Raw genomic sequence first — 57,671 nt, 5'->3', positions numbered from 1 at the left:
CCCGGAGGGGAAGGCGAGCGTGGTCACGCCCTCCCGCCCCGGTGCTTCCAGTTCGCCGATGGCACGCTCCAGAAGCGTCCAGGTCGGGTTCTCGTCACGGCCATAGGTGTACGGACCGGTCGGATCGCCCGGCAGATGGAAGTGCGCGGCGAATACCGGCCCGGGCAGGGTCGGCTCGTGTTTGACGGGTTCGGGCAGCCCCGCCCGTACCGCGCGTGTGCCGTCACCGCTTCCCGTGACGAAATCCCCTGACGTCATGCCGCCCGTCCCTCCAGTTCCTGCTGAACAGCGGCGAGCAGTCCATGGCTCGCCGCCTCCACCATCTCAAGACACTCCTCGAAATCGTCCAGACGTCCGTAATACGGATCGGGGACGTCCGGATCGTCGCCCGCCGCGGGGTCGTACGACCGCAGCAGACGGACCTTGTCCGCGTCCTCGGGGGTGGGCGCGAGACGGCGCAGGTCCCGCAGGTGGCCGGAGTCGAGGGCGATGACGAGGTCGAGCCGGGAGAACCACGCGGCGCGGAACCGGCGGGCCGTGTGGTCACTCCCGTAGCCGCCCGCCTCCAGCACGGCGACGGTGCGGGAGTCCGCGCCGTCGCCCTCGTGCCAGCCGCCCGTGCCCGCGCTGTCGACCTCGACCACACCGTCGAGTCCGGCCTCCTCTATGCGAGCACGAAAGACGGACTCGGCCATGGGGGAGCGGCAGATGTTGCCGGTGCAGACGAAGCAGACGCGATAGGACATAGGGCTCTCTCAGTCGTTGTCGCCGTCGGGGAGGACCACATTGAGCGCCCAGGACACCACCGAGATGATCAGGCCGCCCAGGACGGCCGTCCAGAAGCCCTCGACGTGGAAGCTCAGGTTCAGCTTGTCGGCGAGCCACGAGGTGAGCAGCAGCATCAGGGCGTTGACCACGAGCGTGATCAGGCCGAGTGTGAGAATGAACAGCGGGAAGGTCAGGACCTTCACCAGCGGCTTGACCAGGAAGTTCACCAGTCCGAAGACCAGTGCGACGAGCAACAGCGTGCCGACCTTCTTGCCGGTGCTGTCTCCTGTCAGGGTGATCTTGTCGAGTACCCATACGGCCACGGCCAGGGCCCCGGCGTTGGCGATCGTCTTGACTACGAAATTCTTCATGTGTCTGATCGTGGCAGAAGAGATCGACTGGTGAGCAGGGCTGTGGACAGCCCGCGGAGCACGGGAGCGGACGAGGCGATGAAGGCATTCCGGCTGGACGAACTGGAGGCGGAGCGCGCCGCCAACGACGGCGCTTATCTGCAGTTCCTGCGCGAGCGGAACATGTCGGTCGGCCTGTACGCCCTCGACGCGGGTGAGCGCGATTCCCAGCAGCCCCACCAGCAGGACGAGGTGTACTTCGTGGTGAGCGGCCGGGCCGCGATCACGGTCGGCCTGGAGACCACGCAGGTGGCGCGCGGCAGCGTCGTCTACGTCCCCGCGGACGTCGCCCACAAGTTCCACCACATCACCGAGGACCTGCGGGTGCTGGTGGTGTTCTCTCCGCCGGAGAGCTGACCCCGGTCTCAGGGTTCCCTAGGGGAACGGTCAGGGGAGGACAAGGGGTGCGAGACGCCCGCAGTCCCCCTCCTGGGCCCTAGCATCGAACACAGGACAGTCGGAGAACCCGGAATCGGAGTCCCGGACTTGGGACGACGGGCGAAGAGAGGCAAGGACAAGGGCAATGCGAGAGATCTTCAACGGGATGCCGTGGTGGGTGAAGTGGATCGCGGTGCCGGTCATCGCCCTGGTCGTCTTCGGCACGGTGATAGTCAGCGTGCTCACCGTGGTGATCGGCCTGCTCTTCAAGGCGCTGGTCTTCGTCGCGCTCGTCGGCGGCCTGATCTACGTGGTGCGGAAGTTCACGTCGAGTTCGTCCTCCCGCGGCGACTGGTGACGCACAACCGGGTGAGTCGCGGGTAACGGGCAGGTGGGCAAAGGGAACCTCAGGTTCCCTCGCCCGAGGGAAGTTTTCCGGCGGGGCCGTCTGCGAGCGGTGGCAGGCGGTTAAAGTCCGGAATTCGACGCGGGGCCGACTCCCCGCGGGCAGCGCACAGCCCCCTCCCGTGTCCCCCCGCACGGGCGGTTCCCCTCGCGCTTCGGGAGTGCCCCTTGGCCACGGTTGACACCGCACCCACAGAATCACTCACTCCACCCCTCCAGCGGTCCAGTGCCTCCGCCGCGTCCTACGTCCCGCCGGCCCAGCCGCGTTCCTCACCCGCGGAGATCTGTGCCCCTCTGCCGGCCGCGCGCACCGATCGGCTGGAGACCCCGCCCCCGGAACCTCACCCGACAACCCTGATCGGCTCCGTGCAACGGGCGATGCGGCTCTTGGAGGCCGTCGCCGCGCGCGAGCACGGGGCCCCCGCGAAACAGCTCGCCCGGGAGGCGGGGCTCGCGTTGCCCACGGCCTACCACCTCCTGCGCACCCTGGTTCACGAGGGCTACCTGTGCCGGGATAAGGGCCTGTTCTTCCTCGGCGAGGCCGCCGAGCGGCTGAGCAGCAGCGGAGCCCAGCAGAAACGTCGCAGCACGGTGAGCGACGCGCTCGCCCGGTGGCGCGACGCGATCGGTGCGCCCGTGTACTACGCGGTCTACCGCGACGGTGAGATCGAGGTCATGTGCGTCGCGGACACCCCCGGGAATCCGGCGGTGGAGGAGTGGGCCGACTTCAGGGAGACCGGGCACGCCCACGCGATCGGCAAGTGTCTGCTGTCGCAGCTCGACGAGAGGGCTCGCCGGGATCACCTCGACCGCTATCCCGTGCAGTCGCTCACCCCGTACACGGTGCGCGACAACGCCGGCCTGCTGCGGCGTCTGGATCGGACGGGACGGATGGATCCCGTCACCGAGCGGCAGGAGTACGCGCTGGGCACGGTGTGTGCCGCACTGCCCATCACCGCGGGGGCAACCGCCGCGACCATGGCCATTTCCCTCCCTGTCCACCAGGCCGATCGACTGCTACCGGCGGCACGACAATTGCAAGGTGAGATCGGCAGACTACTGGGGACACTCGCGATCTCTATCAGCATCTGAAAACTCACTCCTTGTGATCTCTTGTGTACGTTGAGCAAGATTCCAGCAGTGTCAGGGGGACGATTCCTGGCCAGTCGACGGCAAAACGACGGGGTAGGCGATGCGCGAGTCGGTACAGGCAGAGGTCATGATGAGCTTCCTCGTGTCGGAGGAGCTGTCCTTCCGCATCCCGGTGGAACTGCGCTACGAGACCTGTGATCCGTACGCCGTGCGGCTGACCTTCCATTTGCCCGGAGACGCGCCCGTGACCTGGGCGTTCGGGCGGGAGCTGCTGATCGACGGCGTGGGCCGGCCGTGCGGCGACGGCGATGTGCACATCGCGCCCGCCGATCCGGACGCGTTCGGCGAGGTACTGATCCGGCTTCAGGTGGGCGGCGACCACGCTCTGTTCCGGTCCGGCGCGGCGCCGCTGGTGGCCTTCCTCGATCGCACCGACAAGCTCGTACCGCTGGGGCAGGAGCGCTCCCTCGCGGATTTCGACACCCATCTCGACGAGGCGCTGGACCGCATCCTGGCGGAGGAGCAGAGCGCGGGCTGAACGTTCCCGCGCCTTCGCGGAGGAACGCTTCCGCACTCTGTGGAGGAACGCTTCTGCACACCCGGGGCGGGCGCGCGGTGGCTTCAGTGCTTGCGGCGACGGCCCTTGCCGCCCCGGACCGGTCCCCGGGCCCCCACGGGCTCCCGTACGGGCGCCACGGGCCCTGTGGCCGTCGTGGAGAGGCCCGGAGTCCCGGTGCGGTCCGCGGAGACCACCAGGGCCGCCAGCGCGGTGGTGACCGGGACCGAGGCGACCAGGCCGATCGAGCCGACCAGGGTGCGCACGATCTCCTCGGCGACCAGTTCACTGTTGGCGACCGCGCCGACGCTGCTCTGCGCGATCGAGAAGAGCAACAGCAGCGGCAGCGCGGCTCCCGCGTACGCCAGGACGAGCGTGTTGACGACCGACGCGATGTGGTCGCGGCCGATCCGGATGCCCGCTCGGTACAGGCCGCGCCGGCCCATGGTGGGATTGGCCTCGTGCAGCTCCCAGACCGCCGAGGTCTGCGTCACCGTCACATCGTCGAGCACACCGAGCGAACCGATGATCACGCCCGCGAGCAGCAGACCACTCATGTCGATGGAGGGATACAGGCCGTGGATCAGACCGGTGTTGTCGTCGGTGTTGCCGGTCAGGGCGGCCCAGCCGATGAACACCGAGCCGAGCACACCGATCAGGATCAGCGAGAGCAGTGTGCCGAGCACGGCCACCGAGGTACGGGCCGACAGGCCGTGGCACATGTAGAGCGCGATCAGCATGATGGCGCTCGCCCCGACCACCGCCACGACCAACGGATTCGCCCCCTCCAGGATGGCGGGCAGGATGAAGAACGTCAGGATGAGGAAACTGACGGCCAACGCGATCAGCGCCATGAGCCCACGCATCCGGCCGACCACCACGACGGCCAGTGCGAAGATCCCGGCGAGGAGCGCCATCGGGAACTTCCGGTTCACGTCGGTGACCGAGTACTGCAGATCCTTGGGCGCCGAGGGCTCGTACGCGACCACGACCTTCTCGCCCTGGTGCAACTGCCGTGACTGGTCGGGCTGGACGATCTCCGTGAACGTGCGCCCCTTGTCCTTACCGGTGTCCACCCGGATCGTCGCCTTCTTGCACTCGCCCGTCGCCTGCCGCTGGGCGGAGGAACCCTCGGCGGTGGAGGTGTCGCCGGTCGGGGTGTCCCCCGAGGCGTTCACCGCCTTGCAGTCCACCTGGACGACCTGGGTGACCGTGGCCTGCTGGCTCTGCCGGTCGAAGCCGACACCCGTGCGTTCGTGTGACGGGGCGCCGCCGGGCCAGAGCACCACGAGACCCACAACGACCGCCGCGGCGAAGGGAATCAGCACGGCCGCGATGACCTTGCGCAGATGCTTGGAGACGGGCGCGGCGGGGCCATGACTGTGGCTGTGCGAGTGCCCCGGCGCGGGAAGGGTGTCCGGTCCGTGCCCGCGCCCCTCCCCCGGTCCGTGCCCGCCGCCCGATCCGTGCCCGCCGCCCAGTCCGTGCCCGGCACCGGGTCCGTGCCCGTTGCCACCATCCGGCCCGTGGGCGTGCCCGCGGCCGTTTCCGGAGCCCTGTCCGTGCCCGTGCCCCTGCCCATGGCCGTCGCCGGGACCGGAGCCGCGCCGCGGCTCGGACGGCGGGAACGGGGGCTGCTGCATCGTGGTCACCGACCGATCATCGCAAGAACGGCGAGGGCCCTCTGTTCACCGCGCCAGACATGACGCTAGCGTGGAAGCACCTTTGCACACGCGGGAGCTCGGAGCACCGGGCTGAGAGGGCGCTGACCTCTGTCTCAGCGATGTTTCACATGAAACATCGGCGGACGGAAGCCGCTGCGTCGACCGCTGAACCTGTTACCGGGTAATGCCGGCGTAGGGAGTAGGTCTCATGACCAACAAGGACGTACGCACGCCTGCCTCCAGCCAGACGGACGAGCCGTCGGCCGCGTCCCTGGGCGAAGAGCTCAGGGGGACCGGGCAGTCCATCGGGTGGCACAAGGCATACGTCGGGGGTTCGCGCCCCGACCTGCGGGTGCCGGTCCGTCAGGTGCACCTCACCAACGGGCAGTCCGTCACGCTGTACGACACCTCCGGCCCGTACACCGATCCGACCGTCGACACGGACGTACGCAGGGGACTCGCTCCGTTGCGTGAGCACTGGATCGTCGCGAGGGGCGACACCGAGGAGTACGCGGGCCGTCCGGTCCGCCCCGAGGACGACGGGATCAAGCACACCTCGCCGCGCGGGGGCCTCCGCAACCTCGACGCGGTCTTCCCGGGCCGGCCGCGTCAGCCGCGTCGGGGCCGCCCCGGAGAGGCGGTCACCCAGCTCGGGTACGCCCGCCGCGGCGAGATCACCCCCGAGATGGAGTTCGTCGCGGTCCGCGAGAACGTCGACCCCGAGGTCGTCCGCGAGGAGATCGCCGCCGGCCGCGCGGTGCTGCCCGCGAACGTCAACCACCCGGAGATCGAGCCGATGATCATCGGCAAGCGGTTCCTGGTGAAGGTCAACGCCAACATCGGCAACTCCGCGGTGACCTCCTCGATCGAGGAGGAGGTCGAGAAGATGACCTGGGCGACCCGCTGGGGCGCCGACACGGTCATGGACCTGTCCACCGGCCGCAACATCCACACCACGCGGGAATGGGTCCTGCGCAACTCCCCCGTTCCCATCGGCACGGTGCCCCTCTACCAGGCACTGGAGAAGGTCGACGGCCGCGCCGAGGAGCTGACCTGGGAGATCTACAAGGACACGGTCATCGAACAGGCCGAGCAGGGTGTGGACTACATGACGGTCCACGCGGGCGTGCGGCTGCCGTACGTACCGCTCACCGCGAACCGCAAGACCGGCATCGTCTCGCGCGGCGGTTCGATCATGGCGGCCTGGTGCCTGGCACACCACAGGGAGTCGTTCCTCTACGAGAACTTCGAGGAACTCTGCGAGATCCTCGCCGCCTACGACGTCACGTACTCGCTCGGCGACGGGCTACGGCCCGGTTCGATCGCGGACGCCAACGATGCCGCGCAGTTCGCCGAGTTGAGGACGCTCGGGGAACTCAACACGATCGCGAAGCGTTTCCAGGTACAGACGATGATCGAAGGCCCGGGACATGTCCCGATGCACAAGATCAAGGAGAACATCGACCTTCAGCAGGAGATCTGCGATGAAGCTCCGTTCTATACGCTCGGCCCGCTGACCACGGACGTCGCGCCGGCGTACGACCACATCACCTCCGGCATCGGTGCCGCGATGATCGCCTGGTGGGGCACGGCCATGCTCTGCTACGTCACGCCCAAGGAGCACCTGGGCCTGCCCAACCGTGACGACGTCAAGACCGGCGTCATTACCTACAAGATCGCCGCCCACGCGGCCGACCTCGCCAAGGGACACCCAGGCGCGCAGGAATGGGACGACGCGCTGTCCGACGCCCGCTTCGAATTCCGCTGGGAGGACCAGTTCAACCTGGCCCTCGACCCCGACACGGCACGTGAGTTCCACGACGAGACACTGCCGGCCGAGCCCGCCAAGACAGCGCATTTCTGCTCCATGTGCGGCCCGAAGTTCTGCAGCATGAAGATCAGCCAGAGCATCGCGGAGCAGTTCGGTGGTTCCGCGGCCGAGGGGGCTTCGCCCGAGGAGATCGCCGAGGGGATGCTCCAGAAGTCGAAGGAGTTCGCGGCGAGCGGGAACCGGGTGTACCTGCCGTTGGCGGACTGACGCACCGACGCTCCGGAGAAGTGGTGCTCAGGGTCCGGCGCACCCTGAGCACCGCTTCCCGAAAGGCCGCGGAGGAATCGGCACCACCCGTCGGGCCGGCATGTCACGGGAGTTCCCCCCTGCGGACGGCCGGGTTCCGTCGGCAGACTGAGCCCATGACATCGACATCCATGAGCAAGGGCGCCAACCTTCCGGTGGCCGTCGGGGCCGTACGGGCCGTGCTCGGCTGGACGGGGGGTCCCGGCGCGCCGGACGCGGACGCCTCGGCCCTGCTGCTCGGTGCGGACGGTCGGGTCCGGGACGACGGGGACTTCGTCTTCTACAACCAGCCACGGCACGCCTCCGGTGCCGTACGCCACCTGGGGAAGCGGCGGGACGCCGGTGCCACGACCGACACGGTCGAGGTGGACCTGCGCTCGCTGGAACCGGAGATCGAGCGGGTCGTGCTGGGCGCCTCGGCCGACGGCGGCACCTTCGGTCAGCTGTCCGGGCTGACACTGCGGCTGCTCGACGCCGGGACGCGGCGGGAGTTCGCGCGCTTCGAGATGGAGGCCACGACGGAGACGGCGTTCATCGGCGGCGAGTTGTACCGGCGCGGCGGAGAGTGGAAGTTCCGGGCGATCGGACAGGGGTACGCGTCCGGACTCGCGGGTCTGGCCACCGACTTCGGCATCAGCGTGGACGAGGAGCCCGGCCTCCCCGCCTCGGCGCCGGGGACGCCGCCCGTGGGTGTGCCCGCCGCCGCGCCTGCCCCGCCGACCCCTCAGGCTCCTCCGGCACCCCGGACTCCCCCAGTACCCCCAGTACCCCCAGTACCTCCGGCACCTCCGGCACCACAGGTACCCCCGGCCTCCGCGTCGCGTTCGAGCAAGGGGGAGGAGCGGCTGCCCGTGGACATGCGCAAGCGGCTCTCCCTGCGCAAGGAGCAGGTGGCGGTCAGCCTGCGCAAGCACGGAGCGGAGGGTGTCACGGCGCGTGTGGTGCTGATCCTGGACGCGTCCGGGTCCATGTCCTTCCTCTACGCGAAGGGCGTCGTGGCCGATGTGGTGGAGCGGATGGCCGCCGTGGCCGCGCAGTTGGACGACGACGGCGCGATGCAGGCGTGGACGTTCGCCTCCCACGCGGCCCGGCTGCCGGATCTGACCCTCGGCGAGTTGCCCGAGTGGCTCAAGCTCCACGTCCGGGTCGGTGAGCTGAGCCTTTTCCGACGGAGCAAGAAGCCGCGGAAGGGGCTGCTGGCCGGGCAGGTGGACATGCGGACGGTCGGCATCCAGAACGAGGAGCAGAAGGCGATCGCCGAAGTGCGTACGTATGTCAGGGAGCATCCGGCCGCCGATCCCACCCTGGTGCTGTTCTTCTCCGACGGTGGCGTCTATCGCAACAACGAGATCGAGCGGGAACTGCGGGAAGCGGTGGACGAGCCGATCTTCTGGCAGTTCGTGGGCCTGGGCCGGTCCAACTACGGCGTGCTGGAGCGGTTCGACACCCTGCCGGGCCGACGCGTCGACAATGTCGGCTTCTTCGCCGTGGACGACATCGGCGGCCTTCCGGACCCGGAGCTGTACGACCGGCTGCTCTCCGAGTTTCCCTCCTGGATCACGGCGGCCCGGCGGGAGGGCATCCTCTGATCCCGCCGGCCGCCCCGGTGGCCCGTACGCGGGCATGCCGGGCACCGATCGGGGCCCGCGCTTCGGCAGCGCGGGCCCGGTTCCTCCTGCCACCCCCGGTGTCGGCCCGCCGGGGTCACTCCGGCTGGTGCTCGGGCCCCCCGAAGTCAGGGCTCGTGAAGTCCGGGCTGGAGAAGCTCGGCCGGGGGCCCGCCGCGGGCCCACCGTCGGGGCTGCTGAACCCCGGCCGGTTGTAACCGAGATGCGGCATGCGGCCGGTGGTGGGCGTCGGTGACGGACGGTCGAGTGCCGCCGCGCCGGGATCGGCGAGGGCGTGCCGGAGGAACGGCATGATGCCGCGCTCCAGCAGGGCATCCCGCCAGGCTTCCCTGGCCCGGTCCACCTCCTCGTCGAGCTCGCCGTGCGCTCCTGCCTGGAGTGAGGACGAGCCGTTGCGCAGTGCGGTCAGCAGCAGCCCGACCGCGGCGACCAATATCGCGGCCGCCGTGACCGCGCCGAAGACCCACCCGGTGGTCAGGAGAGTCTGTGCGAACGTCTGTTCGGGATCGAGTACCTTCAGCAGGTAGCCGACGAGCAGGAAGATCACCGCGGCTGTTCCGGCGAGAACGGGAGCGAGCACCGCGATGACCGCGATGGCACCGGCTCCGGCGGTCTCGGTGACCTCTCCCATGGTGGTGGCGAGCCCCACCGCGGCGACGCCCGGCTCCGTGGAGCCGATCTCCTCGCTGACGGCTGGGGTGGACGGCGCCGGATGGCGCAGTTCCTCGCGGACCTTCACGTAGTGCGCGTACTCGGTCGTCGCGGCCGCCGTGATGAGTGCGGTGGCGTTGAGCGCCATGGTGCGCAGTTGCTCGGGGTTGAGCCGCCGGCCGACAGCGGCGAGTTCCGGGCGGTACGGGGCGGAGCGCAGCGCCTCATCGAGGATCCGCTCGTATTCCTGGCGGTCCTCACTCAGCAGGTGCTGCGGAACGCTGTTCATCTGCATCCCCCGATGCTCCGTAGGGCTGATGGCTCGCACGCTGACGAGCCGTTGGGCAGAAACGGAGGGGAGCCTGCTACGGATAAGCCGATGGTAGAGCGGTGACGGCACGCCGTGACAGGGGGTTTCAAGAAATTGCCCCCTGGCCGGCGTGGTCCTTTGTGGCGGACGCCTGCCCGGTGAGCGCTCAGCTACCCAGGGGCAGCTGCTGGACCAGCAGCTTTCCGGCCATGGTCACGCCGCCGTCCATCGCGATGGCCAGTCCGTCGGCGTAAAGATGGGGTTCTTCGACCACGGGGCTCGGGCTGTTCTCGCCCTCCTCCGAGCCGACCTCGCCCAGCAGGTACGGAATGGGGCTGTGCCCATGGACGATCCGGGTGCCGCCGTAGGTGTCCAGCAGGGAGAGCACGGCTTCGGCGCCGCCGTCGTCGCGGAAGGCGAAGCGCCTGGTCAACTTGCGGAAGAGGTCCCAGCACTCGTCGGCGTCGTTGCGGGTGAGGGTTTCGCGGATGGTGTCGTTGACCGCTTCGATGGAGTCGCCGTAGTCGAGATAGGCGGTGGTGTCGGAGTGCATCAGGAGGTGCCCGTCGACCTCCTCCATGGCGTCGAGGCGGGCCATCCACTGCAGGTGATGGTCCTGGAGCCGGTCCATGTCGGTCTTCTGGCCGCCGTTGAGCAGCCAGGCGGCCTGGAAGGTGGCCGTGCCCGCGCCGGAGTTCACCGGCGTGTCGCCGAATCGCTTGGCGCCGAGCAGCAGCAGCTCGTGGTTGCCCATCAGCGCCTTGCAGTAGCCGCCGACCGCCGCTGCCTCGGCGGACAGCCGCATCACGAGGTCGATCACACCGATGCCGTCCGGGCCGCGGTCGGTGAAGTCGCCGAGGAACCACAGGCGGGCGGTCCCGGCGGACCAGTTGCCCGCGGCGTCGACGAGGTCCTGCTCCTGGAGCGCGGCGATCAGCTGGTCGATATAGCCGTGCACATCGCCGACGACGTACAGCGGCCCCGGGCCCTCGGCCGGCTGCGGAGCCGGGCCGGCCTCGGGGCCGACGGCGGCCTGAACCGTGTCACCCCGGTTGATGATGGGCAGGTCGCGCTGTGTCGGCGTGTAGCCGTCGGGTTCCTCGGCGAGTCCGTCGACCGCGCCGAGGGGCTCGCCCGGAGGCGTGCTCGGCACGTACGGACCGGTCTCGTGGACGTACGCGGGCACCCGGAAGTCGCGCAACGTCTCCGTCCGCAGCACCTCGGGTCCCTGACCGGCCCCCTGAGTCATCGACCCCTCCACCACCATCGCGCCGCATCTGCACCGGATCGGACTGCCTGGTCGCAGCGGCCCGCGGTGTCGTGGGCCCATCATAGGAATGCGGATCGCGCCATGTGATGACCCAGGGGTGGTGAATCGGAGCACGAGCCCTGTTCGCCACGGTTTTCGCCCGAATTGGGCAGGGCTTTCGCAGGTGGACGCCCCGTGGCGCGTCCACCGGGCGTCAACCCCGGCGGACGCCGGGTTACCCCCGCGTGCCGACGCCGGACTCGACTTCTCGCGCCGGCGCCGGGCTCACCCCTGTTCGGGCGACCGGGGTGGGCTGACCGTCGTGCGGGGCGACCGCCGCTCGGAGGACGTCCGCACGATCAGTTCCGTCGGTATCACCTGCTCGACCGGTTGGTCCGAGTCGACCCCTTCGATGGCGTCGATGAGGAGCTGGACCACGGCGGTGCCGATCCGGCGCGGTTTGAGCGAGAGCGTGGTGATGGGCGGTTCGGTGCTGGCGTAGACGGTGGACTCGCTGCAGCAGACCAGCAGCAGGTCGTCCGGTACACGCAGGCCGTAGCGCCGGGCCGCGGCCAGCAGGTCGGTGCCGTTCGGGTCGAAGAGGCCGTAGACGGCGTCGGGCCGGTCGGGACGGGCCAGTAAGCGGTCCGCCGCGACGGCGCCCGCACACGGGTCGTGGGCGGGGTAGGCCTCGTACACCGGATCCTGTCCGACCCGCTCGCACCAGCGCAGATAGGCGGTGGTGGAGAGGTGGGTGTAGGTGTCCGTGGAGGTGCCGGTCAGGAGGCCGATCCGGCGGGCGCCGGCGTCCGCGAGATGGTCGAGGATGCCGAGGACCGCGGCCTCGTGGTCGTTGTCCACCCAGGCGGTGACCGGGAGCGTGCCCGCCGGGCGGCCGTCGGAGACGACCGGTAGGCCCTGGCGGACGAGCTCACTGACGACCGGGTCCTGGTCGGAGGGGTCGATGACCACGGTTCCGTCCAGGGCGACGTTCGACCACACGTCGTGGCGGGAGGTCGCCGGGAGGATGACCAGGGCGTAGCCCCGGGCGAGTGCGGCCGAGGTGGCGGCTCTGGCCATCTCCGCGAAGTACGCGAACTCTGTGAAGGTGAAAGGTTCATCCCCGTATGTCGTCACCGTCAGGCCGATGAGGCCTGACTTTCCGGTACGGAGGGTTCGGGCCGCGGCCGATGGGCGATATCCCAGTCGGTCGGCGACTTCGCGGACGTGGCGTCGGGTGGCGTCCGGGAGCCGGCCCTTGCCGTTGAGGGCATCGGACACGGTCGTGATCGAGACCCCTGCGGCCGCGGCCACGTCTCTGATACCCGCCCGGCCCGGTCGACCGCCTCGGCGGGTGGTGTCCGCCCGGCTCACCTGGTGCTTCCCTGCTGCTGTCATGGCGAGCCGATAGTAGGGCTCATGCGGTGGGGTAGTGCGGACGCATATGCACGCGTTGACAGGCACGTTTCTGCATGATCAAAACAGCTCAAGTGCCTTGGAAACAAAGGAAGTTGAACGATACAATGGCGGTACGTGACTTGTCGGCGCGCATGGGCCTGCCAAGTGGGCCATGTTTCGAAGAGGTCTCAACTCACCTTCACGGGTGATGCGCGCCACGGCGTGAGCCACCGGCGCGCGCGGCTCTGGAGAGCGCGCCCCCCAATTCGTACGCCTTCGTACGAAGATGACCGCCAGGTGTGTGTGACGCTCGTCGCACACCGTGGGTGCTCACATCGGGGCATCTCGGAGTGGTCTTCGGGGCGTACGAGGATGATCGCCGGGGTGTACGTGTGCCGCCGTCCCGTGTGACGTCGTACGAGGTTGTCCACAGCCCATTCGCAGCGGCGCCGAATCCTCATAAGGTGAGAAGTATTGGTAGCCGGTGGTGGTCATGAACCAGCGGTGGTCGCGAGGAGGACTGCGGTGAGCGAGACGAGCCCCAAGCTGCGTGCCGAGCTGGAGGGTATCCCCACCTACAAGCCCGGCAAGCCCGCCGCGGCCGGTGCGGTGGCGTACAAGCTGTCCTCGAACGAGAACCCCTACCCGCCCCTCCCCGGCGTCATTGAGAGCGTGACCGCGGCGGCGGCCTCGTTCAACCGTTACCCCGACATGGCGTGCACGGGCCTGATGGACGAGCTGTCGGAACGCTTCGCGGTCCCTCTCGCGCACCTGGCCACCGGCACCGGATCGGTCGGGGTCGCCCAGCAGTTGCTGCAGGCGACCTGCGGTCCCGGCGACGAGGTCATCTACGCCTGGCGGTCCTTCGAGGCGTACCCGATCATCACGCAGGTCAGCGGAGCCACCTCGGTGCGTGTGCCGCTGACACCGGGCGAGGTCCACGACCTGGACGCCATGGCCGACGCGATCACCGACAGGACCCGGCTGATCTTCGTCTGCAACCCGAACAACCCGACCGGCACCGTGGTGCGCCGGGCCGAGCTGGAGCGGTTCCTCGACCGGGTGCCCAGTGACGTGCTGGTGGTCCTGGACGAGGCCTACCGCGAGTTCATCCGTGACGTCGAGGTGCCGGACGGTGTGGCGATCTACCGTGACCGGCCGAATGTCTGTGTGCTGCGCACCTTCTCCAAGGCGTACGGGCTGGCGGGCCTCCGGGTCGGCTTCGCGATCGCCCATGAGCCGGTGGCGGCGGCACTGCGCAAGACGGCGGTGCCCTTCGGCGTGAGCCAGCTCGCCCAGGACGCGGCGGTCGCCTCGCTGCGCGCCGAGGACGAGTTGCTCGGCCGGGTCGGCTCGCTGGTGTGCGAGCGGGTCCGGGTGGTCGAGGCGCTCCGGGACCAGGGCTGGACGGTGCCCGAGACCCAGGCCAACTTCGTCTGGCTCAGGCTGGGGGAGCGCACGCTCGACTTCGCGGCCGTCTGTGAGCAGGCCGGGGTCGTCGTGCGGCCCTTCGCCGGCGAAGGGGTGCGCGTGACGATCGGCGAGACCGAGGCGAACGACATCTTCCTGAAGGTGACCGAGGGCTTCCACAAGGAGCTCTAGTCCACTCCGATCAAGGTTCCGACCGGCTCCCGCGCAGGGGGAGCCGGTCGGTTCTCGTTTAGGGACCCCCCACCTGTCCCGTCTCGAACAGCCATGCGTCATAATTGCTTGTGAATGTGAACGCGTTCACAAGCGTGTCCCGGTTGCCCCGTGATGCGTGTGACAAAAGGGGCAGACTGCCGCTGCAGCAAGGCGGCGTTAGGAGACTGACGACGTGGAATTGGCTTTGGCGCCGGAGACCCTGGCGCGATGGCAGTTCGGCATCACCACCGTCTACCACTTCCTCTTCGTCCCTCTGACGATCTCGCTCGCCGCTCTCACGGCGATCCTGGAGACCGCCTGGGTGCGGACGGGCAAGGAGCACTACCTCAGGGCGACCAAGTTCTGGGGCAAGCTGTTCCTGATCAATATCGCCATGGGTGTCGTCACCGGCATCGTGCAGGAGTTCCAGTTCGGCATGAACTGGTCGGACTACTCGCGCTTCGTCGGCGACGTCTTCGGTGCCCCGCTGGCCTTCGAGGCCCTGATCGCCTTCTTCTTCGAGTCCACCTTCATCGGGCTGTGGATCTTCGGCTGGGACAAGCTGCCGAAGAAGATCCACCTCGCCTGTATCTGGATGGTCTCCATAGGCACCGTCCTGTCGGCGTACTTCATCATGGCCGCCAACTCCTTCATGCAGCATCCGGTCGGCTACCGGCTCGTGAAGAAGGCGGACGGTTCGATGCGGGCCGAACTCACGGACTTTCCCAGGGTGCTCTTCCAGGAGACGGCGCTCGTCAACTTCTGGCACGTCATCAGCGCCTCCATCCTGGTCGGCGGCGCCTTCATGACCGGTATCGCGGTCTTCCACCTCCGCAAGAAGCGGCACATCCGCACCATGCGGATGTCGCTGCGGCTCGGTCTGGTCACCGCTCTCGTCGGCACGCTCCTCACCGTCGTCAGCGCCGACACCCTCGGCAAGGTGATGTACGAGCAACAGCCGATGAAGATGTCGGCGGCCGAGGCCCTCTGGGACTCGCAGCAGCCCGCGCCCTTCTCGCTCTTCGCGTACGGCGATGTCGCCAAGGGCCACAACACGGTCGCCATCGAGATACCGGGAGTCCTTTCCTTCCTCGCGAAGAACGACCTCAACGCCAAGATCCCCGGCATCAACGACATCAACAAGGCCGAGCAGGAGAAGTTCGGACCCGGCGACTACCGCCCCAACATCCCCACCGCCTACTGGGCGTACCGCTGGATGATCGGCTTCGGAGGGGTCTCGATGGCCCTGTGCACGGCCGGCCTCTGGCTGACCAGGCGGAAGCTCTGGCTGGCGCCGGAACACCGCACCGGGGACGAGGAGGTGCCGAAGCTCATGCTCACCAAGAGCATGGAGCTGACACCGAGGCTGGGCGACTGGTGGTGGCGGCTGTCCCAGTGGACGCTGATCTTCCCGCTCATCGGTATCTCCTGGGGCTGGATCTTCACCGAGACGGGGCGTCAGCCCTGGGTGGTCTACGGCCTGCTGAGGACCAGGGACGCGGTGTCGCCGGGAGTCTCCCAGGGCGAGGTGCTGACCTCGCTGATCGTGTTCACCCTCATCTACGCGGTCCTCGCCGTCATCGAGGTGAAGCTGATGCTCAAGTACGTCAGGCAGGGGCCGCCCGAGCTCACCGAGGCCGACCTCAACCCGCCCACCAGGATCGGCGGCGACTCCCATGACGCCGACAAGCCGATGGCCTTCTCCTACTAGGCCCAGGGAGCTGCTGAGTCATGGAACTTCACGACGTCTGGTTCGTCCTCATCGCGGTCCTGTGGACCGGCTACTTCTTCCTGGAGGGCTTCGACTTCGGGGTCGGCGTCCTCACCGGGCTGCTGGCCCGTGACCGCACCGAGAAGCGCGTCCTCATCAACACCATCGGCCCCGTCTGGGACGGCAACGAGGTGTGGCTGCTCTCCGCGGGCGGTGCGACCTTCGCCGCCTTCCCCGAGTGGTACGCCACGCTCTTCTCCGGCTTCTATCTGCCGCTGCTGCTCATCCTGGTCTGTCTGATCGTGCGCGGTGTCGCCTTCGAGTACCGCGCGAAGCGGCCCGAGGAGAACTGGCAGCGCAACTGGGAGACGGCGATCTTCTGGACCTCGCTGATCCCCGCGTTCCTGTGGGGCGTGGCCTTCGGCAACATCGTCCACGGAGTGAAGATCGACAAGAGCTTCGAGTACGTGGGCACTCTCGGTGACCTGTTCAACCCGTACGCGATCCTCGGTGGTCTGGTCACCCTGTCACTGTTCACCTTCCACGGGACCGTCTTCGTCGGGCTCAAGACGGTGGGGGACATCAGGGAGCGGGCTCGTGGGCTCTCACTCCAGGTCGGCCCGGTCGCCGCGGTGCTGGCGCTCGTCTTCCTGAGCTGGACCCAGGTGGACAACGGTGACGGCAGGTCCCTGACCGCGATGATCGTGGCCGTGGTCGCTCTGGTCGCCGCCCTGGTGGCGGCGCGCGCGGGGCGGGAGGGCTGGGCGTTCGCCCTGTCGGGGCTCACCATCGTGGCCGCCGTCGCGATGCTCTTCCTGACGCTCTTCCCGAACGTCATGCCGTCCTCGCTCAATGAGGACTGGAGCCTGACGGTCACGAACGCCTCGTCGAGCCCGTACACCCTGAAGATCATGACCTGGTGCGCCGGGATCGCCACACCGATCGTCCTGCTCTACCAGGGCTGGACCTACTGGGTGTTCCGCAAGCGGATCGGCACACATCACATCGCCGCGGATATCTCGCACTGAATCCGACGTAACGGCATGTTTCACGTGAAACATGCCGGATGAGCCAAGGGTGTGTTTCACGTGAAACCAATCGATCCGCGTCTGCTGCGGTACGCCCGTGCCACCCGCGTCTTCCTGCTGACGGTCGTGGGGCTGGGCGCGGTCGGAGCGGCGCTGGTCATTGCCCAGGCGATGCTCATCGCCGAAGTCGTGGTCGGCGCCTTCCAGCACGGTCACTCGGCTCCGGAGCTTCGCACCCCCCTGCTCCTGCTGGTCGTGGTCGCCTTGGGGCGGGCACTCGTCGCATGGCTCACCGAACTCGCCGCGCACCGGGCAAGCGCGGCGGTCAAGTCGGAACTGCGGGGACGGCTGCTGGAGCGGGCCGCCGCACTCGGTCCCGGATGGCTGGGCGGACAGCGCACCGGGTCGCTGGTCGCCCTCGCCACGCGGGGAGTGGACGCGCTCGACGACTACTTCTCGCGCTACCTCCCGCAGTTGGGCCTCGCGATCGTGGTGCCCGTGGCGGTGCTCGCGCGGATCGTCACCGAAGACTGGGTGTCGGCGGCGATCATCGTCGTCACCCTTCCGCTCATCCCTGTCTTCATGGTCCTGATCGGATGGGCCACGAGGGCGCGGATGGACCGTCAGTGGCGGCTGCTGTCACGGCTTTCGGGGCACTTCCTGGACGTGGTCGCCGGACTGCCCACGCTCAAGGTCTTCGGCAGGGCCAAGGCCCAGGCCGAGTCGATCCGGCGGATCACCGGCGAGTACCGCCAGGCGACCATGCGGACCCTGCAGATCGCCTTCCTGTCCTCCTTCGCGCTGGAACTGCTCGCCACGATCTCGGTCGCGCTGGTCGCCGTGACCATCGGGATGCGGCTCGTCCACGGCGACATGGATCTGTACGTGGGGATCGTCATCCTCGTCCTCGCGCCCGAGGCCTACCTGCCGCTGCGCCAGGTGGGGGCGCAGTACCACGCCGCCGCCGAGGGGCTCGCCGCGGCCGAGGAGATCTTCGCGGTGCTGGAGACCCCGTTGCCGGCCGGCGGCTCGCTTCCCGTGCCGGAAGGCGAGATCACTTTCGACGCGGTGACGGTCCGCTATCCGGGACGCTCCGGGGACGCGGTCCGCGATGTCTCCTTCGTGGTCGCGCAGGGCGAGACGGTGGCACTCGTCGGACCGAGCGGCGTGGGCAAGTCGACCCTGCTGAACGTCCTGCTCGGGTTCGTGGAACCCACCGCGGGCCGGGTGCGGGTCGGGGGAGCCGATCTCGCGGGATGTGATGTGGCGGAGTGGCGCTCACGGGTGGCCTGGGTGCCGCAGCGGCCGCACCTCTTCGCCGGTTCGATCGTGGAGAACGTGCGGCTGGCACGCCCCGACGCCGACGACGCGGCGGTACGGCGGGCGCTGGCCGACGCGGGGGCGCTGGAGTTCGTGGACGCGCTGTCCGACGGAGCCCGCACGATGCTCGGCGAGGACGGCAGTGGTCTCTCCGCCGGGCAGCGCCAACGCCTGGCCCTGGCCCGGGCGTTCCTCGCGGACCGGCCGGTGCTGCTTCTCGACGAGCCGACGGCCTCGCTCGACGGCACGACGGAGGCGGAGGTCGTGTCGGCGGTGCGCAGGCTTGCCGTCGGGCGGACGGTCCTGCTGGTCGTGCACCGGCCCGCTCTGCTGGGGGTGGCGGACCGGGTGGTGCGGCTTGAGCCCGGGGCCCCGACCACGGCGGCCGGTCCCGCACCCGCCGGGACCACGACGCGGCCCCGTCCGGCCGAGCCGGAGGGTGTGCCCGCGGTCGCCCCGGAAGAGTCCCTCGCGGTATCCAGGGGACGCGGCGACGTCCTCGCCCGGACTCGTGCCATGGCCGGTCCCCGCAGCGGTCGCTTCGCGCTCGCGCTCCTGCTCGCCAGTCTCGCGCTCGCCAGCGCCGTCGGCCTGATGGCCACCTCGGGATGGCTCATCTCGCGGGCGTCCCAGCAGCCGCCGGTCATGTATCTGATGCTGGCGGTGACGGCCACGCGGGCGTTCGGGATCGGCCGTGCCGTCTTCCGCTACGCCGAGCGGCTCGTGTCGCACGACGCGGTGCTGCGGATGCTGGCCGACACCCGCGTCGCCGTCTACCGGCGCCTGGAGCGTCTCGCGCCGGCAGGACTGCGCACGACCCGGCGGGGGGATCTGCTCTCGCGGCTCGTCGCCGACGTGGACGCGCTGCAGGACTACTGGCTGCGGTGGCTGCTGCCCGCCGGGGCGGCGGTCCTGGTGTCCACCGCCTCCGTCGGCTTCACCGCATGGCTGCTGCCCGAGGCCGGAGCCGCCCTCGCGGCCGGACTGCTGGCGGCCGGGGCCGGCGTGCCGCTCGTGACCGGGGCCGTCGCGCGCCGCGCGCAGCGGCGGCTGGCCCCCGCCCGCGGCATCCTGGCGACCCGCGTCACCGATCTGCTCACCGGCACGGCCGAATTGACGGTCGCGGGCGCGCTGGCAGCCCGCACCGCCGAGGCCCGGCGGGCCGACACCGTGCTGACCCGCATCGCCTCCCGGTCCGCCACCGCGACCGCGCTCGGCGACGGACTCACCGCACTGGCCACCGGCCTGACCGTCGCCACGACCGCTTTCGTGGGCGCCCAGGCGGTCGCGAGCGGGCGGCTGAGCGGCGTGGCGATGGCCGTGGTCGTCCTCACCCCGCTGGCCGCGTTCGAGGCCGTTCTGGGGATGCCGCTCGCCGTCCAGCACCGGCAGCGGGTGCGGGAGAGCGCGGGACGCGTGTACGAGATCCTGGACGCCCCCGACCCCGTACGCGAACCCGAGCGGCCGCTCCCTGCGCCCGGTTCGCCCTTCCCGCTGCGGGTGCTCGGACTCACGGCCCGTCACCCCGGACAGGACCGGGACGCGCTCGCCGGCCTCGACCTGACCCTCGAACGGGGCCGCAGGATCGCCGTCGTGGGCCCCTCCGGCTCCGGCAAGACCACACTGGCACAGGTGCTGCTGCGCTTCCTGGACGCGGAGGCGGGGACGTACACGCTGGACGGCACCGACGCATACGGCATGGACGGCGACGACGTACGCCGGCTGGTCGGGCTCTGCGCCCAGGACGCGCACCTCTTCGACAGCAGCGTGCGGGAGAACCTGCTGCTGGCCAGGAAGACCGCCACGGAGACCGAGCTGCGCGACGCGCTCGCCCGAGCCCGGCTCCTGGAGTGGACGGACGATCTGCCCGACGGACTCGACACACTGATCGGCGAGCACGGAGCGCGGCTGTCCGGCGGTCAGCGCCAGCGGCTGGCACTCGCCCGGGCGCTGCTCGCCGACTTCCCCGTCCTCGTCCTGGACGAGCCCGCGGAACATCTCGACCTGCCGACGGCCGACGCGCTCACCGCGGACCTGCTGGCCGCGACCGAGGGCCGTACGACGTTGCTGATCACCCACCGTCTGGCCGGGCTGGAAGCGGTGGACGAGGTGATCGTGCTGGCACACGGCCGGGTGGCGCAGCGGGGTGCGTACGCCGAGTTGTCCGTGGTGGAGGGTCCGCTGCGGGAGATGGTGGAGCGGGAGGCTGCGGGGGACCTGCTCGCCGGAGCGGTGACGAGTCCGGCCGGGTCCGACCCCGGACCCGTGGGTAGGCGCGACGCCGTGGGCTCCGTACCCGACTTTCGGTAGTAAAAGCGACTAACTACGCTCAAGGCATGTCAGTGGCTTCCGAGGCTTCCGCCTCACCCGACCCGGACGGTGGTCCGGACGTGCCGCGCCTCCTGGATGCGATGCGGGCGGTCGGGGCGGAGCTGGAGCTGCACGCGACGCTGGACCGGATCTGCGAGACCGCGGCAGCGCTGACGGACGCGCGCTATGCGGCCATCGGGGTCGTCGAGGAGGGCGGCGAGGGGCTCGTGGACTTCGCCCACCACGGGATCGACGCGGAGACCGCCCAGCGGATCGGGCAGCTGCCCGACGGGCACCGAGGGCTGCTCGGGGCGCTCATCCACGATCCGGGGCCGGTACGGCTCACGCATCTGGACGAGGACGGGCGCTCGTGCGGGTTCCCCGATCACCACCCGCCGATGCGCAGTTTCCTGGGGGTTCCGATCCGCGTACAGGGTGAGATCTTCGGGAACCTCTATCTGGCCGAGAAACGCGACGGCGGCCCGTTCGGTGACAGCGATCTCGACATGGTCCGTGTGCTGGCCGCGGAGGCGGGCATCGCGATCGGCAACGCCCGGCTGTACGAGGCGGCCCAGCAGCGCGAGCGCTGGATCGACGGTTCGGTGGCCGTCACCACGGCGCTGCTGGCGGGCGGCGACGCCGAGGACGCGCTCCAGGTCGTCGCCGAGCAGGCGCGCCGGCTCTCCCGCGCGGCGGCCGGGATCGTGCTGCTGCCCGCCGACGAGGGCGGCCTGGAGATCACCGCGGTCGCGAAGGACCGCCCGTCCCGGGCGCTCGGTGTGGTCATTCCCCCGGAGAGCGAGCTGGTCGCCGAACTCCTCGGCGGCAAGGCCGTGTTCCTCGCCGACGCGGCCACCGATCCGCGCGTCCTCACCGAATTCGGCCGCGAGTACGGTCCGATGATGATGCTCCCCCTGCAGAGCGGGAGCCGCCTGCTGGGGGCCCTTGTCACTCCCCGGGGACGGGGCGCCCGCCCGTTCACCGAGGCCGAGCACACCCTGGCCGAGCAATTCGCCGCGCAGGCCGCGCTCGCCCTGATGATGGCCGAGGCGCAGCGCGACCGGGAGCGGCTCGCGGTCTACGAGGATCGCGATCGGATCGCCCGTGACCTGCACGATCTCGTCATCCAACGGCTTTTCGCGACCGGGATGATGCTGGAGAGCGCCCAGCGGTGCTCGGGCGTGCCCGAGGTGCGGGAGGGCGTCGGCAAGGCGGTCGACGAGCTCGACGTCACCATCCAGGAGATCCGTACCGCCATCTTCGCGCTCCAACAGGGCCCCGCCGAGACCCCGTCCGGACTGCGGACCCGCGTACTGCGCGAGATCAACATGGCCGCTGTGCCCCTCGGATTCAAGCCCGGTCACCGCTTCGTCGGGCCCGTGGACACGGCTGTCGGCGAGCTGACCGCCAAGAACCTCATCGCCGCTCTGCGGGAGGCCCTGTCCAACGCCTTCCGGCATTCCGGGGCCTCCCGCATCGATGTCGTCGTCGACGCGGCCGTCACCCTGCGGGACGGGCGGCGCGGGGTGCGCCTGAGCGTCGCGGACGACGGTGTCGGCATCCCCGACCGCGGCCGGCGCAGCGGTCTGACGAATCTCAGGCGGCGGGCCGAGGCGCTGGGCGGTGAGAGCCGGCACGGCCCGGGACTCGGCGAGGACGGCGGCGGTACGACGGTGGTGTGGCAGGCGCCGTACGATCCGCGGGCCGGCTCGCTGTAGAAGGACGCCGTCCGGGGGTGTGTGTCCCCCCGGGCGTACGACGTGAACGATCTCCGCGGGCTTCGGCAGCGGCGGCGAGCGCTGGGCCCACCGCCGTACCGGGCAGGACTTCGCGGTACCCGCGACCGGGCTGGGCCGTCGGTCCTGTGCCGCGGCCGGCCCGGCCCGGCCCGGCCCGGCCCGGCCCGGCCCGGGATCGCGGTCCGGTAGACAGTGATGCCTGCTCGAATCGTTTCTGCGTCTCGGGGTTACAGCCGGTCGGCGATGATCCGCTCGATGACGACCGCCACCCCGTCCTCGTTGTTGGCGACCGTACGGCCGGAGGCCGCGGCGATCACGTCGGGGTGGGCGTTGCCCATCGCGTACGACGTGCCCGCCCAGGTGAGCATCTCGACGTCGTTCGGCATGTCCCCGAAGGCGACGACCTCCTCCGGCGCGATACCGCGCTCGGCGCAGCACAGCGCGAGCGTGCTGGCCTTGGAGACGTCCGGGCCGCTGATCTCCAACAGCGCGCTGGGGCTGGAGCGGGTGACGGTGGCACGGCCGCCGACCGCGCGGCGCGCCACGGTGAGGAAGGCGTCGGGTTCGAGCTCGTGATGGAAGGCGAGGATCTTGAGCACCGGCTCACCGGCGCCGGGAGCGTCAGGTGCCAGCAGCTTCTCGGCGGGCCCGAGGGCGTCCGGAAGCTCCAGGTGCAGCTTGGGGTACGCGGGCTCCTGGTAGAAGCCGTACGTCTGTTCCACGGCGAACACCGCGCCCGGCGCGGCCTCCCGTACCAGCCGTACGGCGTCGAGCGCGTTCTCCCGCGCGAGCTCCCGCACCTTGACGAACCGGTGGGCACCGGGGCCGCCGTGCAGGTCGACCACGGCGGCGCCGTTGCCGCAGATCGCCAGGCCGTGACCGTGCACGTGGTCGCTGACGACGTCCATCCAGCGCGCCGGGCGCCCGGTGACGAAGAAGACCTCGATGCCGGCCTCCTCGGCGGCGGCGAGGGCGGCGACCGTGCGCTCGGACACCGACTTGTCGTCGCGCAGCAGGGTGCCGTCGAGGTCGGTGGCGATCAGGCGGGGCGGGACGATGGGGGTACCTCCTTGTTCGAGCGCGGTCGAGACCGTGCGGGAGGCGCGGGGGGCTGGTGGCTCGGGCTGTCGGGTCGCTGGGGTCACCGCGCCATTCTGGCGCATATGCCCGCACGGTCGTGCGGAGGTCCGCACAGGTGAGTGGTTACCGTCCTCACCAGTAAGGTCACCGCCCGCTGTCGCGGCCAGCCGCTGAAGCCCGGTCGGTGGGGCGGCCCGCGAGGTGTCCCGACGTCGACGAACGGGTTCTGGAGTCGCATTCAGCCGATGCCCGCGTGCTGGATGCGGATGATCAGGACAGAGGCGGATCGCCGCCTGTCGGCGCGGAGCTGGAACCGGGAAACGGAGCACGCGGAGAACGCAGAGAACGCGGTCAATCGTAGGGACGATATTCGTCAGGAGACCGGATATCCCGCGCTCGTGATGCGCGGAGTCGGCGATACCGCCGGACTTTGCTGTGGCTCTGACCTACGACTCGAAATCCTGCCGCGGTCACCCGGTCACCCGGTTATTCGGTCGCCCGGTCGTCCCCGCCGGTGCCGCGTCGGGCCGCCGTGCACGGTGGCTCCTGCGGGTGAAGGTCGAGACCGCACCGAAGCCCGATGACCTCGGTGCCGTCCGACATTCTGGAGAGGGCGCCTCGCGCACCCGCATCCCGCGCCACCGGTCGACGCCACGGCGTCGAGGCGGTGTCAGCCCCAGATCATGTCGTCCGGCGCAGGGGCGCCGGCGACCACGGAGTCCGTGGTGTTGCCGGACACTTCGAACGCCGGGGTCAGGAGAGCGAAGGCCGTCAGGAGAATCGCGGCCCAGCGGGCGGGATGAAAGCGCAGCAACGTAGGAATCCCTTCCGAAGTCGGTGAGTTGTTCCTTCTGTGCGACAAAGCTTCGCCAAGCAGAAAGACCTTCGGAAGAGAGTTCTGGTGGACGGAACGGGCCCTGGACCGAAGAGGTCAGCGGGCCGCATCGCAGGGCTCAGTCGATGAGGCCGTCGAGGCCGTACGGGGCCAGCAGCGGTACCTCGGAGCGTCCGACCTGCCATCCCGGCAGTGGTCCGATCTCGGCCACCGCGCGTCGGCACAGTCTCGCCGCTGTCTCCTCCGCACTCCGGAGGTGGTCAGCCAGCAGGTAGACGCCCACCGTCACCCCATGTCCCGGATGGGGGTGGATGACCACATGCTCCACGCCGTCGTCGGGGTGCGCCAAGGCGTGAAGGAGATCCGCGAGGTTCTGGGGGATGCACGAGTCCGCCTTCCTGTTAAGGAGTTCGGTGTGAACGAGATACACGCCTCGCATTTTCCCAAAAGGGCGAACACGGGAGAAGAGCACCAGAAGTCCCATTCCGGCAATGGCCGGTACAGTCCAGGCGGCCTTCTGTAGAAACCGCGCCACACGTGTGATGATGTACGTGTCTTTACAGCAAGACCTCCGGGGGGAGATGTGCCGTGCTGAAGTCGCTTGGTCTCGATTCCATTGCCGAGGCCGTCTACCGAGGTCTCCTGGCACGGCCGCGTGACGGCGTGGCGGATCTCGCCGAGCGACTGGGACTCACTCCCGAGCAGGCCCGCCACGGACTGGACACGCTGAGCGAACTGGCCTTGCTGAGACCCTCCTACGACCGGGAGGGCGAGCTGTGGCCCGTATCGCCCGAGGTCGGCCTCCAGGTGCTGATGGCGCGCCAGCAGGCCGAGCTCGCGGCGCATCAGAAACAGCTGGAGGAGTCGCGGGCGGCCGCGGCCCGGCTGATCGCGGAGTACGCGGAGGCACGGCCGGCCGACGCAGGCCCGCACAGCGAGCGCCTGACCGGGATCGACCAGATCCGCGACCGGCTCGCGGCACTCACCCGGGAGACGCGGGAGGAGGTCATGACCTTCGCCCCGGACGGGCCCCAGCGGCCGGAGCACATCGAGGCCGCGAAGCCGCTCAACCGGGAGCTGCTGGAGCGCGGTGTCCGGATGCGGACGGTCTACCTCAACAGCGCCTGCAACAGCCCGCACACCCTCCAGTACGTGAGCTGGCTGTCCAAGCTGGGCGGCGAGGTGCGTACGGTGCCGACCCTGCCGACCCGGATGATCGTCGTCGACCGCAAGGCGGCCGTCATGCCCGTGAACAGCAACAACAGTGCCGAGGGCGCGGTGGTGCTGACCGGCCACGGCACGCTGACCGCGCTGTGCGCGCTGTTCGACAGCGTCTGGAACGGCGCCCGGCCGCTGAACGAGGAGAGCAGGGCCGACGACCAGGGGCTCACCGACCAGCAGTCCATGGTCGTGATCCTGCTGGCCGAGGGGCACACGGACGAGACCATCGCCAAGCGGCTCGGGGTGTCGCCGCGTACCGCGCGGCGGCTGGCCTCCGAGCTGATGACCCGGCTCGGAGCGCGCAGCCGGTTCGAGGCGGGCGTTCGAGCGGTGCAGAACGGCTGGCTCTCGGAGCACCGCTGAACCGTCGTCCGCGCCGCGGACAGCCCCTCTTCCCGGCCTCCGGCCGAACAACCCGCCCGTGCCCGAGTCACCCGCCTCCGGCCGGACGGTCTGCCGCGACGGAGGCGCCTGCCTTCGCCCGGGACGGCCGCCGGCAGTCCGCGCGCCCGGCGGTGTCCGCACGCGGCCGCGTCTCGCCGCCGTACCCGGGCCGTCCCGTCGTGGGCCGGTCGTCCCGCCGTACCCCGTCCTCGGCCGGCCCGCGCCGGCACCCGGATGTCCCCTTGTGTCCAGGGCCCCAACGGGCCACCGGAGTGGTCTTCCGGTCGGTGCGCCGATCATGGAGATTGGCCTCGTACCGCCGGAGTGGACCGGAACCAGCGCAGACGGGGAGTCGACATGGTTCGTGCCGGGATCTTCATCCGGAACCAGCTCGCCGTGCTGGGCGTCCGCTGTCTGCTCGACGCGGAGGCCGACATCGAGGTCGCGTTCGCCACGGGCACCCCCTTCGCGGTGCCGGCCGGCACGGTCGACTGTCTGGTCCTGGACCTGGGCCTGCTCGACGAGCTGCCCGAGCCCGCCCGCGGGACGGCCGGGGTGCCCGCCGCCCGGACGGTCCTGCTGACCGCCGACAGGGCCGCCGCGGCCCGGGACACGAGCCCGGACCGGGCGGGCGAGACGCATCCGTTCGACGACGCGCCCCTGCTGCTGGTGGACGCCATCCGGCGGGTGGCCGGCCCGGGGCCGGCCGCGGCCGGTGCCGGGACCGTCGCCCGACAGGGTGTCGCCACCCTCTCCCCGCGGGAGCGGGAGGTGCTCAGGCATCTCGTCGAGGGCTGCACCCATGACCAGGCGGCCCGGCGGATCGGCATCAGCCAGCACACGGTCGACACGTACGTGAAGCGCATCCGCTCCAAGCTGGGCGCGCACAACAAGGCCCAGCTGGTCCGCGCCGCCCTGACCACGTCGCGCTCTCCGTCCGCGCACCCCGAGTTCCGAGCACGACAGCAGGTGGAGACATGACGTCCGACGGCGACCGCACCCGTCCCGTGGCCCACGATCACGAACCGCGGTACTAGGGCGTGTTGCGGCCGGCCGGCCGCTCGCCCGGCCGACGGACCGCGAGCCGCCGGCTGGCCGGGTGGCGGACGGGTTCCGCGGCGAGCGGCGGCCGTGTCTCGACCACGTCGGACCGGTGTGGACGGACATGAGGCCGCTCAGCGCCCGGTCTCCGCGGCCCGCGGCGGCCCCGGACTGAAGGCAGCGGCCGAGGGACGGCTCCGGGAGTAGGCGGTGAAGACCAGCGGCCCGCCGCCGATCACCGCGACCGCCGCCGCACAGCCCGCACCCGCCTCCAGGTCGGCCAGCACGAAGTCCTCGGCCGGCCCCGCCGACGGACCTCTCAGGAACAGCACCCTCGGGGCCTCCTCCGGAGCCGACACCCCGACGTCGGACAACGGCACCCGCAGTCCCTGGCCCGTCGCCTTGAGCACGGCCTCCTTCCGGGTCCACATCCGGTGGAAGCCGCTCGCGGTGGCGTGGGCCGGGGTGCGGGGTTCGGCCGGTCCGATGACATGGGGGAGCAGTTCCGCGGGCGACACCGACGTGCTGATCTCCTCCACGTCGATCCCGACCGCACCCGCCCGGGTGACGGCGACCGCCACCCGGGTGCCCGAGTGCGACACCGACACCTGGAGCCCGGTGCCCGGGAGTTCGGGCTTGCCGTGGTTCCTGGAGCAGTCGGGGCAGCGGGCGACCACCTCCAGTCGCCGCGGCGGAAGGCCGAGATAGCCCGCCGCGGCGGTACGCAGCAGGGCCCGGCCGGCGATGAACCGCCGGCGGTCCTCCGTCCTGCGCTGCTGCGGGATCCGCTCCCGCTCGGTCCCGTCGAGCAGGGCCACGCAGTCGTCGGTGACCGTGGCCGGATCGGCCCACCAGATGTGGCAGTCGGCCGGACCGAGCACCGGGACCACCTGAGGTGCGTCAAGCAGCACGTGCTCTCCCCGTGGTCGAGGGCAGAGATTCTCCGACGCGCTCCACCATGGAGCCGAACAGGGCGTCGAGGGCCAGGTCGCTGCTTCTCACCTCGACCCCGAAGGCATCGGCCGCCCGCGCGCAGACCTGGACCGCGAGCAGGGAGCGGCCGCCGGCGACGAAGAAGTCCGTGTCGTCCCCGACCTGGTCCATGGCGAGGGCCTCGCACCAGATCTCTGCGAGCCGGCCGCGAATGGCGTCGAGCCCGAGGTCATCCTTCACCGCATTGCCTTCCATGCCGGAAACGGGGAGGTACCGCGTGTACCAGCCGGCCTCCCATGTTCACGGCGGTACGCCGCGGACACACGCCCCCGAAAGCCGTGACACCTGTTTAGGGGACAGTGCGCGGAACAGTCCCTGGACGGAATTACGCCGCCCCGTCATTGACCGGATCCGTCCATGATCCCGATATTGCTCACCGGCTTGGAGCCCGTCTAGCGTCATGGTCGTGATCGAAAGTCAGGGCCCCTCCCAACGTAGGAATCTCATGACGACGACCCCCTTCAAAACCTCTCCCCTTTCCGATCACCACGGTCTGGTGATCGAGAGCGCAGATCTCCCTCTCGCCGAACTCCCGCACTCCGAGATCGCTGATCTCTTCAAGCAGCACGGCACGCTGATGTTCCGCGGTTTCGGGGCCACTGCCGACGATTTCCGCGAACTCGTGCAGAGGTTTTCGTCGAAGCTTTTCTTCCATCAGAATCCGAACCGCGAGACGATTTCCGACGACGGCGCGGTGCTGCTCGTCGACGCACACCGGAATCCCATTCCGGCGCACTCCGAGATGAGCTACTGCCCGCTGCACCCGGACCTCCAGTGGTTCTACTGCGTGCGGCCGGCCGACGAGGACGGCGAGACGACGGTCTACGACGGCGTCGAGGCGTACAAGCGGCTCGCGAAGGAGACCCGGGACCTGTTCGACAAGCTCCGGCTGACCTGGCGCCTTCCGTTCCCGACCGCCCCGGAACACCAGGAGCGTGTGTTCGGCACGGCCGACCGCGCCGAGCTGGAGGCGCTGTTCGCCACGTTCGACGACTTCGAGTACGACTTCGACGACGCCGGGAACCTCGATTGGAAGTGGACCGTCTCCGCGGTCCCGCAGGCGCGCTATGTGGACGCGCCCACGCTGTGCAACAGCTACCTGGGCTCCGGCGCGATCGTGTCCTTCGAGGACGGATCGACCATCCCGCAGCACTGCCGCTGGGACGCGCTCGACGCCACCGAGGAGGTGCGGGTCGACCTCCAGTGGGAGGCCGGCGACATCGTCATGATCGACAACAAGCGCGTGATGCACGGCCGGCGCGGCTTCGAGGACCCGGACCGCAAGGTCGCGGCGATGCTCTCGACGCCGAACTTCTGAACGACCCCTCCCCTGTCGCCTGTCGACCGCCACTCTCACAGTTTGGATTCGACTCCATGACCCAGGCCGTCGGTCTGCCCACGCTCACCGCCCCGACCGCTCCGCTGTCGTCCTTCTACGAAAACGCCCTGCACGCCATGGAACTCGGGGATCCGGCCCTGTACGGGCTGCTGGACGACGAGCTCCACCGACAGCACGAGACCCTCGCCCTGGTCGCCTCGTGCAGCCCGGTGACCCCCGCGGCGCTGCTCGCCGAGGGGAGCTTCTTCGCCAACGTCACGGCCGAGGGGTACCCGGGCCGGAGGTTCCACGCCGGCTGCGTGAACGTCGACAAGGTCGAGGAACTCGCGGTCGAGCGCGCCAAGCAGGCCTTCGGCGCCCGCTACGCGAACGTCCAGCCCCACTCGGCGAGCACCGCCAACCAGGTGGTCATGAACTCGCTGCTGAAGCCCGGCGACCCGATCCTGGGCCTCGACCTGGACGCCGGCGGCCACCTCAGCCACGGTGCGTCGGTCAACATCTCGGGCCGGATCTTCGAGGCGCACAGCTACGGCCTCGGGCCCGACGGACTGATCGACTACGAGGAGGTCCGGGCGCAGGCCCACCTGCACCGGCCGCGTCTGATCATCGCGGGGACCACCGCCTACCCCCGCACGCTCGACTGGGCCGCGTTCCGTGCCATCGCCGACGAGGTGGGCGCGTACCTGCTCGCCGACATCACCCACATCGCCGGCCTGGTGGTGGCCGGCCTGCACCCGTCGCCGCTGGCCCACGCCCATGTCGTGACCACCTGCACGCACAAGCAGCTCTACGGTCCGCGCGGCGGCCTGATCCTGCTCGGCGACTCGGCCGACACCGTGCTCCCGAGCGGCCGGACGCTCCGGCAGACCCTGCAGAGCGGACTCTTCCCGCTGATCCAGGGCGCGCCGGTGGTGAACAGCATCGCGGCCAAGGCCTACGCCCTGGGGGCGGCGACCACGCCGGCCTTCACCGAGACGATCCACCGGGTGCGTTCCCTCGCGGCCGCCCTCGCCGAGCAGCTCATGGGCCGGGGCGTCCGGGTCATCTCCGGCGGCACCGACAACCACATCGTCGTGGCCGACGTCCTGACGTCGTTCGGCATCACCGGCGTCAATGCCGAGAAGGCGCTCGAACAGTGCGGCGTTCTCGTCAACAAGAACCGGATCGTCGGCGACGCCCACTCCGCCATGGTGACGTCGGGCGTGCGGTTCGGCAGCAACAGCATGGCCGCCCGCGGGTTGGACGCCGCCGACGTCGCGGAGGTCGCCGACCTCGTCATCGAGGTGCTGACCACCACCGAGAACACGTCCAACACCACGTACGCGCTCGACCCCGCCGTACAGGCACGTGTGCAGGAGCGGGTCCGCGCCATCTGCCACCGCCGGCCCATCGCCGGCTACTGACCGCGATTCCCCCGGGCGGACCCGACGGCCCTCTCCGTGCCGTCGGTTCCGTCTCCGCGGTGTGCCCGCAAGCCTGCTCGACCCCGTCCGGGCTCCAGAACTCCACGCCGATGCGAGAACGGTCTATGTACGCAAACAACTCTGTCGTTGATGTCATCCGCCGCAATGTCTCCGAGCGCGGTGCCGCCGTAAGCTACGAATTCCTCGCCGACGCCGGCGGAGTCGACACCGAGCTCAGCATGATCGAGATCGACAGGCGTGCGCGGGCGATAGCCGTCTCCCTGCTGGAGCGGGCGAAGCCGGGTGCGCGGGTCATGCTGCTGTATCCACCGGGCGAGCATTTCGTCGTGGGCTTCGTGGCCACGCTCTACGCCGGCATGGTCGCGGTCCCCGTGTACCCGCCGGACCCCATGCGGGTCGCCCGTACGCTGCCCCGGCTGCGCGCGGTGGTGCGCAGCTCCCGTGCCGAGATCGTCCTCTCGGACAGCCTGGTGCAGGCCTTCACCCACGAACTGTTCGACCAGGCACCCGAGTTGGCCCGGCTGCCCTGGGTGGTCACCGAGGAGGCGATGCTGGAGGGCGCCGACGACTGGCGGCGGCCCGCCCTCACCTCCGACTCGATCGCCCTGCTCCAGTACACGTCGGGCTCCACCGGCACGCCGCGCGGTGTCGTGGTGACGCACCAGAACCTGTTGTCCAACGGCTCCGCCATCGCCCACAACTTCGGCCTCTCCACGGACGACCTGACCGTTTCGTGGCTGCCCTTCTACCACGACATGGGCCTGCTGGGCGGCGTACTGCAGCCGATGCTCTCCGGCATGTCCAACGTCCTGATGTCCCCGCTGGAGTTCATGCGGCGGCCCCTGCGCTGGCTGGAGGCCATCGCCTCCCGCGGGGCGACCGTCAGCGGCGGCCCGAACTTCGCCTTCGACCTCTGCGTCAACAAGAGCACCCCCGCCGAGCGGGAGAACCTCGACCTGTCCTCCTGGCGGGTCGCCTTCTGCGGAGCCGAACCGGTCCACCACCGCACGCTGGAGCGCTTCGCCGAGGCGTTCGCCGGCAGCGGCTTCGACAGGTCCGCGCTGCTGCCCTGCTACGGCCTCGCCGAGGCCACCCTGTTCGTGGCGGGCGCCGGCCGCGGCAGCGGCGCGCACAGCACCCGGATCGACCGCGCCGCCCTGGAGCAGGGCCGCGCCGAGCCGCTCGCGGACGGGGACCGTGTGGTGTCCTCCGGCGGTGTGGCGGTCGGGCACGAACTCACCGTCGTCGACCCGGGGTCCGGTGAACGCGTCGCTCCCGGCGGCGTGGGCGAGTTGTGGGTGCGCGGCACCTCCGTCGCCTCCGGCTACTGGGAGGACGAGGCCGCGACCGACGCGACCTTCGGTGCCCGGCTGGCCGACGACCCGCGGCCCTACCTGCGCACCGGCGACCTCGGTTTCGTCCTGGACGACCAGGTCTACGTCACCGGCCGGCTGAAGGAAATGATGGTCGTGCGCGGCCGCAACCTCTACGCGCACGACCTGGAGGGGACCGCCGTAGCGGCGTCGAAGTGGGCCCGCCCCGGTTGTGGCGCGGCGTTCTCGGTGGAGACCGGGAACGGCGAGGAGTGCGTGATCCTGCACGAGGTCGCGGCCGCCACCCCCGAGGAGGAACTCCCGCGGATCGCCGACGCGATCGCCGCGGCCGTCCAGCACGAGCACGGCATCGCTCTGTTCGACGTGGTCCTGCTCAGCGCCCGCAGCCTGGCGAAGACCTCCAGCGGCAAGATCCAGCGCCTGGCCGGCCGGACGGCGTACACGGCCGGTCAGGTCGAGGGCGAGCTGTACCGCCGTGCCACGGCCGCCCCGGCCCGCCGCGGACAGCGACAGCTCACGTTCCCGCCGCGCGCCGAACTGCTGGCGCTCTCCCGCGAGCAGCGCGTCGACGAGATCGAACGCGCTCTGAGCCTGTTCGGCCGGGGTGAGGGCGACACGCCCGCCACCATGGTCGCCGAGCTCGACCTCGACTCGCTTGCGGCCGTCGACCTCGCCTTCCGGATCGAGGAGCAGCTCGGTGCGGTCACCGACCCGAGCCTGCTGCTCCAGCCGACGAGCCTGCGCGAGGTGGCCGCGGCGATCGAGGAGCGGACGCGCACCTTCCCCGAGGCACCGGTACGGCAGGACTCCGGACAGCGCGGCGGCGCCGTACCGCTGTCGGCCGGTCAGCAGTCGCTGCTGTTCATGCGGGAGCTCGAAGGCCCGGACTGCCGGCAGAACGTCTCGGTCGCGGTCCGGCTGCGGGAGCCGGTCGACGTCGCGGTGCTGTCCGCCGCCGTGCGCCGGATCGGTACCCGCCACCCCATCCTGACCTCCAGCTTCGGCACCGACGGCAGCCGGCGCGCGCATCTGATCGACCCCGCCGTTCCGTTCGAGCTGGACGTCGTCGACCTGACGGGCGAGACGGAGCCGGTGCTGCGGGCCAGGGTCGACGAGTGCGCCCTCGCCCCCTTCGACATCGAACACGGCGACGTCGCCCGCGCGAAGCTGTTCACCGGCTGCGGCGCACCGGTCCTGGCACTCGCTCAGCATCACGCCATCACGGACTTCTGGTCGGTGGTGACCCTGCTCGACGAGCTGGCCACCGTCTACGGCGACCTGCTGCACGACCGGACCTCCGAGCTTGCGGAACCCGTCGGCTACGAGGAGTTCGTGCGCTGGCAGCAGGACTACGAGCGCTCCGCGCAGTGGCAGGCCGACGAGCGCTACTGGCTCGACCTGCTGGCCGGTGACGTACAGGCGCCGACGCTTCCGGTGCGGGAGCGTCAGCAGCCGGACAAGGGCATCGCGAGCCACCGGGTGACGGTGGACGCCGAGCTGCTCGCCGAGCTGGAGCGGGTCGCCGGCGACAGCGGCACGACGGTGTTCTCGGTCCTGATGGCGGCGTTCGAGGTCCTCGTCGCGGCACACAGCGGGGCGCGTGACTTCGTCGTCGGCGCCACCACGGCCGGCCGTCCGCAGGCACGTTTCCGCAACACCCTCGGCTACTTCGCCAACACCATTCCGGTACGCGCCGAACCCGGCGCCCACACGAGTGTCACCGAGCTGATCCGCAGCACCGGGCAGCAGCTGCGGCAGTCGCTGGGCCACCAGCACTTCCCGGTCAGCCGGCTCGTCGAGCTGCTGCGCGCCCAGGGCAACACCTCGGCGGCCGTCAACACGGCGGTCGTCTTCGAGCGGCCGCACAACGCGATCGCCGACGACGTCACCTCCGTGCTCTTCGGAGCGGGCCGCGACACCGCGGTGCTGGGGGACCTCGGGCTGGAGCCGTTCCCGGCCGGCGAACTGGCCACCCAGTTCGACATCACCCTGCACGCCATACCGGCCGACGGCGGCCTGCTCGCGCACATGCTCGTGCGCTCGGACCGCTTCGACGAGGCCCTGGCCGGCCAGCTGGGGCGGCAGTTCCTGGATCTGCTGGAGCAGATCGTCGCGCACGGCGAGTCCCCGGTCTCCGCGCTGCGGCTGGCCGGCACCACCGAGTCCCTCAGCCGGGCCGACGTCCCGGCCCGCACCCTGCCGGGCATCACCTCCGTGCACGAGCTGTTCGAGGCGACGGCCGACCGCACCCCCGACGCGATCGCCCTCGCCGCCGGTGCGGCGGAGCTGACGTACGCCCAGGTGGAACGCGCGGCGAACCGCCTCGCCCACCGGCTGAGGCAGGACGGCCTCGGGCCCGAGGACACCGTCGGCCTGTGCCTGGAGCGCTCCCCCGAGCTGATCGTCGCGATGCTCGCGGTCATGAAGTCGGGGGCCGCGTTCGTGCCCCTGGACCCGACGCTGCCACGGACCCGTCTGGCCGACATGGTCGGCGACGCGCGGTGCGCGCGGATCCTGTGCCACGCCGCGACCGCGGACCTCGCGGGCTCCCTGGGTGCCGCGACCCGGGTCGAGGAGGAGCCCGGCGCCGGCCTTCCCGAGGACCGCCCCGCGCTCCTCACCACCGGCGACAACCTGGCGTACGTCATCTTCACCTCGGGCTCGACCGGCCGCCCCAAGGGCGTGCAGATCGAGCACCGGTCGCTGCTGAGCTATCTGCTGTCCTTCCTCGACGCGTTCGACGTCGAGGAGGGCGACCGGGTGCTGCAGTTCGCGCCGCTCACCTTCGACCCCTGCCTGGAGGAGATCTTCTCCGCCTGGACCCGGGGCGCGACGCTGGTGCAGCGCGACGAGTCGGTGCTGGGCTCGCCGGAGCGGTTCTGGGCCTGGTGCGAGGAGCAGCGGCTCACCCTGCTCGACATTCCCACCGCCTTCTTCCACGTGCTGGTCACCGCGCTGGAGGCCGGTGCCCAGGTGCCGTCGGCGCTGCGCTCGATCCTCATCGGCGGCGAGGCCGCGCACCCCGACAAGCTCGCGCAGTGGTTCGCGTCCGACCGCGGCCACGTCGAGCTGTACAACCGCTGGGGCACCACCGAGACCACGGTGTGCTCGACCGTCGCCCGCCTCGGCCCGGAGTCGGGCCAGGTCTCCCGCGCCCGGGACGTGTCCATCGGCGCCGACATGACCGACGCGGTGATCCACGTCCTCGACGCCGAGCTGCGGCCCGTCGCCGACGGCCTCGTGGGGGAGGCGTACATAGGCGGCGTGGGTGTCGGACGCGGCTACGCGTCGGCGCCGCGCAAGACCGCCGAGAGGTTCGTCCCGGACCCGTTCGCGACCGAGCCGGGCCGGCGGCTGTACGCCACCGGCGACCTGGTGCGCCGCTCCGCCGACGGCGAGCTGCGCTACGTCGGCCGCGCCGACCAGCAGGTCAAGGTACGCGGCTACCGCATCGAGCTCGGCGAGGTCGACGTGGCGCTGCGGCGTCACCCCGAGGTCGCCGAGGCGGCCGTGGTCGCCTCCCGCGGCGCGGGCGAGACGGAGCTGATCGCCGCCGTCACCGGGGACGGCATCAGCCCCGACGGACTGCGCGACTGGCTGAACCGTGAACTGCCGAGCTACATGATCCCGAGCCGGCTGCTGGTCCTGGACCGCATCCCGCTCACCTCGAACGGCAAGGTGGACGCGCACGCGCTGCGTGAACTCGCCCTGGAGGCGTCCCGCTCGGCCGGGACGGCGGACATGTCGCCGGTGGAGAGCAGGCTCGCGGCCATCTGGTGCGAGGTGCTCGAGGTCGCCGGGGTCGGTCCCGACGAGGACTTCTTCGCGCGCGGCGGCCACTCGCTGCGCGCGGCGGACCTCAGCACCCGGGTGCGCCGGGAGTTCGGCGTACAGCCGCCGCTGCGGATGTTCTTCGAGTCCGTCACCGTACGGGCCCAGGCGGCGCGGATCGCCGAACTCGTCGCCACCGCACCGGCCGACGTCCGCGCGGACGCCGCGACCGCCGCGGTCGAACCCGCCCTGTCGCTGGGCCAGCGCCGGCTGTGGTTCCTGGAGAAGTTCGCCCCGGGCTCCTGCGCCTACGTCGTGCCGGGCGTGCTGCGGCTGTACGGGGAACTCGACCAGGCCGTCCTGCGCGGCGCGCTGGACGCGATCGTCGAGCGGCACCCCGCGCTGCGCACCGGGTTCAAGGACGAGGGCGGCCGGCCCGTGCCCTTCGTGGGGACCGGCCTGGCCTGCCCCTTCGAGGTGCTCGACCGGACCGCGGTCACGCCCGCACGGCGCGAGGCGGAACTGGCCGGGCTCGTCGACAGCCACGTCCGGCAGCCCTTCGGACTGGACGAGCCGCCGCTGCTGCGTGCCGCCCTGGTGGAGTTCGGGCCCGACGAGCACGCCCTGCTCCTGGCCTTCCACCACATCGTCTCCGACGGCCGCTCCATGGAGATCATCGCCGGTGAGCTGGCCGAGCTGTACGCGCACGGCTCGGGTGCCGGTGACGGCGAACCGCCCGCGGTCGTCCACGAGTACGCACAGTGGGCGGTCGACGAGAGCGCCCGGCTGGCGTCGGCGGAGGGCCGGCGCGGCCTGGAGTTCTGGACCGGGCACCTCAGTGGTGCGCCGCTCGCCCTCGACCTGCCCTTCGACCGGCCCCGGCCGGCCGTGCAGACCTTCGACGGCATGCGCGTGCCGCTGACGCTGAGCCAGGCCGACTCGGACCTGCTGCGCTCTCTCGCCCGGGATCAGCGGGCGACCGTCTTCATGACGCTGGCCGCCTGCATGTCCTCGACCCTCTCCCGCCTGACCGGCCAGGAGCGGGTGGTCATCGGCGTGCCCGACGCCAACCGCACCGCCGACGGCGCGTACGACGACGTCGTCGGCTTCTTCGTGAACACCGTCCCGTTCTGCTTCGAGGTGCCGGGCGGTGCCACCGGCCGTGGCCTCGTCGACCGCGCCCGGGCCACCACGCTGGAGGCGATGCCGTTCAAGTGGGTCCCGTTCTCCGCGATCGTGGAGGCGAGCGGCCAGGACCGGGACCCGAGCCGCAGCCCGCTCTTCCAGGCGATCCTCGACGTCCGCAGCGGCGCGCTGCCCTCGCCGGCGCTGCCCGGCCTGCGGGTCGAGACGGCGCCGCTCTACACCGGCACCGCCAAGACCGACCTGACCTTCGAGATCACCGACGACGGCGGCCCGCTGACGGGCTGGCTCGAGTTCAACTCGGACCTGTTCCGGCCCGAGACCGCGCAGCTCATCGCCCGCCTCTTCGGCGAGACGGCCCGCGCCATGGCGCGGCGGCCGGACGAGCGCGTCGAGACCCTCTCGGCGGCGGCCCTCGACCACTGGCCGTCCGAGCCGGACACCGAACGGCAGCCCGACACCTTCTGGGCGCAGTTCGAGCGGATCGCCGACGGCCGCACCGACACGGTCGCGCTGGAGGGCACCGAGAGCGCGCTGACCTACGGAGAGCTGCGCACGCGGGTGGACCAGGTCGCCCGGGTGATCGCGCGGCGGTTCGCCGTGCGCCCGGGGGACGTCGTCGCCGTGGGCGTCGAGCCGTCCGTCGAGGCGGTCGTCGCCGTACTGGCGGCGCAGCGCTGCGGAGCGGCGTACCTGCCGATCGACCCCGCCTACCCGGCCGAGCGCAAGGACTTCATGCTGGCCGACTCGGGGGCGCGCGGTCTGGTGACCCGCGACCTCGTCGAGGAGGCGCTGCGCGAGGCACCCGCCCAGCCCGAAGCCGAGGACGAGGCGCTGCCGCAGGCCGATCCGGACGCGCCCGCCTACCTCATGTACACCTCGGGCTCCACCGGCCGCCCCAAGGGCGTGCTGGTCTCCCACCGCGCGCTCGCCAACCTCACGGCGGCCCAGGCGCGTGTCTTCGGGATCGACGCCGACTCGCGCATGCTCCAGTTCGCGAGCCTGAGCTTCGACGCCTCCGTCTGGGAGATCTTCTCCACGCTCGCCGCGGGCGGCACCCTGTGTGTCGTCGACCGTGAGCACGCGCTGGTCGGCGAGGCACTGGCCGGCGTCCTCGCCGAGCGCGCCGTCAGCGTGTGCCTGCTGCCGCCGTCGGTGATCGCGTCCCTGCCCGTCCGTGAACTGCCGCGGCTCAAGACCCTGGTCTCGGGCGGCGAGGCCTGCCGCGCCGAACTGGTCGAGCAGTGGCAGCCGGGCCGGCGCTTCGTCAACGCATACGGGCCCACCGAGTGCACCGTCGTCATCACGGCCGCCGAGTGCGAGCCGGGGCGGCCCGCCTCACTGGGCGCGGTGCTGCCGGGCGGGACGGCGTACATCCTGGACGCGGAACTGCGGCCGGTGGTCACCGGTGCGGTCGGTGAACTGTACGTCGGCGGCGCGGGCCTGGCCCTCGGCTACCACGACCGGCCCGCGCTGACCGCCGACCACTTCCTGCCCGACCCGTTCTCCGGTGTCGCCGGCGCCCGGATGTACCGCACGGGCGACCTCGTCCGGCTGCGCGCCGACGGGACCCTGGACTACTGCGGCCGTCGCGACAGCCAGATCAAGCTGCGCGGCTACCGGATCGAGCCGGCCGAGATCGAGTCGGTCCTGCTGGCCCTGCCCGGTGTGACGCAGGCCGTGGTGAGGGGCGCCGACGGGGTGCTGGTGGCCCATGTCGAGTCCACCGGCCCGGAGTTGACCCCGCAGACGCTGGCGAAGCTGTGCGCGGCCGAGCTGCCGCCGCACATGGTTCCGGCCGCCTTCGTGGTCCGCGGGGAACTGCCGCGGCTGCCCGGCGGCAAGATCGACCCGGGCCGCCTCGGGCGCCCGCGCCGCGCCGACTTCGCGCACGCCGACTTCGCCGAACCGGAGACGGAGACGGAGCGGATCGTCGGCCGGGTCTGGGCGCAGGTGCTGGACGTCGACGTGGTCGGCGCCGCCGACGACTTCTTCACCATCGGCGGCCACTCCCTGCTCGCGACCGTGATCACCTCTCAGGTGGGCGAGGAGCTCGGCCGGGAGGTCCCGCTGCGGGCCCTGTTCGAGGCACCCGTGCTCCGGGACTACGCCGCGCTGTGCGACGCCGCGGCGGCCCGGGACACCTCCCGCGGGATCGTGTCGCACGCCTCCACCGGGAGCGGCGCCCCGCTGTCGGTGATGCAGGAGCGGCTGTGGCTGCTGGAGGAGATCGAGAACGGCTCCGGCCGGAACGCCACCACCGGGCGCTACCACCTGGCCGGCGCGATCCGGCTCACCGGTGAGCTCGACGAGGCCGCCCTCCAGCGGGCCGTCACCCGCCTGGTGGACCGGCACACCACACTGCGCACGGTGGTCTCCCACCACGAAGGCGTGCTGACACAGACCGTCCTGGACGGCGCCGACGTCACGCTGTCGCCCACCGAGCCCACCGGCGCGACCGCCGAGGAGCGGGTGGCCGAGGCACTCGCCCTCGTGGAACGCGAGGCGGCGGAGCCGATGGACCTCGCCACCGGCCCGCTGCTGCGGGTCCGGCTGCTCCAGCTGGGCCACGACGACGCGGTGCTGGTGCTGACCCTGCACCACATCGTCGGCGACGGCTGGTCGATGGAGATCCTCAAGCGGGACCTGACGCACTTCTACGTCGAGGAGACCGGCCACGAGCCGAGCACCCCGCTGCCCCCGCTCAAGGCCACCTACGAGCAGTTCTCCCGCTGGCAGCGCCACGAGCTCGACTCCGGCGGACTCGACGCCTCCGTCGCGTACTGGTGCGAGCAGCTCGACGCGCTGCCCCCGCTCACCCTGCCGATCTCGCGCGGCGGCTCCGAGCCCGCGGCCACCCGGGGCCACCGGGTGCGGGCGTCCGTCACGCCGGAGCTGCGCGAGGCGATGGAGCGGCTCGCCGCCGAGTCCGGGGCGACCCTGTTCATGGTGCTGGCGGCGACCCTCCAGCTCACCCTCGGACGGCTGGCCGGCCAGCGCGACTTCGCGATCGGCGTACCCATCGCGGGGCGCCGGCACCGCGAGGTGGAGGACCTCATCGGCTTCTTCATCAACTCGCTGGTGCTGCGCGCCGACCTCTCGGGCGACCCGACCTTCGCCGAGCTGCTGGAGCGGGTCCGCACCACCACCCTCGACGCGTACGAGCACCAGGACGTCCCGTTCGAGACGCTGGTCGGCAAGCTCGCCCCCGAGCGCGACCTGACCACCACACCGCTGTTCCAGGTCTACCTGAACCTGCTCAACATCCCGCCGCACCAGGCCGAGCTGCCGGGCCTCACGGTCGACACCTTCGCCGTCCCGGACCTGGGCGCGAAGTTCGACCTGACCTTCTACGTCGACCCCGCGCAGCCGGGTCTCTCACTCGATCTCATGTACGCCGCCGACCGGTTCGACGAGGCGACGATGCACGAACTGCTCGCCCAGTGGAGCAGGGTCATCGAGCAGGTGGTCGCCGACAGCGGCAGCCCGATCGACTCGCTGCGGCTCGACACGCCGATGGCGCGCCGCGAACTGCCCGACCCGGCCGCGCCACTGGACACCACCTGGTACGGGTCGGTGGTCGAGCAGTTCGAGCGGCGGGCCGCCCGTGAACCGCGACGGATCGCGATCAGCGAGCCGGGCCAGGAACTCACCTACGGCGACCTGGCCTGGGCGACGGCGGCGCTGTCCGGCCTGCTGACCCAGCAGGGTGTCGCCAAGGGCGATGTGGTCGCCATCTACGGCGAGCGCAGCGCATCGCTGGTCTGGGCGATCCTGTCCGTGCTGCGCACCGGTGCCTCGTTCGCCATCCTCGACCCGAGCTATCCGGCCGACCGCATCGCCGACTGCCTCGCGGTGGCCCGCCCGAGAGCGTTCCTCCAGCTGGAGGGCGCCGGGGCCGTGCCGCTGGCGGTGGACAACGCGCTCCAGGAACTGTCGCTGCGCTGCCGCTTCGAGCTGCCGTCCGGGCTGGACAACGCCCGGCACCTGGTGCCGCAGGGGGCGGAGCCGGCGGACGCGGTCCAGGTCGGGCCGCAGGACTGCGCGTACATCGCGTTCACCTCCGGTTCCACCGGCAAGCCGAAGGGCATCCGGGGCGCGCACGGGTCCCTCACCCACTTCGTGCCCTGGATGGTGGAGACGTTCGGGCTGCGTGAGACCGACCGCTACAGCTTGCTCTCCGGCATCAGCCACGACCCGCTGCACCGCGAGGTGTTCACACCGCTGGTCACGGGCGCCACGATCTGCGTGCCCGACCGGCTCGACGTCGAGACCCCGGGCCGGCTGGCGCAGTGGTACCGCACCGCGCAGGTATCGGTCAGCCACCTCACGCCTCCGATGGCGCGGCTGTTCGACCAGCTGTCGGTCGCCCCGGGCACACTGCCGCTGCTGGAGCGGGTGTTCTTCCTCGGCGACACACTGACCAGCCGTGACGTGCGGGCCATCACCCGCATGGCGGGCTCGGCGACCTGCGTCAACCTGTACGGCTCGACCGAGACGCAGCGCGCGGTCGGCTACTACGTGGTACCCGCGGCCCACGGGATCGCCGACACCGACCCCGGTGTCACCTATCCCCTCGGTCGCGGCATGAAGGACGTCCAGCTGCTGGTCCTCAACGAGGCGGGGCAGCAGGCCGGCATCGGCGAGCCGGGCGAGATCGTCATCCGCTCCCCGCACCTCTCGCTGGGCTACGCCCATGACGAGCCGCTCACCGCAGCCAAGTTCGTGCGGGTCCCGTTCGGCGACGCCGAGGGCGACCGCATGTACCGCACCGGTGACCTCGGCCGCTATCTGCCCGACGGCTCCGTCACCCCGCTCGGCCGAGCGGACAACCAGGTCAAGATCCGTGGCTACCGCGTCGAGACCGACGAGGTGCAGCACGTGATCTGCGCCGCGCCGGACGTCCAGGACGCCCTGGTCATGGCGCGAGCGGACGCGAGTGGCGAGAACTCGCTGATCGCGTACGTGGTGGCGCGGCCCGGCGCCAAGGTGGCCGGCAACGAGGTGAAGGCCTTCGTCCGCGACCGGCTGCCGGACTACATGGTCCCGGCGTTCGTCGTCGCGCTGGACGCCTTCCCGCTGACCCCGAACCGCAAGATCGACCGGGCGGCACTGCCCGAGCCCTCCTCGGTGACCGACGGCCACGAGGACGGACCGCGCTCGCCGCTGACCCCCACCGAGGAACTGGTGGCCGGCCTGTGGCAGGACGTGCTCGGCGCACCCAAGGTGGGTCCCGAGGGCAACTTCTTCAACCTCGGCGGCCACTCCCTGATGGCGACCCAGGTCGTGTCGCGGATCCGCCGGGTGTTCGGCTGCGAGATCGCGCTGCGCACGCTGTTCGAGAAGCAGACCGTACGGGAACTCGCCGCGTACATCGACGGCGTCGCCGGCGGCGGCAGCGTCGCGGAACCGGTCGTCGCCCTGCCCCGCACCGGCCCGCTGCCCGCTTCCTACGGCCAGGAACGCCTGTGGTTCCTCGACCAGTTGGAGGGCGACACCGGCGCGTACAACAGCACCACGGTCGTGCGCATGCGCGGCCCGCTGGACACCGAGGCCCTGTCCGCGACACTGGACGAGCTGGTCGCCCGACACGAGGTGCTGCGCACCCGGCTGGTCATGGACGACGGCAGGGTGAGCCAGATCGTCGAGCCGGCCGGCGAGGTCACCATGCCGCTCACGCTCGTCGACCTGAGCGGCGAGCCGCCGGAGAGCGCCGAGCGGCGCTGGCCACGACTCGTCGACGAAGCCGCGCGACACCGCTTCGACCTGGCCGTGGCCCCGCTGGAACAGGCGACCCTGATCCGGCTCTCCGCCGAGGACCACGTCTTCGTCCTCACCGTGCACCACGTCGTCGCCGACGGCTGGGGCCTGCAGATCGTGGTCCGCGACTTCGCGGCCCTGTACCGGGCGCACCGCCAGGGCACGGCCTCCCCGCTGCCCGAACTGGAGGTGCAGTACGCCGACTGGTCGAGCTGGCAACGCGACCGCGTCGAAGGCGGCGACCATCAGGCGCAGCTCGACTTCTGGTGCGAGACGCTGGCCGAGCCGGCGCCGCTGCTGGAGTTCCCCGCGCAGCGGCCGAGGCCCGCGGCGATGACCAACCGCGGCCTGACGGTCCGCCGGCTGATCGACGCCGAACTGGTGGGCGGGGTCCGGCAGGTGGGACGCGAGCACAACGCGACCCTGTTCATGACCCTGCTGGCGGCGTTCAACTGCCAGCTGCACCGCTACAGCGGCGCCGCGGACATCGCGGTCGCCACCCCGGTGTCGACCCGCTCGGTCGAGATCGAGGACGTGGTCGGGTTCTTCGTGAACACGATCGTCTTCCGCAACAAGCTCTCCACGGAGGAGTCCTTCACCGAGCTGCTCGAACGCGTCCGGTCCACCACGCTGGCCGCCTACGCCAACCAGGACGTCCCCTTCGACCGCGTGGTGGACGCGCTCCAGCCGAGCCGGAACCTGAGCATGAGCCCGCTGTTCCAGGTCATGTTCACCCTGCACAACGCGCCCTACTCGGAGATCGACCTCGGCGACCTCAGGCTGGAGCGGCTGCACGCGCCGGCCGGCACCGCCAAGTTCGACCTCAGCCTGGACCTGGCCGAGGAGAAGGACGGGCTGCACGCGACGCTGGAGCTCAACGGCGACCTGTTCGACGAGGCGACCGGTGAGCAGCTCCTGGACCACTTCGAGGTCCTGCTCGGCAGCATCGTCGCCGCCCCGCGGCGGGCCGTGGCCGACCTGGAACTGCGCTCGGCCACCGAGGCCGCGGCTCAGGACGCCCTGAGCGCCGGTCCGCCGGCCTTCACGCCGAGGACCACGACCGAGGCGCTGGAGCACTGGGCGCGCCACACCCCGGACGCCCCCGCCGTCATCGACGGCAGCACCGTGTGGACGTACCGCGAACTGCGGGACCGGGTGGCGGCACTCGCCGACCGGCTGTCCACGGCGACCACGGGCCCGGAGCCGGCCGTGGTGGTGTGCGCCGGGCGCTCGGCCCGGCACATCGCCGCCGCCCTCGCCTGCGGAGCGGTCGGCGCGACCTATGTGCCGGTCAGCCCGGCCGTCCCGGACCGGCGGATCGCCACCATGCTGGACCGGCTGGGCGAGGTCGTCGCGGTCACCGACGACGAGCAGGCGGCCCGCGTCGCCGCCCTGCTCGGCGAGGCCCGCGGCACCCGCCTCGTACTGGACGACTCCGCCTCGGCGGACCGTCCGCTCGACGCGCACACGACACACCCGGCACAGCGCGCCTACGTCATCTTCACCTCCGGTACGACCGGTGAGCCCAAGGGCGTGGAGATCGAACAGGCCGGACTCCTCAACCACCTGGAGCTGATGGCCCACGACCTGGAACTGTCCTCGGGCGACGTCATCGCGCAGACGGCCTCGCAGTCCTTCGACATCTCCGTCTGGCAGATGCTCGTCGCGGTGACGCGCGGCGCGACCACCGTGGTCAGCGACGACGCCACCAGCCGGGACAGCGAGGCGCTGCTCGCCCTCGTCCGGGACCGTGGTGTCACCGTGCTGCAGCTGGTGCCCGGCATGATCAGGGCGCTGCTGGAACACGCGGGCCGGGCGGGCTGGGAGGGAGCCGACGCGGGCGACCTGGCGAGCCTGCGCTTCCTGATCGCCACCGGTGAGGCGCTGCCGCCGGACCTCGCCGCCGACTGGCTGCGCCGCTTCCCCGGGATCCCGATGGTCAACGCCTACGGTCCCGCGGAGTGCTCGGACGACACCCACCTCGCGGTGCTGACCACACCGCCGCCGACCGACCGCGCGGTCCCGCTCGGCAGCCCCGTCGCCGGAGTGACCTCCTACGTCCTCGACGCGCAGGGACGGCGCCTGCCGTTCGGCGTGCCGGGCGAGCTCGCCATCGGCGGGCCGGTGGTGGGCCGCGGCTACCTCGGTGATCCGAGGGCCACCGCGCGGCGGTTCGTCCCCGACCCGTACGCGGCGGTCCCCGGTGGGCGGCTGTACCTCACCGGCGACCGGGTGAGGCTGCACGCCGACGGCCGGCTGGAGTTCCTCGGACGGCTCGACGACCAGCTCAAGATCCGCGGCTTCCGCATCGAGGCGGGCGAGGTCGAGACGGCCCTGTGCGAACTGCCGGCCGTGCGGGAGGCGGCGGTCGTCCTGCGCGACTGCGACGGCGAACCCACCCTGGTCGCCTGCGTCGTCGGCACCGAACGCGACCCGGCCGTCCTGGCCGCCGCGGTCGGCACCCGCCTGCCGCGCTACATGGTCCCCACCGGCTACGTGTTCGCCGACCGGCTGCCGCGCACCCCCAACGGCAAGGTCGACCGGGCCGCGCTGCAACGGGACGACGTGATCGTCGAGCGGGTCCGCCGGCGCTTCGAGGAGCTGTCCGGCCCGACCGAACGGCTCGTGGCCTCGGTGTTCGAGGAACTGCTCGGCACCCCGGCGGTCGGCGCGCTGGACGACTTCTTCACCCTGGGCGGCCACTCGCTGCTCGCCACCCGTCTGGTGGCCGAGCTGGCCGCGCAGACGGACATCGAACTGCCGCTGCGCACGGTCTTCGAGCAGCCCACCGTGCGAGGCGTCGCACAGGCCCTGGAGGAGCTCCAGATGGCCGGGCTGAGCGAGGCCGAGCTCCTCGAACTCGAGGTGCTGCTCGACGGTGTGACCGACGACCAGGCGCGCGAGCTTCTCGCGGCCGGCGAGGAGAGGGACGCATGATCCGGGAGACCGCCACCGAGCGGGAGGCCTTCGAGAGCCTGTCCGCGGCCAAGCGGGAGCTGATGGCCTCGCTCCTGCTGGCCCGCGGCAGGCAGCGGGCCGCGGCCCGCACCGTCCGCCGCCGCGATCCCGCGAAGCCCTGCCTGCTCTCCCGCGGCCAGGAGCAGCTGTGGGTCGCCGAGTCCCTCGCGGACGGCCGGCCGCTGTACAACGTCCCCTACGGGGTGCGGCTGCGCGGTGCGCTCGACATCACCGCGCTGCGGGCCGCGCTCGACGGGCTCGTCGCCCGGCACTCCGTCCTGCGGACCGTCTACCGGCAGCGGCCGGACGGCGGCCTGGAGCAGGTGGTCCTGCCGGCCGAGCCGGTGGCGCTGCCGGTCGAGGAGGCCGGCGACGAGGAGGCCGCCATGGCCGCCGCGCAACAAGAGGCGGCCCGGCCGATCGACCTGGCGGCCGGCCCCGTGATCCACGGACGGCTGTTCCGGATCGCCGCCGACGACCACCTGCTGGCGCTGGTCGTGCACCACATCGCGACCGACGCCTGGTCGGTGGGCGTCCTGCTGGAGGACCTCGCCGAGCTGTACGACGCGGCCCGCGAGGGCCGTACGCCCCGGCTGCCCGAGCTCGACATCGACTATGCCGACGCGGCCGCCCACGAGCGGGCTCACGAGCCCGACGACCACGGCTGGCTGGTCGCGCAGTGGCGCGAGCAGCTGGCCTGGGCCCAGCCGCTCGGACTGTCGCCGAACGGGGACCGGGGCACGGCCCGCACCGGCCGGCGCATCCGGTGCCAGTGGGACGGGCAGTTCGGCCGCGAGCTCCAGCGCACCGCGGAGGCACACCGTACGACCGTCTTCAACGTGATGCTCACCGCGTTCGCGGTGCTGCTGAACCGGTACACGGGCACCTCCCGGTTCGCCATCGGCACGGTCATGGCCAACCGGAACCGGCAGACCGAGCGCCTGGTCGGCTACTTCGCGAACACCGTCCCCGTGGTGGCCGACCTGTCCGACGGGGGCGGCAGCCTGCGGGGCGTGCTGGCCGGGATCACCCGGGAGTCGCTGTGGGCGCGTGAGCACCAGATCCCCTTCGACGTGCTGGTCGACAAGGTCGCGCCGCAGCGCACGCTGGCCGAGAGCCCGCTGTTCGAGGCCATGTTCGTCTTCAACAACGGCCCCGGCCACGAGCTGCGGCTGCGGGACCTGTCCCTGGCCCCCACCCATCTGCACTCCGGTACGGCCAAGTTCCCCCTGGACCTGTCCTGCGCCGTGACGGACGGCGAGGTCATGGTGTCGCTGGAGTTCGACGAGTCGGTGCTGGACGCCGCCGCCGCCGAACGCCTGCTCGGCCACTACCGACGGCTGCTCACAGGCCTCTGCGAGACCCCGGACGTCCACGTCGACAACGCGGACCTGCTCACCCCGGCCGAGCGGGAACTGGTCGTCGAGGAGTGGAACCGTACGGGCGAGGAGTATCCCGAACACGCCACCGCGCACGGCCTGTTCGAGCAGCGGGCGGACCTGGAGCCGGACGCCGTCGCGGTGGTCTGCGGCGACGAGGGGGTCGGTTACGCCGAACTCGACGAGCGCGCCAACCGGCTCGCCCGGCTGCTGATCGAACAGGGCTGCGGCCGCCACGAGCGCGTCGGTGTCTGCCTGGAGCGCGGCATCGACCTGGTCGTCACCCAGCTCGCCATCGCCAAGACGGGTGCGGGCTACGTCCCGCTCGACCCGGGCTACCCGGCCGAGCGCCTCCAGTGGATGCTGGCGGACTCCGGCGCCCGGGTGGTCGTCACCCGGGACGACCGGCTCGCCGGCGACGGCGTCGCGGCCGTCGACCCCACCGGTGCCGGGGCCTTCCCCGCGACGCGGCCGGAGCGCGACGTCCGCCCGGACGACCTGCTGTACCTGATCTACACCTCGGGATCGACCGGTCTGCCCAAGGGCGTGCTGCTCGACCACCGGGGCCGCGTCAACAACTTCACCGACTTCAACCGGCGCTTCGGGGTCGGCCCTGGGGACAAGGTCTTCGGCGTCTCGGCACTGGCCTTCGACATGAGTGCGTACGACGTGTTCGGCACGCTCATGGCGGGCGCGACCGTGGTGTTCCCGGCGCCCGAGGACGAGCGCTCCCCGCACCGCTGGATCGAGACGATCGAGCGCGAGTCCGTCACCGTGTGGCACTCGGTACCGGCGCTGTTCGGGCTGCTGGTCGAGGAGTGCGAGATCCGCGGCGGGGAGCGGCTGCCGATCCGGCTGGCGCTGCTCGGCGGCGACTGGATCCCGCTGGCGCTCCCGCAGCGGGCCGCCGCGCAGCTGATCGCCTCGGCGCAGCTGGTGAGCATGGGCGGGGCCACCGAGGTCTCCATGGACTCGACGATCCACCTGATCGGGGAGGTCCTGCCGGAGCAGCGCAGCATCCCCTACGGCGCCCCGATGGCGAACCAGACCTCGTACGTCCTCGACGCGGCGCTGTCCCCGCTGCCCGTCGGCGTGCCCGGCGAGCTGTACCTCGGCGGCGTCGGTGTCGGCTGGGGCTACCACTACCGGGCCCGGCTGACCGGTGAGCGCTTCCTGCCCGATCCGTTCAGCGCGGTGCCCGGGGCCCGCATGTACCGCACCGGCGACCGCGCCCGCTGGATGCCGGACGGCAATCTCGAACTGCTCGGGCGCATCGACTTCCAGGTCAAGATCAACGGCTATCGGGTCGAGACCGGCGAGATCGAGGCGGCCCTGCGGGCGGTGATCGGCGGCGGCTCCTGCCTGGTCGCGGCGCACGGCCCGCGCGACGGCGCCAAGACGCTGGTGGCCTATCTGGTGGCGCCTTCGGGCGGGGAGATCCCGGGCGACGCCGAGCTCAAGCGGCAGCTGTCGGCGCGGCTGCCCCAGCACATGGTGCCGGCCTCCTTCGTCCGCATGGAGTCCTTCCCGCTCACCCACAACGGCAAGGTCAACCGCCGTGAGCTGCCGGCGCCCACGGTCACGGCCGTCACGGGGCGCGCCGCGAGCACCGGGACCGAGCAGGCTCTGGTGACGCTGTGGAGCGAGGCGCTCGGCCGCGACGACGTCCCGGTCGACATCGGCTTCTTCGCCCTGGGCGGCAACTCCATCGCGGTCATCCGCATGGTGAGCGCCGCCCGCCGCGCGGGTCTTGAGATGACGCCGCGCATGGTGTTCGCCCACCAGACGATCGAGGCCCTCGCGAAGGCCGTCGACGAGGGCGGCGCCCTCGCGGCCACCGCCCGGGGAGGCCGGCCCCGGTCCGCCGGACCCGCGGTGACGCCCGGTCAGCACCACATGCTCGACGTGCTGGAGAGCGCCTGGGTGCCGGGCCTGTACCAGATGCAGTCCACGACCGAGCTGCCCTTCGAGATCGACCCCGGCCTCTTCCGGGCCGCCTGGCACCAGCTCAACGCCCGCCACCCCGCCCTGCGCACCGGCTTCCGGCGCGACGGCGACGGCACCTGGACCCCGGTCGTCGCCGACCGGCTCGACCCGGTGATCGAGGTGCTGGACTGGAGCGGCCACGAGCCGGACGCGGTCGCCGACGAGCTGATCGCCCTGCTGGAGGCCGAACGCGTCACGCCCTTCGACGTGTCCGAACCGCCCCTGTGGCGGGTGTGGCTGGTGCGCGGCCCGTCCACCTGGTGGCTGGGCCAGGTCCAGAGCTATCTGCTGGCCGACGGCTGGTCGAACCTGGTGCTGCTCGACGAACTCCTCGCGCTCTACCTCGCCGCTCTCGAAGGCCGCGAGGCCGGCCTCCCGCCGGTCCCCGAACTCGACACGGCCGAGGACACCGACCCCGAGGCGGACCGCGCCTTCTGGCAGAACCAGCTGGCCGGGGCGCTCCCGTCACGGCTGGCCGCGGAGCGGGGCCGGCTGGGTCCCTCCCGCTTCAGCCGGGTGGCGGACCGGGTGGACCCGGCGATCGCCGGCGCGCTGCGCGAGCGGGGCGCCGGGCACGGGCACACCTTCTCGACCCTGGCCTGCGCGGGCTGGGCCCTGCTGGCCGCCTCGCGTCTGGGGCGCGCCGACGTCACGGTCGGCGTGGTCTCGGCGGGCCGCGACCGCGCGGTCGACGGCCTGGAACGCGCGGTCGGCCTGTTCATCGCCGCCCTGCCGGTCCGGGTCCAGGTGAACCGGGACGAGACCCTGACCGCCCTGTTCGACCGCTTCCAGCTGGCCCGGGTCGAGGGCGCCGAGCACACCTCGGTCCCCACCGGCACGCTCCAGCGGATGGGGACCGACGACGGACCGCTGTTCGACTCGGTCGTCGTCGTCGCCAACTACCCCGTGTCCTCGGCGCTGCGCGCCCAGCAGTCCGCGAGCGTGCAGCGGGGTGCCGAGAGCGACGGCACCCGCAACCAGACCGAGTACGCGCTCCGCCTGGACATCACCGACGACGCCGAACCCCGTATCGCCCTGTCGTACTACGGCGACCGCATCACCGACGCCGACGCCCGGCAGCTGCTCGACGACTATCTCGCGCTGCTCGCCGCCGTCGCCCGTACACCTGCCGCCACCGTCGGCCAGGTACTCCCGCTCTCCCGCCTTCCGATTGGAGACCCCCGATGACGGTTCTGGCAGATCTCGCCACGTCCACCCAGGTGTTCGAGACCAGAGAGTCCGCTGTCCGGTCGTACTGCCGCGCGTTCCCCACCCTTCTCACCTCGGGCCGTGGCACCACGCTGGTCGCCGAGGACGGCACGGAGTACACCGACTTCTTCTCCGGCGCCGGCGCCCTCAACTACGGCCACAACCACGACCACATCAAGCGCCAGGTCGTCGCGCACCTGGAGGGCGACGGTCTGCTGCACGCGCTCGACTTCCACACGGCGGCCAAGCGCGAGTTCCTGGAGCGCTTCGGCCAGGAGATCCTGGAGCCGCGCGGTCTGCGCCACCGGGTCCAGTTCTGCGGCAGCACCGGCACCGACGCCGTCGAGGCCGCGCTGAAGCTGGCCCGCAAGCACACCGGCCGGTCCCAGGTCATCGCCTTCTCCGGCGCCTACCACGGCGTCAGCCGCGGCAGCCTCGCCGCGACCGCCGACCTGTCGCTGCGCAAGGTGGCCGGAACGGCCCTCGGCGAGGTCACCCACCTGCCCTTCCCGGTCGGCCCGCGCGGCTCGTTCCCGACCATGGACCTCCTGGAGCAGTACCTCACCGACGATCTGTCCGGGGTCGACGTGCCCGCGGCGGTGATCCTCGAGGTCGTCCAGATGGAGGGCGGCGTCTACCGGATCCCCGACGCGGACCTGCGGCACCTGCGCGACCTCTGCGACCGGTACGGGATCGTGCTGATCGCCGACGAGATCCAGGCCGGCTGCGGCCGGACCGGCGGCTTCTTCTCCTTCGAGCAGGCCGGGGTCGTCCCCGACCTCATCACCGTCTCCAAGTCCATCAGCGGCCTGGGCCTGCCGATGTCGCTCCTGCTCATCCGCGAAGGCTTCGACTCGTGGGAGGCCGGTGACCACCCGGGCACCTTCCGCGGCAACCAGCTGGCGTTCGTCGCCGCCTGCGCCGCCCTCGACCTGTGGCGCAACCAGGCCTTCCTGGACCGGGCCCGCGCCGGCGCCGAACTGCTGCGCACCTTCTGGGAGGACCACCCGCTGCCCGGTGTCGAGGTGCGCTCCGAGGGCCACGCGATCGGCATCGACCTGACCCACGCGGGCGGCCGCCGGGCCGCGGACGACGTGGTGGCCCACTGCTTCGCGCGCGGGCTGATCGTGGAGTCGACCGGTCGTGACAAGGCCGTCCTCAAGCTGCTGCCCGCGCTGACCATGGAGCCCGACGTGCTCCGCCGCGGCTGCGAGCTGATCCACGAGGCCCTGCTCACGGCGCTGTCCCGCTGACGCCGCCCACCCTCCCGACATCCCCATCCCACAGGACAGAGGAACAGGAACCGTCATGACCATCAACCCGGCCGAGCAGGACGCGACCGTCGCCGGCACGATCTTCTCCGAGGCCACGGTGAGGACCGACGCGATCGACCGGATCCACGCGCCCTCCCCCGAGGAGTTCAAGCGCGAGTACGTCTACAAGCGCAAGCCCGCCGTCATCACCGGCCTGATGGACTCCTGGCCGGCCATGGAGCGCTGGAGCCTGGACTACTTCCGCGAGCACCTCGGCGACCTCGACATCCACGCCAACCTCCAGCGGCTCGACAACGAGCTGATCCTCGGCAACGTCGGGGGCTTCCGCGGGATGAAGCTGGCGGCCCTGCTCGACGAGATAGAGAAGAACACCGACCCCGGCCGCGCCTTCTACCTGCGCGCCTACCCCGTCCACCGGATGCTGGAGCACTACCCGCGGCTCGCGGAGGACTACGACCTCCCCGACCTGGCGCCGAACTGGGCCGACATCCGCTTCAAGGCGGACTGGAAGACCGGCACGGCCAACCCGGCCAAGCTGCTCGGGCTGTACCTCGCCAAGACCTTCCTCAACCGTGGCAGCGACAAGCCCGCTCCGCGGGCGACCGTGTCCTCCCGCGTCGCGGCGGTGATGTTCGTCGGCAGCAAGGGCACCGTCACCCCCTTCCACAGCGACGGCATGCAGACCGCGGCCTACCTGAGCCAGGTCCTCGGCCGCAAGCGCTGCTACTTCGTCTCCCCCGACCAGCACGAGAAGCTCTACCCGCGCCCGTTCCGCCGCCAGTTCGGCATGGCGCAGGTCGACTACCGCCGTCCCGACCTGACCCGCCACCCGCGCTTCCGCGACGTGGTCGTGGAGGAGACCGTCCTGCACCCGGGCGAGACGCTGTACGTCCCCAGCGGCTACTGGCACGCCATCGAGGCCATGGACACCTCGATCTCGTACAGCCACCAGATCGTCGGCGAGGACAACGCCCTCGGCTGGCTGACCTGCATCCCCGAGCGCTACCTGGCCCAGCTGTACTTCAAGTCCCAGGGCGGTCTGCGCAACGTGACCGGCGCCAAGGACTGGGACGACTGGGCCTGACGGTGAGCACCCCTGCGAGCATCTCCGCCCCCGTGGGCCCCCACCTGCTGAAGGACCGCGACTTCCTGCTGTTCGCGGGCGGCCAGGGCGCCTCGGCACTCGGCGACGCGCTGAGCAAGACCGCCCTTCCGCTGCTGGTCCTGGCCCTCACCGGTTCCGGGCTGCACATGGGCCTGATCGCCATGCTGTCGGCGCTGCCCATGGTGGTGCTGGGCGTCGCCGCGGGCGCCTGGGCCGACCGCTTCGACCGGCGGCGGATGATGCTGTGGGCGGACGTCGGACGCACGCTGCTGGTCGGCGCGGTCCCGCTGGCCGCGGTGCTCGGCGTGCCCGTACTGCCGGTGCTGTACGCGATCGCCGTGCCGGTCGGCGCGCTGTTCGCCGTCTTCGAGGCGGCATGCCTGTCCTGTGTGCCGTCGCTGGTCGGCCGGGAGCGGCTCGGCGAGGCCAACTCGCTGCTGTCGATCGGCAACGCGCTCGGCTACATCGCCGGGCCGGCGCTGGCAGGCCTGCTGGTGACGGGCGTGGGCGGGGCCGGCACCCTGGGGGCCGACGCGCTGACCTTCGCGGTGTCGGCGGCCACCCTGATGCTGATCCGCCGCCCGCTGCAGGCCCCGCGGGAGCACGCGCCCGTTCCGATGCGCGGGCAGGTCCTGGAGGGCTTCCGGTTCATCGCCGGGCACCGGCTGCTGCGGGCGGCGTTGCTCTACTGGGCGGCGATCACGTTCTTCACCTCGCCGGTCATCATCTGTGCCACGTACTTCATCCGTGAGGATCTCGGCTGGTCGCCCGGCGTCCTCGGGTCGATCATCGCGGTCTACGCGGTCGGTGCGATCGCCGGCGCCGTGCTCGCCTCGCGGATCAAGGAGGCCTCCATCGCGGTGATGTGCGCCGGCACGGTCCTCGGCAGCGTCGGGCTGCTCGTCCTGAGCGGTACCGCGTCGCTGCCGCTGGCCCTCGGTGTCGTCCTGCTCGCGGGCGGGGGGGAGTCCCTCTCCGCGATCCTCTACAGCACCCTCCGGGCGCGGCTCACCCCGGACGAACTCCTCGGCCGCGTGACCACGACCGCGCAGGTCGCGGCGTTCAGCCTGAAACCCCTGTCCGTTCTGGTGGCCGGCATCGCCCTGGAGGCGACGTCCGGCTCCGTGACCCTGGCCGTGATCGCGCTCTCCTGCATCGCGATCAGCACCGCCTTCGGGATCTTCAGCCGACGGCTGCCGACGGCTTCCGAACCCATCCTCACCGCACCCCTGACATTCGAAGAGGTAACGCAATGACCGTGACCACCGCAGAGACCGGATACGTCGTCGTCGTCAACGACGAGGAGCAGTACTCGATCTGGCGCAGCGACCGCGAGCTGCCGGCCGGCTGGCAGGCCGACGGACCGGCCCGCAGCAAGGACGAATGCCTCGACCACATAGAGACGGTGTGGACCGACATGCGTCCGCGCCGCGTGCGGGGCTGACCACTCGTCATGACGTGGCTCAGACGGCTCAGCGCCGGTGACGGAACCAGCCGGATCGTCTGCCTGCCCTACGCGGGCGGCAACGGGACGGTCTACGAGAGCTGGACCAGATGGCTCCCCTCCGAGGTGGAGCTGTGGGCACCCTTCCTGCCCGCACGCGAACAGCGGATGCTCGAGGCGCCCGTGGAGGACATGGAGCTGCTCGTCGGCACCCTGGCCGACGAGCTGTCTGCGGACGAGCGGCCGACCAGCCTGTTCGGGCACAGTTTCGGCGCGCTGGTCGCGTTCGAACTGTCCCGTCGGCTCCAGCGCCGCTCGCTCCCGGTCCGCTGCCTGGTCGCCTCCGGGATGCCGGCGCCGCAGACCCTGCCCCCCAGGCCCGCGCCCACGGACGCCGAGATCCTCGACGGCCTTCGTGCGCACGGTGCGACGCCGGCGTCGTTCTTCCAGCAGCCCGAGCTGTTGGAGCTCGTCATGCCGGGCATCCGCGCCGACTACCGGATGGCGATGGGCTATCGGTACCGGGAGGACGCGAGGCTCTCGGCGCGGGTGTTCGCCCTGGGGGGCACCGACGACCCCGGAGTGCCCGCCGAGGGCCTGGCGGCCTGGGCGGAGCAGTCCCAGGGCGGCTGTCCGACCCGCATGTGGCAGGGCGGTCACATGTACCTGCTGAGCCATGTCGAAGAAGTCGCCGAATTCGTGATCGGCTGCCATCTGCAGTCGATCGGAGGAGAAACATGGAAACGCGCACCATCACAGTCCCCGGCGGGTCGCTCCAGGCCGACAACAGCGGCACACCGGGCAACCCCGCCGCCGTCCTGGTCCATTCCGGCATAGCCCACGCCCAGATGTGGTCCCCGCTGATGCGGGCGCTGGACGACGAGGTGTTCGCCGTCGCCTATGACTGCCGCTGCTTCGGCCGGTCGACGACGACGCTCGACGGCGAGTTCTCCGACCTCGCCGATCTCGGGAGCGTACTGGACGCCTACGGACTCGAGTCCGCGGTCCTGGTGGGGGAGTCACGGGGCGCGCGGCTGGCGATCGACTTCGCGCTGGCCCATCCCGAGCGGGTCGGCGGGCTGTTCCTGCTCGCGCCCGACATCTCGGGGTTCGACACCCCGGTCACGGACGACGAACGCCCGCTGTTCGACGCGATCGAGGCGGCCGAGGACGCCTGGTCGGTCGAGGAACTCATCGCGCACGAGGTACGGCTGTTCGTCGACGGCCCGAGCCGTGAACCGGAACCCGTGCGCGCTGCCGTACGCGAGGCGGTCGCCGAGATGTCGCGGCTCAACTACGCCCAGCAGCGCGACACCCCGGACTTCGTGAAGACCGAGCCCGCGGCCGGCCGTCTGGCGGAGCTCGGCTGCCCGGTCCGGGTACTGGTGGGCGACGCGGACACCGTCGGCATGCGGGCCATGGCGCAGGAGCTCGAACGCGCCTGCCCGCAGGCCTCGCTCGTACGGGTCCCGGACGCCGCGCACGCCCTCACGCTCGAACACCCGGAGACGGTCGAGCGTGAACTGCGTTCGTGGCTGCGGGACATGGGGGGGACCGGAGAATGACCAGGGAAAGGTCTGTGCGGTGAGCATGCTGAAGTCCCGGCCGCGTGCGGTGAACGCGCCGTCGTCCGCACCGCGTGCGGTGGGCGCGGGGCCCTCCCGGCCCGACACCAGGCGGTTCGTCCGCACCTGGGGGGTCCTGGTCCTGCTCCTGGCCCTCTCCTTCTCACTGGCGTACTGGGCGACCCGCCCGTCCCCCGACCGGGAGGCCGGTCGGGGGGCGCTGGCCACCGCCCGGCAGCTGGAGGGCTTCGGCACGCACGTCGCCGCGAGCCCTCAGCTCGCCGGTGCGCTGGACCTCGTCTCCCGCGACCTGAAGGCGATTCCGGGCCTGGAGGTGGAACGGCAGCGCGCCTCGGGCTCGTACCGCTTCCACGACCGCGCCGTCGACTACGGCGTCGAGAACGTGATCGCCCGCCAGCAGGGCGACACCGACGACGCCCTGCTGGTCAACGTCCACGTCGACTCGGCGATGGAAGGGCCCGGCGCCGCCGACGACGGCATCAACGTCGGCGCGGTGCTCCAGGCCGCTCGGCAACTGGCCGGACAGGATCACCACCGCACGGTCATCTACCTGTTCAACGGCGGCGAGGAGGTCGGCCTCACCGGGGCGGACGCGTTCACCAAGCACCCGTGGGCGTCGCACGTCCGCTGGTTCCTCAACCTGGAGGCCGTCGGGTCGGGCGGACTGCCCATCCTGTTCCAGGCCGGCAAGGACGACGGCGGGCTGGTCGACCTGGCGGGCGACACCGCGCGGCCCTACGGCTCGGTCCTGGGCCAGTGGCTGTTCCAGGCGGGCCTCATCAACTCCGACACCGACAGCCGGGTGTGGCGCGCCCGGGGCTGGTCGGGCCTCGACTACGCCCTCTTCGAGGACGGCTACCGCTACCACACGCCGGACGACCGGGTCGCCGGGATCGGCTCCGGTTCGGCGCAGGCGGTCACCGACCTGACCGTCCGGTTCGCCTCCGACGTGACCGGGTCCGCCGACCTGAGCGACCGGAAGCCCGCCCCCTACTACTTCGACGTGCTGTCGCGGTGGTGGGTGACCCTCGACCCGCTGCTGACGAAGGCCGGCATGCTCGCCCTGCTGCTGGCCCTGGCCGGGCTGACCTGGCGTGCCTGCCGGGTCTGGGACATCCGGCCCGGCAGGGTCGCCGCCACCGCGGGCGCCGCCCTGCTGGGCCTCCCGGCGGCCGTGCTCACGGGCATCGTGGTGGGCGTGGCCCAGTCCCTGGCGGGCCCGCACGCCTGGTTCGCGCACCCGTGGCTGGTCTATCTGGTGACGCTGCCCCTGATCGTCCTCGGCGCGCTGGCCCCCCAACTGCTGCTGGAGCGCAGGCGCCGTCGCCGGACCCCGGACGGCGACCGGCGGCCGGGGGCCCGCACCGCCCTGCTGGGCAACACCTGGGCGGTCGTCGTGCTCGGCGCGCTCACCGCCTGGTTCGGTGTCGGACTCGGCTACCTGTTGTGGATCGCCTCCGCCCTGCTGGTCGTGTCGATCGGCGGATTCCTGCTGCTGCCAGGCCGCTGGCGGGCGGTGCCGCTGCTGATGGGCACGTTCGCGCTGTTCGTACTGATCGCCCAGTTCGCCCGGAACCTGTTCGAGCTGGCGGTCCCGATGATGGGCCGGCTGCCGACCGCCGTCCCCATGGACGCGGCCGTCGCCGTGGCCTGCGCCCTGGTCGCGGTCCCGCTGGCGCTGATCCTCGCGCCGTTCGCCGTGCACGCCGGCCGGCCGCCGCGCCGCTCCGGCCTCGCCCTGGCGGCGTACACCGCCTGCGGACTGCTGGTCGTCGGCCTCATCTCGCCGTACGACAGCGCGCACCCCAAGCTGGTGAGCCTCTTCCAGGAGCAGACCGACGGCCAGGACGCGCGGATCGTGCTGGAGGGCCGCGACTACCTCACGCCGCAGAAGCTGGGCATCGTCGACCAGGTCGCGCACGACACCGGACTGCGGGTCCGCGACGGTGGGCTCGCCGCGCGGAAGGTGTCCGTGCCGGAGGGGACCGTCTCCTTCGACACCGCCGGTCCGACCGCCCCCGTCCGGATCGCCATCGGCGCGAACCGTGCGGAGCTGGTCAGGGTCACGGTCACCGGCCCCGGCCTCTC

General features: G+C 71.3%; 36 protein-coding genes and 1 riboswitch (2 of these 37 cut by a window edge). Of the genes, 24 read left to right on the top strand and 12 right to left on the bottom strand.

Features of this window, described 5'->3' with window-relative positions; translation table 11 throughout:
- The 3 genes in view from HEP85_RS20475 to HEP85_RS20465 are tightly spaced (at most 9 nt apart) and all read right to left on the bottom strand, a layout consistent with a single transcriptional unit that may run on beyond the window.
- Positions 1-258, bottom strand: partial view of a cystathionine gamma-lyase gene (locus HEP85_RS20475; RefSeq protein WP_168529016.1) — the start only. The gene continues 888 nt to the left of window position 1, outside the view; 258 of the gene's 1,146 nt are visible here — the first part of the coding sequence; it begins with the start codon at positions 256-258; its stop codon lies off the left edge, out of view.
- Positions 255-746 carry a low molecular weight protein-tyrosine-phosphatase gene (locus tag HEP85_RS20470; protein WP_168529015.1) on the bottom strand — a complete coding sequence of 164 codons (492 nt, stop codon included), beginning with the start codon at positions 744-746 and terminating at the stop codon, positions 255-257. The genes HEP85_RS20475 and HEP85_RS20470 overlap by 4 nt, the downstream gene beginning before the upstream one ends.
- Before the next feature lie 9 nt (positions 747-755).
- Positions 756-1,139 carry a phage holin family protein gene (locus HEP85_RS20465; RefSeq protein ID WP_168529014.1) on the bottom strand — a complete coding sequence of 128 codons (384 nt, stop codon included), beginning with the start codon at positions 1,137-1,139 and terminating at the stop codon, positions 756-758.
- 78 nt (positions 1,140-1,217) lie between these two features.
- Here HEP85_RS20465 and HEP85_RS20460 point away from each other — a divergent pair, with 78 nt between their 5' ends.
- From HEP85_RS20460 to HEP85_RS20445, 4 genes are all read left to right on the top strand, one after another.
- Entirely contained in the window at positions 1,218-1,535 is a 318-nt protein-coding gene (locus HEP85_RS20460) for a cupin domain-containing protein (protein WP_168533833.1), read from the top strand.
- Between the two features lie 166 nt (positions 1,536-1,701).
- Positions 1,702-1,914, top strand: a complete 213-nt coding sequence (locus HEP85_RS20455) for a DUF5326 family protein (protein WP_148009254.1) — start codon at positions 1,702-1,704, stop codon at positions 1,912-1,914.
- Positions 1,915-2,255: 341 nt separating this feature from the next.
- A complete protein-coding gene (locus HEP85_RS20450; protein ID WP_282189910.1) occupies positions 2,256-3,053 on the top strand; it encodes an IclR family transcriptional regulator in 798 nt (265 codons plus the stop codon).
- A 100-nt stretch (positions 3,054-3,153) separates the two neighbouring features.
- A complete protein-coding gene (locus HEP85_RS20445; protein ID WP_168529012.1) occupies positions 3,154-3,591 on the top strand; it encodes an SsgA family sporulation/cell division regulator in 438 nt (145 codons plus the stop codon).
- 83 nt (positions 3,592-3,674) lie between these two features.
- Here HEP85_RS20445 and HEP85_RS20440 read toward each other — a convergent pair whose 3' ends face one another.
- A complete protein-coding gene (locus HEP85_RS20440) occupies positions 3,675-5,261 on the bottom strand; it encodes a YibE/F family protein (protein WP_168529011.1) in 1,587 nt (528 codons plus the stop codon).
- Between the two features lie 71 nt (positions 5,262-5,332).
- Positions 5,333-5,489, top strand: a riboswitch (TPP riboswitch).
- Between HEP85_RS20440 and thiC the strand changes: the two genes are divergently transcribed.
- Together thiC and HEP85_RS20430 are read left to right on the top strand one after the other, a co-directional pair.
- Positions 5,482-7,311 (top strand): phosphomethylpyrimidine synthase ThiC, encoded by a 1,830-nt coding sequence (gene thiC, locus HEP85_RS20435; protein WP_168529010.1) that lies wholly within the window; start codon positions 5,482-5,484, stop codon positions 7,309-7,311. (Overlaps the previous riboswitch by 8 nt.)
- 155 nt (positions 7,312-7,466) lie before the next feature.
- The gene (locus tag HEP85_RS20430) at positions 7,467-8,939 is read left to right on the top strand and encodes a VWA domain-containing protein (RefSeq protein ID WP_168529009.1); all 1,473 of its coding nucleotides are present in this window, start codon (positions 7,467-7,469) and stop codon (positions 8,937-8,939) included.
- A 115-nt stretch (positions 8,940-9,054) separates the two neighbouring features.
- On the opposite strand, the gene HEP85_RS20425 is transcribed toward HEP85_RS20430, so the two are convergent.
- The 3 genes from HEP85_RS20425 to HEP85_RS20415 all read right to left on the bottom strand — a co-directional run bounded on the left by HEP85_RS20425 (position 9,055) and on the right by HEP85_RS20415 (position 12,586).
- On the bottom strand, positions 9,055-9,924 hold the full coding sequence (locus HEP85_RS20425) for a hypothetical protein (protein WP_168529008.1): 870 nt from the start codon (positions 9,922-9,924) through the stop codon (positions 9,055-9,057).
- A 181-nt stretch (positions 9,925-10,105) separates the two neighbouring features.
- Positions 10,106-11,188 (bottom strand): metallophosphoesterase, encoded by a 1,083-nt coding sequence (locus HEP85_RS20420; protein ID WP_329288990.1) that lies wholly within the window; start codon positions 11,186-11,188, stop codon positions 10,106-10,108.
- Between the two features lie 285 nt (positions 11,189-11,473).
- Positions 11,474-12,586: a LacI family DNA-binding transcriptional regulator gene (locus tag HEP85_RS20415; protein WP_168529007.1), complete on the bottom strand. Its 1,113-nt coding sequence runs from the start codon at positions 12,584-12,586 to the stop codon at positions 11,474-11,476.
- A gap of 525 nt (positions 12,587-13,111) precedes the next feature.
- Between HEP85_RS20415 and hisC the strand changes: the two genes are divergently transcribed.
- The 5 genes from hisC to HEP85_RS20390 all read left to right on the top strand — a co-directional run bounded on the left by hisC (position 13,112) and on the right by HEP85_RS20390 (position 22,296).
- Complete coding sequence (gene hisC, locus HEP85_RS20410; RefSeq protein ID WP_168529006.1) at positions 13,112-14,188, top strand: histidinol-phosphate transaminase; 1,077 nt, start codon at positions 13,112-13,114, stop codon at positions 14,186-14,188.
- Between the two features lie 214 nt (positions 14,189-14,402).
- Positions 14,403-15,920 carry a cytochrome ubiquinol oxidase subunit I gene (locus tag HEP85_RS20405; protein WP_168529005.1) on the top strand — a complete coding sequence of 506 codons (1,518 nt, stop codon included), beginning with the start codon at positions 14,403-14,405 and terminating at the stop codon, positions 15,918-15,920.
- 20 nt (positions 15,921-15,940) lie between these two features.
- Positions 15,941-16,948: a cytochrome d ubiquinol oxidase subunit II gene (gene cydB, locus HEP85_RS20400; protein ID WP_168529004.1), complete on the top strand. Its 1,008-nt coding sequence runs from the start codon at positions 15,941-15,943 to the stop codon at positions 16,946-16,948.
- 60 nt (positions 16,949-17,008) lie between these two features.
- Positions 17,009-20,578 carry a thiol reductant ABC exporter subunit CydD gene (gene cydD, locus HEP85_RS20395; RefSeq protein WP_369657782.1) on the top strand — a complete coding sequence of 1,190 codons (3,570 nt, stop codon included), beginning with the start codon at positions 17,009-17,011 and terminating at the stop codon, positions 20,576-20,578.
- A gap of 26 nt (positions 20,579-20,604) precedes the next feature.
- Complete coding sequence (locus HEP85_RS20390; RefSeq protein WP_369657781.1) at positions 20,605-22,296, top strand: GAF domain-containing sensor histidine kinase; 1,692 nt, start codon at positions 20,605-20,607, stop codon at positions 22,294-22,296.
- Positions 22,297-22,544: 248 nt separating this feature from the next.
- Here HEP85_RS20390 and HEP85_RS20385 read toward each other — a convergent pair whose 3' ends face one another.
- The 3 genes from HEP85_RS20385 to HEP85_RS20375 all read right to left on the bottom strand — a co-directional run bounded on the left by HEP85_RS20385 (position 22,545) and on the right by HEP85_RS20375 (position 24,581).
- The gene (locus HEP85_RS20385) at positions 22,545-23,480 is read right to left on the bottom strand and encodes an HAD hydrolase family protein (protein ID WP_211118034.1); all 936 of its coding nucleotides are present in this window, start codon (positions 23,478-23,480) and stop codon (positions 22,545-22,547) included.
- A gap of 587 nt (positions 23,481-24,067) precedes the next feature.
- Positions 24,068-24,211 carry a hypothetical protein gene (locus tag HEP85_RS20380; protein ID WP_168529002.1) on the bottom strand — a complete coding sequence of 48 codons (144 nt, stop codon included), beginning with the start codon at positions 24,209-24,211 and terminating at the stop codon, positions 24,068-24,070.
- Positions 24,212-24,350: 139 nt separating this feature from the next.
- The gene (locus HEP85_RS20375) at positions 24,351-24,581 is read right to left on the bottom strand and encodes a hypothetical protein (RefSeq protein WP_168529001.1); all 231 of its coding nucleotides are present in this window, start codon (positions 24,579-24,581) and stop codon (positions 24,351-24,353) included.
- Between the two features lie 239 nt (positions 24,582-24,820).
- Here HEP85_RS20375 and HEP85_RS20370 point away from each other — a divergent pair, with 239 nt between their 5' ends.
- Positions 24,821-25,816: a LuxR C-terminal-related transcriptional regulator gene (locus HEP85_RS20370; RefSeq protein WP_168529000.1), complete on the top strand. Its 996-nt coding sequence runs from the start codon at positions 24,821-24,823 to the stop codon at positions 25,814-25,816.
- 378 nt (positions 25,817-26,194) lie between these two features.
- The gene (locus HEP85_RS20365) at positions 26,195-26,818 is read left to right on the top strand and encodes a helix-turn-helix transcriptional regulator (RefSeq protein ID WP_329288977.1); all 624 of its coding nucleotides are present in this window, start codon (positions 26,195-26,197) and stop codon (positions 26,816-26,818) included.
- 194 nt (positions 26,819-27,012) lie between these two features.
- On the opposite strand, the gene HEP85_RS20360 is transcribed toward HEP85_RS20365, so the two are convergent.
- A complete protein-coding gene (locus HEP85_RS20360) occupies positions 27,013-27,789 on the bottom strand; it encodes a 4'-phosphopantetheinyl transferase superfamily protein (RefSeq protein WP_168528997.1) in 777 nt (258 codons plus the stop codon).
- A complete protein-coding gene (locus HEP85_RS20355; RefSeq protein WP_168528996.1) occupies positions 27,779-28,051 on the bottom strand; it encodes a phosphopantetheine-binding protein in 273 nt (90 codons plus the stop codon). The genes HEP85_RS20360 and HEP85_RS20355 overlap by 11 nt, the downstream gene beginning before the upstream one ends.
- 265 nt (positions 28,052-28,316) lie before the next feature.
- Between HEP85_RS20355 and HEP85_RS20350 the strand changes: the two genes are divergently transcribed.
- From HEP85_RS20350 to HEP85_RS20300, 11 genes are all read left to right on the top strand, one after another.
- The gene (locus HEP85_RS20350; protein ID WP_168528995.1) at positions 28,317-29,189 is read left to right on the top strand and encodes a TauD/TfdA family dioxygenase; all 873 of its coding nucleotides are present in this window, start codon (positions 28,317-28,319) and stop codon (positions 29,187-29,189) included.
- A 56-nt stretch (positions 29,190-29,245) separates the two neighbouring features.
- Positions 29,246-30,613: a serine hydroxymethyltransferase gene (glyA, locus tag HEP85_RS20345; RefSeq protein ID WP_356011495.1), complete on the top strand. Its 1,368-nt coding sequence runs from the start codon at positions 29,246-29,248 to the stop codon at positions 30,611-30,613.
- A 125-nt stretch (positions 30,614-30,738) separates the two neighbouring features.
- A complete protein-coding gene (locus HEP85_RS20340) occupies positions 30,739-45,579 on the top strand; it encodes an amino acid adenylation domain-containing protein (protein WP_369657780.1) in 14,841 nt (4,946 codons plus the stop codon).
- Positions 45,576-50,153, top strand: coding sequence for an amino acid adenylation domain-containing protein (locus tag HEP85_RS20335; RefSeq protein ID WP_369657779.1), 4,578 nt, complete (start codon positions 45,576-45,578; stop codon positions 50,151-50,153). Before HEP85_RS20340 ends, HEP85_RS20335 begins: the two co-directional genes overlap by 4 nt.
- Positions 50,150-51,427: a diaminobutyrate--2-oxoglutarate transaminase gene (locus HEP85_RS20330; RefSeq protein WP_168528990.1), complete on the top strand. Its 1,278-nt coding sequence runs from the start codon at positions 50,150-50,152 to the stop codon at positions 51,425-51,427. The genes HEP85_RS20335 and HEP85_RS20330 overlap by 4 nt, the downstream gene beginning before the upstream one ends.
- A gap of 55 nt (positions 51,428-51,482) precedes the next feature.
- A complete protein-coding gene (locus HEP85_RS20325; protein WP_168528989.1) occupies positions 51,483-52,532 on the top strand; it encodes a cupin-like domain-containing protein in 1,050 nt (349 codons plus the stop codon).
- Between the two features lie 2 nt (positions 52,533-52,534).
- Positions 52,535-53,809, top strand: coding sequence for an MFS transporter (locus HEP85_RS20320; RefSeq protein WP_168528988.1), 1,275 nt, complete (start codon positions 52,535-52,537; stop codon positions 53,807-53,809).
- Positions 53,806-53,997, top strand: coding sequence for an MbtH family NRPS accessory protein (locus tag HEP85_RS20315; RefSeq protein ID WP_168528987.1), 192 nt, complete (start codon positions 53,806-53,808; stop codon positions 53,995-53,997). Before HEP85_RS20320 ends, HEP85_RS20315 begins: the two co-directional genes overlap by 4 nt.
- Before the next feature lie 9 nt (positions 53,998-54,006).
- Positions 54,007-54,834, top strand: a complete 828-nt coding sequence (locus HEP85_RS20310; protein WP_168528986.1) for a thioesterase II family protein — start codon at positions 54,007-54,009, stop codon at positions 54,832-54,834.
- Positions 54,735-55,562, top strand: coding sequence for an alpha/beta hydrolase (locus tag HEP85_RS20305; protein ID WP_329288963.1), 828 nt, complete (start codon positions 54,735-54,737; stop codon positions 55,560-55,562). The genes HEP85_RS20310 and HEP85_RS20305 overlap by 100 nt, the downstream gene beginning before the upstream one ends.
- A 25-nt stretch (positions 55,563-55,587) precedes the next feature.
- A protein-coding gene (locus HEP85_RS20300; RefSeq protein WP_369658125.1) for a M20/M25/M40 family metallo-hydrolase crosses the window boundary here: on the top strand, positions 55,588-57,671 show its 5' portion. Its footprint extends 229 nt past the window's final position; the window shows 2,084 of its 2,313 coding nt (coding positions 1-2,084); it begins with the start codon at positions 55,588-55,590; its stop codon lies beyond the right edge, outside the window.

The organism is Streptomyces sp. RPA4-2 (assembly GCF_012273515.2).
In the GTDB taxonomy this organism is placed as follows: Bacteria; Actinomycetota; Actinomycetes; order Streptomycetales; family Streptomycetaceae; genus Streptomyces; species Streptomyces kaempferi.
This window is presented reverse-complemented; position numbering and strand designations above follow the sequence as displayed.

Coding starts and splice junctions, on each gene's coding strand:
- HEP85_RS20470 (WP_168529015.1), bottom strand. CDS start 746: ATGTCCTATCGCGTCTGCTTCGTCTGCACCGGCAACATCTGCCGCTCC.
- HEP85_RS20465 (WP_168529014.1), bottom strand. CDS start 1,139: ATGAAGAATTTCGTAGTCAAGACGATCGCCAACGCCGGGGCCCTGGCC.
- HEP85_RS20460 (WP_168533833.1), top strand. CDS start 1,218: ATGAAGGCATTCCGGCTGGACGAACTGGAGGCGGAGCGCGCCGCCAAC.
- HEP85_RS20455 (WP_148009254.1), top strand. CDS start 1,702: ATGCGAGAGATCTTCAACGGGATGCCGTGGTGGGTGAAGTGGATCGCG.
- HEP85_RS20445 (WP_168529012.1), top strand. CDS start 3,154: ATGCGCGAGTCGGTACAGGCAGAGGTCATGATGAGCTTCCTCGTGTCG.
- thiC (WP_168529010.1), top strand. CDS start 5,482: ATGACCAACAAGGACGTACGCACGCCTGCCTCCAGCCAGACGGACGAG.
- HEP85_RS20430 (WP_168529009.1), top strand. CDS start 7,467: ATGACATCGACATCCATGAGCAAGGGCGCCAACCTTCCGGTGGCCGTC.
- HEP85_RS20425 (WP_168529008.1), bottom strand. CDS start 9,924: ATGCAGATGAACAGCGTTCCGCAGCACCTGCTGAGTGAGGACCGCCAG.
- HEP85_RS20420 (WP_329288990.1), bottom strand. CDS start 11,188: ATGACTCAGGGGGCCGGTCAGGGACCCGAGGTGCTGCGGACGGAGACG.
- HEP85_RS20415 (WP_168529007.1), bottom strand. CDS start 12,586: ATGACAGCAGCAGGGAAGCACCAGGTGAGCCGGGCGGACACCACCCGC.
- cydB (WP_168529004.1), top strand. CDS start 15,941: ATGGAACTTCACGACGTCTGGTTCGTCCTCATCGCGGTCCTGTGGACC.
- HEP85_RS20390 (WP_369657781.1), top strand. CDS start 20,605: ATGTCAGTGGCTTCCGAGGCTTCCGCCTCACCCGACCCGGACGGTGGT.
- HEP85_RS20385 (WP_211118034.1), bottom strand. CDS start 23,480: ATGCGCCAGAATGGCGCGGTGACCCCAGCGACCCGACAGCCCGAGCCA.
- HEP85_RS20365 (WP_329288977.1), top strand. CDS start 26,195: ATGGTTCGTGCCGGGATCTTCATCCGGAACCAGCTCGCCGTGCTGGGC.
- HEP85_RS20350 (WP_168528995.1), top strand. CDS start 28,317: ATGACGACGACCCCCTTCAAAACCTCTCCCCTTTCCGATCACCACGGT.
- glyA (WP_356011495.1), top strand. CDS start 29,246: ATGACCCAGGCCGTCGGTCTGCCCACGCTCACCGCCCCGACCGCTCCG.
- HEP85_RS20340 (WP_369657780.1), top strand. CDS start 30,739: ATGTACGCAAACAACTCTGTCGTTGATGTCATCCGCCGCAATGTCTCC.
- HEP85_RS20335 (WP_369657779.1), top strand. CDS start 45,576: ATGATCCGGGAGACCGCCACCGAGCGGGAGGCCTTCGAGAGCCTGTCC.
- HEP85_RS20330 (WP_168528990.1), top strand. CDS start 50,150: ATGACGGTTCTGGCAGATCTCGCCACGTCCACCCAGGTGTTCGAGACC.
- HEP85_RS20325 (WP_168528989.1), top strand. CDS start 51,483: ATGACCATCAACCCGGCCGAGCAGGACGCGACCGTCGCCGGCACGATC.
- HEP85_RS20315 (WP_168528987.1), top strand. CDS start 53,806: ATGACCGTGACCACCGCAGAGACCGGATACGTCGTCGTCGTCAACGAC.
- HEP85_RS20310 (WP_168528986.1), top strand. CDS start 54,007: ATGACGTGGCTCAGACGGCTCAGCGCCGGTGACGGAACCAGCCGGATC.
- HEP85_RS20305 (WP_329288963.1), top strand. CDS start 54,735: ATGGAAACGCGCACCATCACAGTCCCCGGCGGGTCGCTCCAGGCCGAC.